This window comes from Hoeflea phototrophica DFL-43 (genome assembly GCF_000154705.2).
Classification (GTDB): domain Bacteria; phylum Pseudomonadota; class Alphaproteobacteria; order Rhizobiales; family Rhizobiaceae; genus Hoeflea; species Hoeflea phototrophica.
In genome coordinates this window covers 2,791,659-2,848,143 of the sequence record NZ_CM002917.1, presented here as the reverse complement: position 1 = coordinate 2,848,143, position 56,485 = coordinate 2,791,659, and the positions used below count along the sequence as shown (strand labels likewise).

54 protein-coding genes (1 of these 54 running past the window's edge) are annotated in these 56,485 nt (G+C 60.3%); 21 read left to right on the top strand and 33 right to left on the bottom strand.

Annotation, left to right across the window (positions count from 1 at the left end; translation table 11 throughout):
* The 4 genes from pcaG to pobA form a co-directional block, all read right to left on the bottom strand.
* Positions 1-422 carry the 5' portion of a protocatechuate 3,4-dioxygenase subunit alpha gene (gene pcaG, locus HPDFL43_RS13510; protein ID WP_007197919.1) on the bottom strand. The gene continues 196 nt to the left of window position 1, outside the view, so only the first 422 of its 618 coding nucleotides appear in the window; the start codon lies at positions 420-422; the stop codon falls past the left edge of the window.
* 1 nt (position 423) lies between these two features.
* Positions 424-1,149 (bottom strand): protocatechuate 3,4-dioxygenase subunit beta, encoded by a 726-nt coding sequence (gene pcaH, locus HPDFL43_RS13505; RefSeq protein WP_007197918.1) that lies wholly within the window; start codon positions 1,147-1,149, stop codon positions 424-426.
* Complete coding sequence (gene pcaC, locus HPDFL43_RS13500) at positions 1,146-1,526, bottom strand: 4-carboxymuconolactone decarboxylase (RefSeq protein WP_007197917.1); 381 nt, start codon at positions 1,524-1,526, stop codon at positions 1,146-1,148. The genes pcaH and pcaC overlap by 4 nt, the downstream gene beginning before the upstream one ends.
* Before the next feature lie 78 nt (positions 1,527-1,604).
* Positions 1,605-2,774, bottom strand: a complete 1,170-nt coding sequence (gene pobA, locus HPDFL43_RS13495) for a 4-hydroxybenzoate 3-monooxygenase (protein ID WP_007197916.1) — start codon at positions 2,772-2,774, stop codon at positions 1,605-1,607.
* A gap of 61 nt (positions 2,775-2,835) precedes the next feature.
* Here pobA and pcaQ point away from each other — a divergent pair, with 61 nt between their 5' ends.
* Positions 2,836-3,768: a pca operon transcription factor PcaQ gene (pcaQ, locus tag HPDFL43_RS13490; protein WP_210165593.1), complete on the top strand. Its 933-nt coding sequence runs from the start codon at positions 2,836-2,838 to the stop codon at positions 3,766-3,768.
* A gap of 23 nt (positions 3,769-3,791) precedes the next feature.
* Here pcaQ and HPDFL43_RS13485 read toward each other — a convergent pair whose 3' ends face one another.
* From HPDFL43_RS13485 to HPDFL43_RS13460, 6 genes are all read right to left on the bottom strand, one after another.
* Positions 3,792-5,003, bottom strand: coding sequence for an alpha-D-ribose 1-methylphosphonate 5-triphosphate diphosphatase (locus tag HPDFL43_RS13485; protein WP_007197914.1), 1,212 nt, complete (start codon positions 5,001-5,003; stop codon positions 3,792-3,794).
* A 2-nt stretch (positions 5,004-5,005) separates the two neighbouring features.
* On the bottom strand, positions 5,006-5,650 hold the full coding sequence (locus HPDFL43_RS13480; RefSeq protein WP_007197913.1) for a class I SAM-dependent methyltransferase: 645 nt from the start codon (positions 5,648-5,650) through the stop codon (positions 5,006-5,008).
* Positions 5,647-6,450 carry a phosphonate ABC transporter, permease protein PhnE gene (gene phnE, locus HPDFL43_RS13475; RefSeq protein WP_007197912.1) on the bottom strand — a complete coding sequence of 268 codons (804 nt, stop codon included), beginning with the start codon at positions 6,448-6,450 and terminating at the stop codon, positions 5,647-5,649. The genes HPDFL43_RS13480 and phnE overlap by 4 nt, the downstream gene beginning before the upstream one ends.
* Positions 6,443-7,201, bottom strand: a complete 759-nt coding sequence (locus HPDFL43_RS13470; protein ID WP_052093312.1) for a phosphonate ABC transporter ATP-binding protein — start codon at positions 7,199-7,201, stop codon at positions 6,443-6,445. The genes phnE and HPDFL43_RS13470 overlap by 8 nt, the downstream gene beginning before the upstream one ends.
* A gap of 70 nt (positions 7,202-7,271) precedes the next feature.
* Entirely contained in the window at positions 7,272-8,141 is an 870-nt protein-coding gene (locus HPDFL43_RS13465) for a PhnD/SsuA/transferrin family substrate-binding protein (RefSeq protein WP_007197910.1), read from the bottom strand.
* Between the two features lie 343 nt (positions 8,142-8,484).
* Positions 8,485-9,249, bottom strand: coding sequence for a class I SAM-dependent methyltransferase (locus HPDFL43_RS13460; protein ID WP_007197909.1), 765 nt, complete (start codon positions 9,247-9,249; stop codon positions 8,485-8,487).
* Between the two features lie 124 nt (positions 9,250-9,373).
* Between HPDFL43_RS13460 and HPDFL43_RS13455 the strand changes: the two genes are divergently transcribed.
* The 10 genes from HPDFL43_RS13455 to HPDFL43_RS13410 all read left to right on the top strand — a co-directional run bounded on the left by HPDFL43_RS13455 (position 9,374) and on the right by HPDFL43_RS13410 (position 20,123).
* Positions 9,374-10,495, top strand: a complete 1,122-nt coding sequence (locus HPDFL43_RS13455) for an ABC transporter substrate-binding protein (RefSeq protein ID WP_007197908.1) — start codon at positions 9,374-9,376, stop codon at positions 10,493-10,495.
* Between the two features lie 47 nt (positions 10,496-10,542).
* Complete coding sequence (locus tag HPDFL43_RS13450) at positions 10,543-11,622, top strand: FecCD family ABC transporter permease (RefSeq protein WP_007197907.1); 1,080 nt, start codon at positions 10,543-10,545, stop codon at positions 11,620-11,622.
* Positions 11,616-12,377 carry an ABC transporter ATP-binding protein gene (locus tag HPDFL43_RS13445; RefSeq protein WP_007197906.1) on the top strand — a complete coding sequence of 254 codons (762 nt, stop codon included), beginning with the start codon at positions 11,616-11,618 and terminating at the stop codon, positions 12,375-12,377. Before HPDFL43_RS13450 ends, HPDFL43_RS13445 begins: the two co-directional genes overlap by 7 nt.
* A gap of 236 nt (positions 12,378-12,613) precedes the next feature.
* Positions 12,614-13,225 (top strand): helix-turn-helix domain-containing protein, encoded by a 612-nt coding sequence (locus HPDFL43_RS13440; protein ID WP_007197905.1) that lies wholly within the window; start codon positions 12,614-12,616, stop codon positions 13,223-13,225.
* A gap of 58 nt (positions 13,226-13,283) precedes the next feature.
* On the top strand, positions 13,284-14,360 hold the full coding sequence (locus tag HPDFL43_RS13435; protein WP_007197904.1) for a M24 family metallopeptidase: 1,077 nt from the start codon (positions 13,284-13,286) through the stop codon (positions 14,358-14,360).
* A 156-nt stretch (positions 14,361-14,516) separates the two neighbouring features.
* Positions 14,517-16,115: an ABC transporter substrate-binding protein gene (locus HPDFL43_RS13430; RefSeq protein ID WP_052093199.1), complete on the top strand. Its 1,599-nt coding sequence runs from the start codon at positions 14,517-14,519 to the stop codon at positions 16,113-16,115.
* 112 nt (positions 16,116-16,227) lie between these two features.
* Positions 16,228-17,211: an ABC transporter permease gene (locus HPDFL43_RS13425; RefSeq protein WP_007197902.1), complete on the top strand. Its 984-nt coding sequence runs from the start codon at positions 16,228-16,230 to the stop codon at positions 17,209-17,211.
* Positions 17,212-17,249: 38 nt separating this feature from the next.
* The gene (locus HPDFL43_RS13420; RefSeq protein WP_007197901.1) at positions 17,250-18,164 is read left to right on the top strand and encodes an ABC transporter permease; all 915 of its coding nucleotides are present in this window, start codon (positions 17,250-17,252) and stop codon (positions 18,162-18,164) included.
* Entirely contained in the window at positions 18,161-19,141 is a 981-nt protein-coding gene (locus HPDFL43_RS13415; RefSeq protein WP_007197900.1) for an ABC transporter ATP-binding protein, read from the top strand. The genes HPDFL43_RS13420 and HPDFL43_RS13415 overlap by 4 nt, the downstream gene beginning before the upstream one ends.
* On the top strand, positions 19,134-20,123 hold the full coding sequence (locus HPDFL43_RS13410; protein WP_007197899.1) for an ABC transporter ATP-binding protein: 990 nt from the start codon (positions 19,134-19,136) through the stop codon (positions 20,121-20,123). Before HPDFL43_RS13415 ends, HPDFL43_RS13410 begins: the two co-directional genes overlap by 8 nt.
* A gap of 17 nt (positions 20,124-20,140) precedes the next feature.
* Here the strand turns inward: HPDFL43_RS13410 and HPDFL43_RS13405 are convergent, their stop codons facing one another.
* The 11 genes from HPDFL43_RS13405 to HPDFL43_RS13355 form a co-directional block, all read right to left on the bottom strand.
* Entirely contained in the window at positions 20,141-21,637 is a 1,497-nt protein-coding gene (locus HPDFL43_RS13405; RefSeq protein ID WP_007197898.1) for a class I adenylate-forming enzyme family protein, read from the bottom strand.
* Entirely contained in the window at positions 21,634-22,047 is a 414-nt protein-coding gene (locus HPDFL43_RS13400; RefSeq protein ID WP_007197897.1) for a PaaI family thioesterase, read from the bottom strand. Before HPDFL43_RS13400 ends, HPDFL43_RS13405 begins: the two co-directional genes overlap by 4 nt.
* Positions 22,044-23,147, bottom strand: a complete 1,104-nt coding sequence (locus tag HPDFL43_RS13395) for an acyl-CoA dehydrogenase family protein (RefSeq protein ID WP_007197896.1) — start codon at positions 23,145-23,147, stop codon at positions 22,044-22,046. The genes HPDFL43_RS13400 and HPDFL43_RS13395 overlap by 4 nt, the downstream gene beginning before the upstream one ends.
* A gap of 1 nt (position 23,148) precedes the next feature.
* Positions 23,149-24,345, bottom strand: coding sequence for an acyl-CoA dehydrogenase family protein (locus HPDFL43_RS13390; protein ID WP_007197895.1), 1,197 nt, complete (start codon positions 24,343-24,345; stop codon positions 23,149-23,151).
* A gap of 13 nt (positions 24,346-24,358) precedes the next feature.
* Entirely contained in the window at positions 24,359-25,534 is a 1,176-nt protein-coding gene (locus tag HPDFL43_RS13385; RefSeq protein ID WP_007197894.1) for an acetyl-CoA C-acyltransferase, read from the bottom strand.
* Positions 25,531-27,615 carry a 3-hydroxyacyl-CoA dehydrogenase NAD-binding domain-containing protein gene (locus tag HPDFL43_RS13380; RefSeq protein ID WP_007197893.1) on the bottom strand — a complete coding sequence of 695 codons (2,085 nt, stop codon included), beginning with the start codon at positions 27,613-27,615 and terminating at the stop codon, positions 25,531-25,533. The genes HPDFL43_RS13385 and HPDFL43_RS13380 overlap by 4 nt, the downstream gene beginning before the upstream one ends.
* A 53-nt stretch (positions 27,616-27,668) precedes the next feature.
* Positions 27,669-28,478, bottom strand: coding sequence for an IclR family transcriptional regulator (locus HPDFL43_RS13375; protein WP_007197892.1), 810 nt, complete (start codon positions 28,476-28,478; stop codon positions 27,669-27,671).
* 8 nt (positions 28,479-28,486) lie between these two features.
* Positions 28,487-29,824, bottom strand: coding sequence for a TRAP transporter large permease (locus HPDFL43_RS13370; protein ID WP_007197891.1), 1,338 nt, complete (start codon positions 29,822-29,824; stop codon positions 28,487-28,489).
* Positions 29,824-30,333, bottom strand: a complete 510-nt coding sequence (locus HPDFL43_RS13365; protein WP_007197890.1) for a TRAP transporter small permease — start codon at positions 30,331-30,333, stop codon at positions 29,824-29,826. The genes HPDFL43_RS13370 and HPDFL43_RS13365 overlap by 1 nt, the downstream gene beginning before the upstream one ends.
* A gap of 75 nt (positions 30,334-30,408) precedes the next feature.
* Positions 30,409-31,455 (bottom strand): C4-dicarboxylate TRAP transporter substrate-binding protein, encoded by a 1,047-nt coding sequence (locus HPDFL43_RS13360; RefSeq protein ID WP_007197889.1) that lies wholly within the window; start codon positions 31,453-31,455, stop codon positions 30,409-30,411.
* 199 nt (positions 31,456-31,654) lie between these two features.
* The gene (locus HPDFL43_RS13355) at positions 31,655-32,560 is read right to left on the bottom strand and encodes a LysR family transcriptional regulator (RefSeq protein WP_007197888.1); all 906 of its coding nucleotides are present in this window, start codon (positions 32,558-32,560) and stop codon (positions 31,655-31,657) included.
* 107 nt (positions 32,561-32,667) lie between these two features.
* Between HPDFL43_RS13355 and HPDFL43_RS13350 the strand changes: the two genes are divergently transcribed.
* The 8 genes from HPDFL43_RS13350 (at position 32,668) to HPDFL43_RS13315 (ending at position 41,630) form a co-directional block, all read left to right on the top strand.
* Positions 32,668-33,867 (top strand): acyl-CoA dehydrogenase, encoded by a 1,200-nt coding sequence (locus HPDFL43_RS13350; RefSeq protein WP_007197887.1) that lies wholly within the window; start codon positions 32,668-32,670, stop codon positions 33,865-33,867.
* Positions 33,868-34,096: 229 nt separating this feature from the next.
* Positions 34,097-35,128 carry a LacI family DNA-binding transcriptional regulator gene (locus HPDFL43_RS13345; RefSeq protein ID WP_007197886.1) on the top strand — a complete coding sequence of 344 codons (1,032 nt, stop codon included), beginning with the start codon at positions 34,097-34,099 and terminating at the stop codon, positions 35,126-35,128.
* An 87-nt stretch (positions 35,129-35,215) separates the two neighbouring features.
* On the top strand, positions 35,216-36,517 hold the full coding sequence (locus HPDFL43_RS13340) for an ABC transporter substrate-binding protein (protein WP_007197885.1): 1,302 nt from the start codon (positions 35,216-35,218) through the stop codon (positions 36,515-36,517).
* Between the two features lie 123 nt (positions 36,518-36,640).
* Positions 36,641-37,510: a carbohydrate ABC transporter permease gene (locus HPDFL43_RS13335; RefSeq protein ID WP_007197884.1), complete on the top strand. Its 870-nt coding sequence runs from the start codon at positions 36,641-36,643 to the stop codon at positions 37,508-37,510.
* Positions 37,511-37,522: 12 nt separating this feature from the next.
* Positions 37,523-38,353: a carbohydrate ABC transporter permease gene (locus HPDFL43_RS13330; protein ID WP_007197883.1), complete on the top strand. Its 831-nt coding sequence runs from the start codon at positions 37,523-37,525 to the stop codon at positions 38,351-38,353.
* Positions 38,354-38,365: 12 nt separating this feature from the next.
* Positions 38,366-39,367, top strand: a complete 1,002-nt coding sequence (locus HPDFL43_RS13325) for an ABC transporter ATP-binding protein (protein WP_007197882.1) — start codon at positions 38,366-38,368, stop codon at positions 39,365-39,367.
* The gene (locus tag HPDFL43_RS13320) at positions 39,364-40,137 is read left to right on the top strand and encodes an L-iditol 2-dehydrogenase (RefSeq protein WP_007197881.1); all 774 of its coding nucleotides are present in this window, start codon (positions 39,364-39,366) and stop codon (positions 40,135-40,137) included. Before HPDFL43_RS13325 ends, HPDFL43_RS13320 begins: the two co-directional genes overlap by 4 nt.
* Positions 40,137-41,630, top strand: coding sequence for a mannitol dehydrogenase family protein (locus HPDFL43_RS13315; protein WP_007197880.1), 1,494 nt, complete (start codon positions 40,137-40,139; stop codon positions 41,628-41,630). Before HPDFL43_RS13320 ends, HPDFL43_RS13315 begins: the two co-directional genes overlap by 1 nt.
* Positions 41,631-41,690: 60 nt before the next feature.
* Here HPDFL43_RS13315 and HPDFL43_RS13310 read toward each other — a convergent pair whose 3' ends face one another.
* The 5 genes from HPDFL43_RS13310 to HPDFL43_RS13290 are packed head-to-tail and all read right to left on the bottom strand — an operon-like array spanning position 41,691 to position 45,773.
* Positions 41,691-42,155, bottom strand: a complete 465-nt coding sequence (locus HPDFL43_RS13310) for a nuclear transport factor 2 family protein (protein WP_007197879.1) — start codon at positions 42,153-42,155, stop codon at positions 41,691-41,693.
* A gap of 37 nt (positions 42,156-42,192) precedes the next feature.
* Positions 42,193-42,633 (bottom strand): cyanase, encoded by a 441-nt coding sequence (cynS, locus tag HPDFL43_RS13305; protein WP_040450194.1) that lies wholly within the window; start codon positions 42,631-42,633, stop codon positions 42,193-42,195.
* Positions 42,634-42,668: 35 nt separating this feature from the next.
* Positions 42,669-43,553 (bottom strand): ABC transporter ATP-binding protein, encoded by an 885-nt coding sequence (locus tag HPDFL43_RS13300; protein ID WP_007197877.1) that lies wholly within the window; start codon positions 43,551-43,553, stop codon positions 42,669-42,671.
* Between the two features lie 9 nt (positions 43,554-43,562).
* Positions 43,563-44,396, bottom strand: a complete 834-nt coding sequence (gene ntrB / locus HPDFL43_RS13295) for a nitrate ABC transporter permease (RefSeq protein ID WP_007197876.1) — start codon at positions 44,394-44,396, stop codon at positions 43,563-43,565.
* Between the two features lie 3 nt (positions 44,397-44,399).
* Complete coding sequence (locus HPDFL43_RS13290) at positions 44,400-45,773, bottom strand: CmpA/NrtA family ABC transporter substrate-binding protein (protein ID WP_210165660.1); 1,374 nt, start codon at positions 45,771-45,773, stop codon at positions 44,400-44,402.
* 206 nt (positions 45,774-45,979) lie between these two features.
* On the opposite strand from HPDFL43_RS13290, the gene HPDFL43_RS13285 reads away from it, so the two are divergent.
* Entirely contained in the window at positions 45,980-47,851 is a 1,872-nt protein-coding gene (locus tag HPDFL43_RS13285) for a sigma 54-interacting transcriptional regulator (RefSeq protein WP_007197874.1), read from the top strand.
* A gap of 40 nt (positions 47,852-47,891) precedes the next feature.
* Here HPDFL43_RS13285 and HPDFL43_RS13280 read toward each other — a convergent pair whose 3' ends face one another.
* The 7 genes from HPDFL43_RS13280 to HPDFL43_RS13250 all read right to left on the bottom strand — a co-directional run bounded on the left by HPDFL43_RS13280 (position 47,892) and on the right by HPDFL43_RS13250 (position 54,798).
* Positions 47,892-49,067: an NAD(P)/FAD-dependent oxidoreductase gene (locus HPDFL43_RS13280; protein ID WP_007197873.1), complete on the bottom strand. Its 1,176-nt coding sequence runs from the start codon at positions 49,065-49,067 to the stop codon at positions 47,892-47,894.
* Positions 49,068-49,132: 65 nt separating this feature from the next.
* A complete protein-coding gene (locus HPDFL43_RS13275; protein WP_007197872.1) occupies positions 49,133-49,984 on the bottom strand; it encodes a sulfurtransferase in 852 nt (283 codons plus the stop codon).
* Positions 49,985-50,046: 62 nt separating this feature from the next.
* The gene (locus HPDFL43_RS13270) at positions 50,047-51,156 is read right to left on the bottom strand and encodes an acyl-CoA dehydrogenase family protein (protein ID WP_007197871.1); all 1,110 of its coding nucleotides are present in this window, start codon (positions 51,154-51,156) and stop codon (positions 50,047-50,049) included.
* A gap of 92 nt (positions 51,157-51,248) precedes the next feature.
* On the bottom strand, positions 51,249-51,785 hold the full coding sequence (locus HPDFL43_RS13265; RefSeq protein ID WP_007197870.1) for an OsmC family protein: 537 nt from the start codon (positions 51,783-51,785) through the stop codon (positions 51,249-51,251).
* Between the two features lie 44 nt (positions 51,786-51,829).
* Positions 51,830-52,666, bottom strand: coding sequence for an ABC transporter permease (locus tag HPDFL43_RS13260; RefSeq protein WP_007197869.1), 837 nt, complete (start codon positions 52,664-52,666; stop codon positions 51,830-51,832).
* Complete coding sequence (locus HPDFL43_RS13255; protein ID WP_052093198.1) at positions 52,663-53,925, bottom strand: ABC transporter substrate-binding protein; 1,263 nt, start codon at positions 53,923-53,925, stop codon at positions 52,663-52,665. Before HPDFL43_RS13255 ends, HPDFL43_RS13260 begins: the two co-directional genes overlap by 4 nt.
* 27 nt (positions 53,926-53,952) lie before the next feature.
* Positions 53,953-54,798: an ABC transporter ATP-binding protein gene (locus HPDFL43_RS13250; protein ID WP_007197867.1), complete on the bottom strand. Its 846-nt coding sequence runs from the start codon at positions 54,796-54,798 to the stop codon at positions 53,953-53,955.
* Positions 54,799-55,056: 258 nt separating this feature from the next.
* On the opposite strand from HPDFL43_RS13250, the gene HPDFL43_RS13245 reads away from it, so the two are divergent.
* Positions 55,057-55,695 carry a TetR/AcrR family transcriptional regulator gene (locus HPDFL43_RS13245; protein ID WP_084594658.1) on the top strand — a complete coding sequence of 213 codons (639 nt, stop codon included), beginning with the start codon at positions 55,057-55,059 and terminating at the stop codon, positions 55,693-55,695.
* The last annotated feature ends 790 nt before the right edge of the window (positions 55,696-56,485 follow it).

The following is a 56,485-nucleotide window of genomic DNA, read 5'->3' as shown; positions in this document are numbered from 1 at the left end:
TTGATGCCGCGTGCGACGATCCAGAGACTGATATGCGGCGCCTGGATCTTGCCGTTCCGGCCCGGGACAGGCCCGGGCTTTATGGTCTCGAAAGCCCATTCGCCGGTGCCGAAATCGGTGATCACACGGCCCCAGCCGCAAAATCCGTCTTCGACCGGGCCGCCGCCTTCCGGATGGGCAAAATTGCCTTCGGAATTGGCCTGCCAGGCCTCCAGCAGCACATCCTTGATCGGGCTGCCGGTGCCATCGATGACCAGTCCTTCAATCCGGATCCGCTCTCCCCTGGCGTTCGGGCCGGCGATGTCCCAGCCCAGTTCGTGGTCGTATATATCGAAGCCTGCAGCGCCCGGGGCCAGGCCGATATGGACATAGGGACCCGCGGTCTGGGACGGTGTTTCCTTGAGGTAATCGAGCTTTTGCATGTCAGTTTCCCTCCAGGCGGTTTTCGAACAGGGTCGAACGCCGTCCGCGCAGCACGATGTCGAACTTGTAGGCGATGCTGTCGAGCGGGATGGTGGCGTTAAGATCAAGCTTGGCAGTCAGTTGATCGACCGCATCGGCGTCGGGAAGCGTCTGGACAATCGGGCAGATCGGGATCAGCGGGTCGCCTTCGAAATAGAGCTGGGTGATCAGCCGCTGACTGAAAGAGTGGCCGAACACGCTGACATGGATGTGGGCGGGCCGCCAATTGTTGACCAGGTTGCGCCAAGGATAGGCGCCCGGTTTGACGGTGCGGAAGAAGTAGTAACCGTTTTCATCTGTCAGAGTGCGTCCGCAGCCGCCGAAATTCGGATCGATCGGCGCGAGATAGGTGTCCTTCTTGTGGCGGTAGCGTCCGCCGGCATTGGCCTGCCAGATCTCCACCAGGGTGTTGGGCACCGGGCGCGCGTTTTCATCAAGCACGCGGCCATGGACAATGATGCGCTCGCCGATCGGATCCCCATCCTTGGCGTAGTTCTTGATCAGATCATGGTCGAGCGGACCCAGATCATTGTGGCCAAAGGCCGGTCCGGTGATCTCGCTTGAGGATTGTTCGAGGCTGATGAGGGCCAGGCGCGGGGAGCGGGCGACAGAGGTCTTGTAGCCCGGCGTGTAAGCCACGGGATGCCGGCTGCGGTCACGCTGATAGTATTCTGCGGGCTTGCTCATGACTTTTGCTCCATCTCGGAATAGGTCTGCTTGGCCAGCTTGATGGCGTGGTTAGCCTTGGGCACGCCAGCATAGACGGCCACATGCATGAAGGCTTGCATGACATCGTCCTTGCTGGCGCCGGTGTTTGCCGTGGCGCGGATATGCATGGGAATCTCCTCGAAATTCCCGATGGCTGCAAGCAGAGCCAGGGTCAGCATGGAGCGGTCGCGGTGGCTGATGGTCTCATCGGACCAGAGTGTGCCCCAGGCGCCTTCGGTGATCATGGTCTGGAACGGCAGATCGAAATCCGTCTTCTGCTGTTCCGCACGGTCGACATGGGCGTCGCCCAAAACCGCGCGGCGGGTGGCCATTCCCTTTTCGAAACGCTCAGACATGGGCAGGTTCCTTTGTATTCGGGGTCGCAGACTGGCGGAGATTGACGGCCTGGGGTTTGGGCATTGGACCAAATGCCATCAATAGGGCAATCCTACATAGTTTTCAGCCATCGCCTTTTGGGCCGCCTTGTTGGAGCGCAAAAATTCTAGCTCCGCGATCTGCATTTTCAGATCGAAAGGCGACTGGTCCGGATAGCGGTGCAGCAGCGAGGAGAACCACCAGGAGAACCGCTCGGCCTTCCAGACGCGGCTGAGCGCCTTTTCGGAATAGCGATCAATGCCGTCGCTCGAGCCGGTTTCGTAGAACTGGCAAAGGCCCTCATAAAGATAGTGAACGTCTGAGGCGGCGGTGTTGAGGCCCTTGGCACCGGTGGGCGGCACGATATGAGCGGCATCACCACACAGGAACAATTTTCCCCAGCGCATCGGCTCTGTCACGAAGGACCGCAATGGCGCGATGCTCTTTTCGATTGAAGGGCCGGTGACAAGCTTTTCTGCCACATTTGCGGGGATGCGGCGATTGAGTTCCTGCCAGAAGGCTTCATCGGTCCAGTCGTTCACGCTGTCCGACAGGGAGCACTGGATGTAGTAGCGGCTCAGCTGCGGATTGCGCATCGAGCATAGTGCAAAACCGCGGCTCGAATTGGCGTAGATCAGCTCCTCGCTGACCGGCGGCGTTTCGCTCAAGATGCCGAGCCAGCCGAAAGGATAGACTTTCTCATACTCGGTGCGGACCGAGAGTGGGATTGCCTGACGGCTGACGCCATGAAAGCCGTCGCAGCCGGCGATGAAATCGCAATCAATCCGGCGTGCCTCTCCGTCGACCGTATAGGTGACATGCGGCGCATCGCCATCGGTTCCGTGGATTTCCACACAGTCGACTTCGAACTCGATGCGGCCACCGGCCGCCTCGCGCGCTTTGTAAAGATCGCGGGTGACCTCGGTCTGGCCATAGACCATGACCGGTGTTCCTGTCAGTTCGGTGAAATCGATGCGGAACATCTCGTCACCGTAGGACACGAGCGTGCCATCATGGGGAATGCCTTCGGCATGGAGCCGATCGGCGCAGCCTGCCTCTTCCATCAGCTTGACGATGCCGCGTTCGAGAACGCCGGCGCGGATGCGGCTGAGAACATAGTCCTTGGTCTTGCGCTCGAGCACGATGCTGTCGATGCCGCGGCTATGAAGCAATTGCGACAGGAGCAGGCCGGACGGCCCACCGCCGATGATGACGATCCGGGTTTTCAATTCACTCTCCCTAACTCAAGCGCAGAGCTTACATATTGGTGATGATAATGATATTGAGTTTTTGAGTGATTTGATTGACATTTCCGGTAAGTATATGGATCGCCGCATCAAGTTCCGACATCTTGACGCCTTCAGCGCCATCGCCCGGGCGCGGAGCCTGAAAATTGCGGCCGAGCAATTGCGGCTGACCCAGCCGGCCATTTCGCGAACGTTGAAGGAGCTCGAAGAGATCGTTGGCGTGACGCTGATGGAACGCAGCCGCTCGGGTGTGAGCCTGACGCCGGAGGGGGAGGTGTTCCTTCAATTTGCGGAACAGAGCACATCGGCGCTTCGCGTCGGGCTCAACAGCGTTCGCGGGATTGGCGGCGCATCGGGACGTCTGAAGGTCGGCGCGCTTCCAAGCGTTGCCTCCGGGCTTCTGCCACGGGCCGTGCTTGAGTTTGCCCGCGCGAGCCGCGACACGCAGCTCGAGATCCACGAAGGGCCCCACTATGATCTGACCTCGCGGCTGCGCAGCGGCGCACTTGATCTTGTGGTCGGCCGGCTGGGCCGGCCAAAGACCATGGATGGCCTGAGTTTCCGTCAGCTCTACACAGAGGAGGTGGTGGTGGTCACGGCTGCCGGCGGGCCGGCGGCGACGGTCCGTTCCTTTGCCGAGCTTGAGAATTTCCAGGTGCTGTATCCGCCGGAGGATTCCGCGATCCGGCCATTGGTGGCGCGGCTGTTGATTTCGCTAGGCGTGCCATTGTTTTCCAACCGGATCGAGTCCGCGTCTTCGGCGTTCGGGCGCGCCGTTACGCTGGCTGATACCCGCACCGTATGGTTCATCAGCCGTGGCGTGGTCGCCGATGATCTGAAGGAAGGGCGGCTGGCCATGCTCGACGTCGACACAAGTGCTACGGTGGGAGCCGTCGGGATCATGAGCCGGTCCGAGGAAATCCCGTCTGCTGCTGCGCGTGCCTTTGCAAGCATTCTGTCGCGCGGCACGGCTTGAAGATGTGGCCCTGTGTTGAGGTTCTATCCCGCAGGTGTTGAGCGGAAGGCGCAGCGTCCATTGACCCATGTGCCGCGAATTGCAGGTGTCTGTGCCTCGGGCCAGTCTACCAGAACAAGGTCGGCCCGCTTTCCGGCGCGGATTTCGCCACGGTCATTCAGACCCATGGCTGTGGCGGCACCGCCGGAAACCAGCGACCAAAGACGGCTGCGATCGGCCCGCTTTTCACGGTCGAGCCGTTCGATTGCCGCCAGCAGCGCCGGATAATAATAATCGGACGCCAGTGCATCGCAGAGCCCGGCCTCGACCATATCGCCCGCGCTCAACGAGCCGATATGGCTGCCGCCCCTTGCTGCGTTCGGCGCGCCGAAAATGATCGTGTCGCCCGCATCGCGTGCTGCCTGCGCGGCTTCGAGAACCATCGGGAATTCCGATGTCAGGGCTCCCAGGTCGCGATACCAGCTCCGGGTTTCAGCTCTTGTGTCGTCATGGCTGAGCATTGGAGCGCCCGCTGCGCGGCCGGCAGCTGCCACGCGCGCGATGGTGGAGCCGACTTGGTCACGCCGCTCCCAGACCTCGCCCAGAAGCTTGATATAATCCTCATCCGCCATGCCCGCGCGGTGCGCTTTCGAAGCCGTCCGCTTTTTCATTCTTTCATCATCGAGCGCTGCGATGGAGAAATCCGGTGACAGTTCGAAGTGCCGATCCTGGATTGCGACATCATAGGCCCGCATGGTCATGGATGTATGATCGTTGAATGCGATTGACGGCAGCAATGGCGCTTTGAGCGCCCAATCGATGAGATCAAGAGCTTCGAAGGCAAAGGTTTCCCAGCGCAGTTGCACGCGGTTTTCCACGAGCAGGCGCGGGGCAAGGTCAATCATTGCCTGCATCAGCTCGCGGGCCCGGTCCACGCTTCTCAGGCCCGGCTCCCAGCTCAAGGTGATTGCGTGGTAGGCGGTTGCTATGCCGTTGGCGGCCAGTTGCCGGTCGGTCTCGAGAACGGCCGGCTCGAGCGGAAAATACACGCCGGTGCGCGGCATCAACTGGCGCTCGAATGCATCGCCATGGACGTCGATGAGTGCTGGCGCCAGGATCAACCCGCGGGCATCGATCGTTTCGCCTTGCGCCGGCCCGCCGATTTCGGCGATCTTGCCATCAGCTATGGTCACGGATGTCTCGGCGATTTCGCCCGGAAGATAGACAGTCGCGCCCTCAAATGTCTGAAGTGTCATGCCTAGAGGCGCTCCATGGTCACATGCCAATGGAACGAGCCCGGGCTTTCATGCTCGCGGTTTTCCAGTTTGAGGACTTCGAAGCCCGAGAAGAGCGCCAGCAGATCGGCTGCGCTGCAAAAATAGTGCGGGTGCATCTTGTCAGTTCCGGGGCTGTCGAAAACCCAGGTGTTGCGGCTGATCTCCCGGCCAGGGGCCTTGGCCAGTTCATGCGGAAGGCGGCGGTCTGAAAGCATCGTTCCGAGAAAGGAGCCCTTCGGCGTCAAAACGCGCCGGATTTCGCCGATGGTGCGCAGCAGGATGTCCTCGTCACCATGATAAATGACATTCCAGCTCAAGACATGATCGAAACTGCCGTCTTCGAAGGGCAGGGCATGCATCCGGCTCTCAATGGTTTTGACGCCGCCCGCATTGTCGATTTCGGCCAGGCCCTCCGGCGCAGCATCCAGGGCTGTGACCTCAAACCCTGCGCGGGCAAGCCAGAGCGCATGCCGGCCCACGCCGGCGCCCAGATCGAGAATCCGGGCACCGGGCGTGAGCGATGCCGCCCATGACTGCACATCGGCTTCCGGGGTGAGCCATTTGCTGCCCGCTTCGATATTGGCCCATTGCTCGTTCCAGTGCTGATCCGCGGTGTCTGTTTTCAACGTTGTTCTCCAATGATTTTGGTGCGGGCCCAGCCGCTGACTTGTTCAATGGCTATGACCACAACCGCGATCATCAGGATCACGGTCATGGCGGTGGGGTAATCGAAGAGATCAAACCCCACCTTGAGTTCGATGCCGATCCCGCCAGCGCCGACGAGTCCGAGAACGCTTGAGGACCTGACCGCTTTTTCCAGCGCATAGAGCGACGTTGAGATAAAGGCCGGCATTGCCGCGGGAATGGTGGCGCAGGCGACGACATCTATCTTGCGGGCACCGGTGGCTGTCAGCGATTCTGCAGGTCCCTTGTCGGTGGCTTCCATGTCGTCGGCGAAGAAGCGCCCACAGAATCCGATCGTATCAACAATGATCGCGCACATGCCTGCAAAGGGGCCGAGGCCGACAGCAACCACGAAGACCAACGCCCAGGCGATGTCAGGGACAGCCCGGATGAAACCCATGAGGGTTCTGATGATCTGATTGACCCACAGGCCGGCGATCAGCCCGCGCGCAGCCAGAAGTGCGATTGGCAGCGACAGGATCACTCCGATCACGGCGCCTGCCACTGCAATCTGAAGCGTCTCAACCATCTTCCAGCCGAGCCTGACGAGCACCGTTGGCTCCAGGTTCGGAGGGAAGGCGCGGTCAATGAAGTCGGCGAAGCGGGGTGGGGCGGTCAGCATCTTGTCCAGCGACAGTCCCGCGCCAGCCAGGCACCAGACGATCAATGCCAGACCGAGCAGGTATCCCAGGAACGCAAAAGCCGAGGGCCGTTCATACCGAGATGGGGCAAGATCAGTCATAGAGCCCACGCAAATCGGCCGCATTGAGCTCAGAGGCTCTGGCATCCAGTTTCAGGCGATGATCAACGAGCCCCAGGATCCGGTCGCCATAGCGCAGCGCATGGTCGATGTGATGCGAGGTGAAGACAACCGTGACGCCGTCCTGCCGCGCGAGATCAAAAAACAGCTTCATAATGTCCTCTCCTGCCGCCGGATCGAGCGAGGCGCAGGGCTCGTCGGCGATCAGGATTTCGGGTTTGCCGACGATTGCGCGGGCGATCGCGACACGTTGCGACTGGCCTCCTGACAGACGGTCTGCACGGCGCAGTGCGAATTCGGCGAGCCCGACCTTGCCGAGCGCTTCCATTGCAGCTTCGCGTGACGCTGCCGGCGCGGACCTGTGGCTCCAATGCCGAATTCCGGGATGCCGCCCCAGAAGCCCCTGGATGACATTGGAAAGAACCGAGAGACGCGGCACCAGATTGTGTTTCTGAGACACCAGACCCATGCGTGCGCGCAAGGCCCGAAGTTCGCGGGAACTCGTGCTCGAGGCATCCTGGCCCAAGACGACCACTTTGCCGGAGGCCGCCGGAATCAGCCCCATCATGCATCTGAGCAGGGTTGACTTGCCGGTGCCATTCGCCCCGACAAGTGCGACGGCTTCGCCACGCAGCAAACGGAAGCTGACATCAGAGAAAATCTCGTTGCTGCCGAAACGCTTGGACAGCTGATGTGCTTCCACATCGATGCAGGGAGGCGCCAAATCGCGCATTGCGGGCGCGGTTTGTGAGTTGTGGAGAGCCGGATGCACCTCAGGTGCATCCGGCTGCTTTAGACCGAGGTCAGTCACCGATGAAGCTGTCAAACTGAGGATAGCCTGCATTGGTGTACATCGAGCGGACATAGTTGTAGGCGCTGTCTTCGATGGCGACGAGATCCATGCCGACATATTTGTCATTCTCTTCATGGGCGGTGATGCCGGCGATGATGGCGCCCTTGTTGTAGAGGATGGCATCGCGTACCGCATTTGCAGTTTCCACGGGCAGGTGGGAACCGACCATGATCATGTCATTGGGAAGGTCGCCGGAGCGGGCAATCATCTTGTAGAAGCCATAGGGGACACCGGTATCCTTGGCGCGGACTCCCATAAAGCTGCCGGCGTTCATGCCGATTGCCGCAACATCGCCGTTCTTGAGGGCTTCGTGGGCAATGTTGCGGGCCGTATGGGTTTTCTTGATGTCGTTGACCGGATCAATTCCATAGTCTGCCAGCAGTTGCATCGGGCAGAGCATGTTGGAGGTGGAGCCGATGTCGCCGAAAGCCACTTTCTTGCCCTTGAGATCGGCAGGCACGTTGATGCCACTGTCGGCGCGCACGATGATTGCGCAGAAATAGTCCGGACGGCCAAGGCCGATCAGCGGGGTTGCTTCTGTGAGCTTGTTGATGACGACATATTCGGCAGGGCCGGAGACGACAAAATCGACCGTCTTGCCGCGAAGCGCCTCTGCGGCAGCCGTGCGGGAATTGACCGGGAAGAATTCGAAAGTATCGCCGGTTGCTGTTTCGAGGGCGTCCTTGAACGGACCCCACTCAAGCTGAAGGCGCTCCATGCCCTCGACGTCGGTGACTGCGAGCTTCCAGTTGTCGGCGGCAGCAGCAATCGTTGATGCTGCGACCAGTCCAAGACCAAAGACGATAGATTTGAAGTCCATGACACTCTCCTTTTGGGTTTCATCCAAATGGCTATGTCGAGGTTGTGTCAGTCAGACTCTATTTGCGTGAATTTTTTGTGACGCCGAGGTGCGTTCACCGCGCATTGCCGGGTATGCTGTTTCAGATTGGCGGCCCGAATGGGTCATCCAAAAGCCAAACCAGGCTTCGATCACCCTTGCTCATGCATGATGGATGTTTGCGGTGCCGTGTCTTGTTTCCAAGGCTTAACCCGCGAGCATGCTGCATCAAAGTGAAGCCGTCCCGGATGCCCGCCGTACTGCCGCGGGAATCTTTGCGCGGATGCCAACAGTCGCCCGTGCCAGGGGCATGTAGCCAGTGAAATTACCCTTTGGTCGCCATGGGTGCCAAGGCGCTGATGGCATAGCGGTGTTCGGATCGGCGAAGCAGTGACTTGCGCCAACCAAACAGGCGGGCCTGGGCCCGGTGAATTTCACCGAGGTGATTCTCGATGCGAAGGCCTTCAAATCCAGCATTCACCAGCAGTTCTGCGACCGCATCGGAGCGGGCGCCCTGGTTGAAATAGACGCGTGCAACAATGTCCTGATGGCGAGAGACCATTCCATGGCTGGTTGAGCCTGAAAACCGCTCGATCATCCTGGTAAGCCAAGTGCGGCTGACAAAATCGCCATCAACGATCAGCAATCGTCCTCCAGGCTTGAGGATGCGCTGCCATTCAGCAAAGGCAGCTTTAGGATCCACCAGCGTCCAGACCAGATGCCGCGTCACCACCACATCGAAGCTTGCATCTGGCAGCATGGTCTGTTCGGCATCGGCTTGGAGGAAGGTTGCGTTTGGGGCTTTCGCGCGTGCCCGTTCGAGCATCGGCTCCGCCCAGTCGAGTCCCGTAACCGAAAAACCGAGTTCCTGGCAGAGCAGTGCTATCTCTCCGGTGCCTGATGCAAGATCGAGAAGCTTGCGTCCGTTGGCTGCGCCCAGATGGCGGCGGAAGAGATTGGCCCATGCGACAAGTTCCGTGCCCTCGGATATTTTGTGACCGGGGTCGTTGTCGAAGGTTGCCGCGCGGTCCGACCAATAATCTCGAATGTCGTCGCGCAGGTCCCTGTTGGAGGGTAAAGCGGTGGTCATGGTGGCGTCTCCTGAGGCTCACAGCAGGAAATGCCAATCCTGAATAAAATAGTCAACTTTAATCTTGACTGTTTTGGTCAAGATTACTAGGCCTTTGTCTCCGAACCAAACAGGATTGAAGACAATGTCATTTCGCACCCTTATCGGCGCCGCTGCGGTGAGCCTACTTGCAATCAACGCGGCATTCGCCGACCCGATCACCATTACCGACATTGCTGGCCGGGAAGTCACCGTGGACGCGCCGGTGGATCGCGCGATTCTTGGTGAAGGCAGGCAGATCTTTTTTGCCGCAGTGCTTGATGGGGACGCACCGTTCGACCGCATCGTCGGCTGGCGTGACGACTTCCGCCAGGCCTCGCCGGAGAGCTATGAGATCTACGCAGAGAAGTTCCCGGAACTGAAAGAAATCCCGACATTCGGCGGCTTCAAGGACGGCACCTTCGACATCGAGCAGGCCGTTTCCCTTGATCCCGGTGTGATGATCATGAACCTTGAGGCCAAGCAGGCCACCGAGGAAGCCGGGTACGAAGAGAAACTGGCCAAGGTCGGTATCCCGATCGTCTATGTCGATTTCCGCGAAAAGCCATTTGAGAACACCTCGAAGTCGATGGAGATCATTGGCAAGCTGTTCGGCAAAGATGAGCGCGCTGCGGAATTCAATGCATTCTACGAGGAGCAACTGGCCCGGGTCACCGACGTCATCGATGCGCAGGAGAACCTTCAGCGTCCGCTGGTGTTCGTCGAACGTGCGGGTGGTTACTCCGAGGATTGCTGCATGTCATTCGGGTCGGGCAATTTTGGCCGCATGGTTGAACTTGCCGGTGGCGAGAACATGGCCAAGCCTTTCATTCCCGGCACATTCGGCACGGTCAATGCCGAGCAGGTGATTGCCTCCAACCCCGACCAGATCGTCGTGACCGGCGGCAATTGGGATGCCTATGTTCCCGGCGGCAAGTGGATTGGCGTGGGCCCCGGTTCTGATGAAGACGTTGCCCGTCAGAAGCTCAAGGTGCTGATGGAGCGCCCGGCTTTCACCGGCGTCAAGGCGGTTGAGGATGGCAAGGTGCATGCGATCTGGCACCAGTTCTACAACAATCCCTACAGCTTCATTGCGGTTCAGCAGCTTGCCAAGTGGCAGCATCCGGAGCTGTTTGCGGACCTGGATCCCGAGCAGACACTGAAGGATCTGCATGAGCGTTTCCTGCCGGTCGATTACCAGCCTGGATATTGGGTCTCGATCAACTGAAACAGCGTGGGGCGGTCTTCGGGCCGCCCTTTCGCCGGAGTGCATTGATGACCGGTCTGATCGCCGATACAGAGACCAATACTCATTCCCGCGTTGCGGGGAAGGCCTATCGCGGGCTGGTTGCCCGGCGGCTTCTGATCCTGGCCATTCTGACCGGACTGCTCATTCTGTCGGTCGCAGTCGACGTATCGCTTGGGCCTGCGCGTTATGCAGTTGGCGATGTGCTCAGTACCTTGTTTTTTCCAGGCTCCGCCGAACTGCAGATGCGGGTGGTCGTCTGGGATATACGTATGCCGATGGCCATGCTGGCCGTCACCGTTGGCGCCAGCCTCTCAATGGCCGGCGCACAGATGCAGACGATCCTTGCCAATCCGCTCGCAAGTCCTTTCACGCTGGGGCTTTCGGCTGCCGCCAGCTTTGGCGCAGCGCTCGCCATGGTGCTTGGCGTGGCGCTGTTTCCCGCCGCGATTTCATTGATGGTTCCGGTCAACGCTTTCGCCATGGCGATGGCGGCATCGCTGCTGATCTTTGGCCTGTCAACCATGCGGGGCGTGACCGTCGAAACCATTGTGCTTTTGGGCATTGCACTTGTGTTCAGCTTCAATGCGGCGCTGGCGCTGCTGCAGTATTTTGCTTCCGAGCAGGCCTTGTCTGCGGTGGTGTTCTGGACCATGGGCAGCCTGACCAAGGCAACCTGGGGCAAGGTCGGCGTGACGGCCCTGATCCTTTTGGTCTGCACGCCGCTGTTCATACGCAGAGCCTGGGCGCTTACAGCGATCCGGCTTGGCGAAAGCCGCGCTGCGGCGATGGGCGTGCCGGTCAAGCGGTTGAGGCTTGAAGCGCTCTTGCTGGTGTCATTGCTTGCCGCAGTTCCGGTGTCATTTGTCGGAACCATAGGATTTATCGGGATTGTCGGGCCGCATGTGGCGCGGCTGCTGCTGGGAGAAGACCAGCGCTTCTTCCTGCCGGGTTCGATGCTCGCGGGTGCGCTTATCCTGTCGGCAACCTCGGTTGTGTCCAAGGCGATCCTGCCGGGCGCCGTTTTGCCAATCGGCATCATCACGGCGCTGGTCGGCGTGCCTTTCTTTGCAGCTCTCATCCTGACCAAGGGGCGCAAGGGATGGTAACGCTCGAACTTGCAGGTATCACTGCGCATTACGGCCGCAACGAAATCCTCACGGATGCAACGACGCCCTCGATCCAGGGCGGGTCTCTGACCGCGCTGGTCGGTCCGAACGCGGCGGGCAAGTCAACATTGTTCCGGCGGATTGCGGGCCAGATGCGCGGCGCCGGCACAGTCCGGCTGACTGGTGCGACGCAGGATGATCTGCGCTACATGCCGCAGGACACTGCAATGACAGCGGCTCTGAGCGTCTATGAGTCCATTATCCTGGCGTTGAAGCAGGGAAATGGCGGTTGGCGGCTGTCCAACAGTGAACTTGCTGCTGTCGATGGGGTTCTCTCCCGGTTCGGGATTGCGTCGCTTGCTGACCGTCAACTTCCGGAGCTTTCCGGAGGACAGCGGCAGGTGGTTTCGATTGCGCAGACGCTTGTGGCACGCCCCAAACTGGTCTTGATGGATGAGCCCACATCGGCGCTCGACCTCTACCGCCAGTATGAGGTGCTCGAAGCGCTGCGCTTATATGCCGAGGAGAACGGCGCGGTGATGGTGCTGGCATTGCATGACCTCAACCAGGTCATGCGGTGCTGCACCACCACCATGGCTTTGTCCCAAGGCCGTATTCTGGCCTGCGGTGCAACGCTGGACGTGCTGCAGCCGGATCTGATCCGCCGCCTCTACGGCATTGACAGCCGTGTTGAGCGGTGTTCGAAAGGCAATCCCATGATGATCGTCGATGGGCCGGCCGCCTCTGCGGCTTAGTAAGAAGCCAGTGGCCAGCCAGTTTGGCGGTTGGCATCGCCGGGTGAATCCCGAATGATGCTTTGGGAAGCTGGTCACTCCGGTTTTCAATCGACATATGGGCGCACTTTGCGGGTCTCACAGGCTGCCGGAGGGACCATCCTTGCATGGGGGAGTGCAATACATCCCGTCGTTTGCGGGAGTTTTTGACTGATCAAAAAATTTTTACTACGGTTAAGTCCGTTGGAGGAAAAATCATGGCCGAACCCTTGCGTCAGCCGCAGCCGTCACGACCGGCCGATCCCGTTTCACCGCCCGCCTTTGGTGAGCGGATCCGTGAGATGCGCCACAAGGCGGGTCTGACGCTTCAGACGCTGGCCGATCAGTCCGGGATCTCTGTCGGGTTTCTTAGCCAGGTGGAGCGCGACAAGGCGACGCCGAGCCTGGGTACTCTGGCAAGTGTTGCTGCGGCCTTGGGGGTGGATGTTGATGTGTTCATCTCGACGCCGAAGCCCGCCGACAGTGTGACCCGCGAGGGTGAGCGTCCAAGCTTCGTGCTGGCGGATTCCTCGCTGCAATATGAGCGGATATCGACCGTTCTGCCGGGCGGGACGCTGTCGTCGCTGATCGTGCACATTCCGGTGGGCTATGCCTCTGAAATCACAGCCCATGTTGGGGAAGAGCTGATCGTCGTGCTCGATGGCACCGTGCGGCAGACGCTGGGTGATGCGGCCTTTGTGCTGCATCCGGGTGACAGTCTCCATTTCATGGGCGATACGCCGCATTCATTCGCCAATGTTGGTGATGTCCCGGCCCGTCTGCTGTGGACAGGAACCTCGCCTCGGCTGATTTCGTCCTGGCCGGCATAGAGCCACATGCCGCTAAGCTGTATGCAGTCTTGTTTTCGAGTGGACCTGAGGCATTGGCATGACCCGTCTTGAACGATTGCGCAGCCGGATGGCGGCCACCAACACCGATCTTGTGGTGCTGGCTCCGGGACCGCATATGCGCTGGCTCCTGGGGTTCGCCCCGTCTCCAGATGAACGCGCCTGTTTTCTGCTCGTCGGTCAGGAGCAGGCGGGGTTTGTGATGCCTGCACTCAATGCATCGGACGCCCGCCAGCACACGGATCTTCCATTCTGGGAATGGCCGGACGATGATGGGCCGGATGCTGCGCTTGATGCTGGATTGCAGACAGTCTGCCGCTCAGTGCGGAGCATTTCAGTGGACGAGAGGATGCGCGCCGACCATGCATTTCTGCTGCTTGATGCGGTTCCGAATTCGGCACGGGGCTTTGCATCTGAAACGGTCGGCGCGCTGCGGATGATCAAGGAACCGGGCGAACTTGCCGCATTGCGTGAGAACGCCCTGATTGCTGACCTGTCGCAAAGCGCCTTGCGCAGTGCAATCCGCGACGGCGTCACCGAGCGTGAATTGGCCAATGTGGCCAAGGCGGTTTTCGAGGCCGAGGGCGCGCATATGGGGTTCGGGGTTGTGGGCGCGGGCGCTCACTCCTCCTATCCGCATCATCATACTGGCGACATGCCGGTCAGGCCCGGTGATGTCATCGTGGTCGATATTGGCGGCACAAAACAGGGCTATTATTCCGACATCACCCGCATGGCTTGCCTTGGCACGCCGCCGGAGGACTACGCGGAAGTGCATGTAGTGGTCGAGGGCGCGGTGCAGATGGCGCTTCAGGCAATTCGCCCCGGTGTTGAGGCGAACGCCATCGATGCGGCTGCCCGCGATGTGATCCGCGCTGCGGGTTTTGGAGAGTTCTTCACTCACCGGACAGGTCACGGGCTTGGTTGCGAAATTCACGAGCCGCCATATGTCACCGCTTCAAGCGAAACGATTCTCGAAGAGGGCATGGTGTTCACGGTGGAGCCGGGCATCTACCTGCCGGGCCGTTTCGGAATTCGTCTGGAGGAGGTGGCTGTGGTAACCTCGAACGGGTGCGACATTCTCTCCGGGCTGCCACGTAGCCTGTATGTGGCCTGATTGAATGCCGGCTTTGTTGGAGGTGCTCGGGTTTTGCAGGGTTTCTCCGCAAAGTGCCTATTGGCAATTTTGACCATGGTAAAATCATTTTACCTATGCTTTTCTGGACGTGCTGAGAAACCGGGGATCCAACCCCGTCCAACCGGAGGACGAACAATGACAAGACCAATCACACGCTCACCGCTGCGCCGTTTGGCAGCAGGCCTTATGATTTCGGCTGCCGTAATGAGCGCCGGACTGACTGCCGCCAATGCAGAAACCATTCGCTGGGCGCGGGTCGGCGATGCGCTGACTCTCGATCCGCATTCGGCCAATGAAGGCCCCACCTCGACATTGCTGCACCACATCTATGAAACACTGGTGCGCCGCGATCTCGACGGCTCGCTCAAGCCACGGCTGGCAACGGAATGGTTTATCCATCCCGATGACCCGACTGTCTGGGTGTTCAAGCTGCGCGAAGGCGTTAAATTCCACGACGGCTCTGATTTCACCGCCGAAGATGTGGTTGCTTCGGTCACCCGCGTGACTGCAGAAACGTCGGACTTCAAGGGCCTGCACACCGCTGTTGCCGGCGCCGAGGCCGTGGATGACTACACCGTCCATATCAAGATGAGTGGGCCGAGCCCGCTCTACGTCCAGAACCTGACCAACTTCTTCATCGTCGACAAGGGCTGGGTCGAGGCTAATGGGGTCGAGTTGCCGCAGGACTTCAAGGCCGGTGAAGAGAAGTACACCGTGCGCAACACCAACGGCACCGGGCCTTATGTCCTTGAGTCCCGCGATCCGGAAGTGCGCACAGTGCTGACCACCAATCCTGATCATTGGGATGAAGCACCGCAGGTGACCGAAATCATCTACACGCCGATCAAGGAGGCCGCGACACGCGTCGCCGCATTGCTGTCGGGTGAAGTCGATTTTGTGCAGGACGTGCCGGTGCAGGACATTGAGCGTCTGTCGAACACGCCTGGTGTGGCAGTGACGGCCGGTGCCGAGAACCGCACCATCTTCTTCGCCTATGATGTCACTTCTGACAGCCTGATTTCGCTGCCGGGTGACAATCCGTTCAAGAAGCCCGAAGTTCGTGAAGCCATGGCGCTTGCGCTTGATCGCGACGCGATCCGCCAGGTGGTGATGCGTGGCCAATCGGTGCCAGGCGGGCAGAACGTGCCGCCATTCGTCAACGGCCATGACGAGGCGCTGGATGCCTACACGGCTCCTGACTATGACAAGGCCATGGAACTGATGACGGCTGCGGGTTACCCCGACGGCTTCGCAATCGACATGCACTGCCCCAACGACCGCTACATCAATGATGAAGCGATCTGCCAGGCCTATGTCGGCATGCTCGGCCGGATCGGCATCAAGGCCAACCTCGTCAGCCAGTCGCGCACGATTCATTTCCCGGCAATTCAGAACCGTCAGGTGGATTTCTACCTGCTCGGCTGGGGCGTCCCGACCTTCGATTCGCAGTATGTCTTCGACTTCCTGGTGCACAGCCCGGAAGAAGGCCGCGGTGGCTGGAACGGTTCGCGTTACAACAACGCTGAAGTCGATGCTATGATCAAGTCGCTCGCCACAGAGACCGATCTGGTCAAGCGTGATGCAACGATTGCTGAAATCTGGAAGACGATCCAGGAAGACCGTGTCTTCCTCATGGTCCACAACCAGCTTCTGGCCTACGCTGCCAAGGACAACATCAATGTGGCCGTTCACCCGGAAAACCAGCCGAGCATGACAGACGTCACGTTCAAGTAATCCAACCGCACAAAGGGCGGGGCCGCTGCATCCTTTTGCGGCGGCCCCGTGCCATTGGTGATCTGCGGCGGGACCGGCTATTGTCGGGTTTCGTTACGCAGAGGGGGCGCAAATGCTAGCCTATATCCTCAGACGGATTGTGCAGTCTGTGCTTGTCATGCTGGTCGTGGCGCTGGTCTCGTTTTCGCTGTTCCGCTTTGTGGGCGACCCTGTCGCCACCATGATGGGGCAGGAGGCGAGCCAGGCCGACCGCGAGGCCCTGCGCGACCGGCTCGGGCTCAATGAGCCGGTCATTGTTCAGTTTGGCAGCTATATCGCCCGCGCGTCCACCGGCGATTTCGGCATTTCCTACCGGTTGCAGCAGCCGGTGATGGAACTGATCCTGTCGCGTTTGCCCGCGACGCTCGAGTTGGCGCTGGTTTCAGGACTGCTGGCCTTTACCTTGGGTGTCGGGTTTGGCGTCTACACGGCGCTCAACCGGAAAGGCTGGCTTTCGGGAACGATCATGACTGTGTCGCTGATCGGTGTGTCGCTGCCTACCTTCCTGATCGGTGTGCTTCTGATCTGGGTTTTTGCCGTCGAGCTGCAATGGTTGCCGAGTTTCGGCCGTGGCGATACGGTTGATATCGGTCCATGGCGAACGGGTTTTCTGACGGAATCCGGCCGGGCCTCGATCGTGCTTCCGGCCATCACGCTTGGCCTCTACCAAATGACGCTGATCATGCGGCTGGTGCGGGCCGAAATGCTTGAGGTGTTGCGCTCTGACTATATCAAGTTTGCGCGCGCCCGCGGCCTGTCGGACCGGGCTGTCTATTTCGGTCATGCGCTGAAGAACACGCTGGTGCCGGTGATCACCATCACCGGTCTGCAGCTGGGCAGCATCATTGCCTTTGCGATCATCACCGAGACCGTGTTCCAATGGCCTGGCGTCGGTGCGCTGTTCATCAACTCGGTGCAGTTCGTCGATATTCCGGTGATGGCGGCCTATCTGATGCTGATCGCGCTGATCTTCGTGGTGATCAACCTGATTGTTGATCTGCTCTACTATGTTGTCGATCCGCGCCTTCGCGTCGACCGCGCAGCGGCGAGGCACTGATCGATGGGCACGTTTTCTGACATAACCGGAGGCCGACCATGAACCGCTTCGCCCGTGCATGGGACAGCGATGTTGTCTGGAGTTTCCGGCATTCGCCGGTGGCGATCGTGGCTGCCTTCGTCGCTTTGACAATTATCCTGGCGGCTGCACTCGCGCCCTGGATTGCGCCGCATGATCCTTTCAATCCCGCAAGTCTCAACCTGATGGATGGTTTTACACCGCCCATGGAACCCAATGCCTTTACCGGCAGCGTCTACTGGCTTGGCACTGACAATCAGGGCCGTGATATCTTCTCGGCCATTCTCTATGGCGCGCGGATTTCGCTGTTTGTCGGCTTTGCTGCGGTGTTGTTCGCCATGGTTCTGGGCATCACGGTGGGGCTTCTGGCGGCCTGGCGCGGCGGCTGGGTGGACAGCCTGTTGATGCGCATTGCCGATGTTCAGCTCTCCTTTCCCTCGATCCTGATTGCGCTCTTGATCTTTGGTGTGGCGCGCGGCGTGATCCCGCCCACCCATCGCGAGGCAATGGCGATCTGGGTACTGATCGTGGCCATCGGCCTGTCCGACTGGGTTCAGTTTGCCCGCGTGGTACGTGGTGCTGCGATGGTGGAGAAGGCGCGAGAATATGTGCAGGCGGCGCGGGTGATCGGCGTGCATCCGGTGCGCATCGTGCTTACTCACATTCTTCCCAACGTGATGGGGCCGGTGCTGGTGATTGCCACGATCGGCCTTGCGCTGGCCATCATCGCCGAAGCCACGCTGTCGTTCCTGGGTGTCGGTGTGCCCCCCACCCAGCCGAGCCTGGGAACCCTGATCCGGATCGGGCAGGGGTTCTTGTTCTCAGGCGAGTGGTGGATCATCCTGTTCCCTTCCATTGCGCTGCTGGCGCTGGCGCTGTCGGTCAACCTGCTGGGTGACTGGCTGCGCGATGCTTTGAATCCGAGGCTGAAATGACCGCGCCGCTGCTTTCCGTACGCGACCTCAAGGTCGAGTTTCCGACCCGGCGCGGCACGCTGACCGCGCTTGACGGGATTTCCTTTGACATTGCTCCGGGTGAGGTGCTCGGCATGGTTGGCGAGAGTGGGGCTGGCAAGTCCCTTACAGGGGCTGCGATCATCGGGCTGCTGGAGCCGCCGGGCCGGATTGCCGGCGGCGAGATCAGCCTGCGCGGCGAACGCATCGAGGGGCTTGCGCCCGAGGCGATGCGGCGGATCCGGGGCAAGCGGATCGGCATGGTGTTTCAGGATCCGCTGACCAGCCTCAATCCGCTCTACACCGTTGCGCAGCAATTGATCGAGACGATCCGGACCCATATGGATCTGAGCGAGGCGGAGGCACGCAAACGTGCAGTTGCTCTGCTTGACCGGGTTGGGATTCCCGCTGCCGCGCGGCGCATTGATGATTACCCGCACCATTTCTCCGGTGGCATGCGCCAACGCGTGGTGATTGCACTGGCACTTTGCGCAGAGCCCGAACTGGTGATCGCCGACGAGCCCACGACTGCGCTCGATGTGTCGGTGCAGGCGCAGATCATTGATCTGATCAAGGAGATCTGTGCCGAGCGTGGGGCGGCGGTGATGCTGATTACCCATGATATGGGTGTGATTGCGGAAACTGCCGACCGGGTCGCGGTGCTCTATGCCGGGCGGCTGGCAGAAATTGGCCCGGTTCGCGATGTGATCCTGAAAGCCGAACACCCCTACACCAAGGGGCTCATGGGATCGATCCCGACGCTGACGCAGGAAAGCGAGCGGCTGGTTCAGATCCCCGGTTCGATGCCGCGGCTGTCGGCAATTCCGCAGGGCTGTGCTTTCAATCCACGTTGCCCGCAGGTTTTCGACCGCTGTCGTGTGGAACGGCCAGTGCCGATCGACCGTCCGGGCAACCGCCAGGTCGCCTGCTGGCTTGCCAAGGAGACCGCCCATGGCTGACCCGCTGATCCGCATCGAACATCTCTGGCGGCATTTCGACGTCTCGAAGCCCTGGCTCAACCGGGTGATCGAGCGTGAAGAGATGCAGTTTCTGACCGCCGTGGCCGATGTCTCCTTCGAGATCGGCAAGGGGGAAACCTTCGCGCTGGTGGGCGAGTCCGGTTCGGGCAAATCGACCATCGCGCGGATGATCGTCGGGCTGCTCGAAGCGTCTGAAGGGCATATTTTCTTCGATGATCAGGATGTTGCCGCGATGGCGCCCGGTGCGCTGAGATCGCTCAGACGGCGGTTCCAGATGATTTTCCAGGACCCGTTCGCCAGCCTCAATCCGCGCTGGCGGGTTGGCGACATCATCGCCGAACCTATGCGTACATTTGATCTCGCCTCGGGGGCTGACGCGGCCAAGGAGGTTGGCCGGCTTCTCGATATTGTCGGCCTGTCGGCAAAGGATGCCGAGAAGTTTCCGCATGAATTTTCGGGAGGGCAGCGCCAGCGTATCGCCATTGCGAGGGCACTGTCATCGCGGCCGGAATTCATCGTCTGCGACGAACCGACCTCGGCACTCGATGTCTCGGTGCAGGCCCAGATCCTCAATCTCATGCGTGATCTGCAGGATGAATTCGGGCTCACCTACCTGTTTATCTCGCACGATCTTTCGGTCGTGCGGCACATGGCGACGCGCATCGGTGTGCTCTATCTGGGCCGCCTGGTTGAGGTTGCCGAGGCCAAGACGCTGTTCCGTTCGCCCCAGCATCCCTATACGCGGATGCTGCTGGATGCGGTGCCGGATCTGGCGCTGTCCGGGCGGCGCCGGACGCCGGTGACCGGGGAAATTCCGAACCCGATCTCGCCGCCCGCAGGCTGTGCGTTTCACCCGCGCTGTCCGCTCATGCGGGACGAGTGCAAGCTGGCAGTGCCGGAGCCACGGCCCACGGCTGCAGGCATGGCTGCGTGTATCGGGGTCGAGCCTGTTCCGGCCTGATCCTCTCCAGCGGCAGGTTAATCCAGCAGGTCCGCAAAATGCTTGAGCAGATGGTGCTTGAGGATCTTGCCGGTGGCTGCCGCCGGTAGGGCATCGACCAGCAGGATGTGCGACGGCCGCTTGTAGCCGGCCAGACGATCGCTCACAAACGCACGCAAGTCTTCTTCGCTCACCGCGCCGGGCGCGTGGGCCTGGACAAAGGCCAGCACCTGCTCGTCGCCATCGATGGTCCGCCCGATCACTGCGGACTGGACCACCTCGGGGTGATCGTTCAGCGCGGCCTCGACTTCGGGCGGGTAGACGTTGAAGCCCGAGCGGATGATCAGTTCCTTGGCGCGGCCGACGATGTGCAGCCGGCCGTCAGGATCGATCCGGCCGAGGTCACCGGTTCGCAACCAGCCGTCCGGGGTAATGGCTGCGGCCGTGGCTTCCGGGCTGCGGAAATAGCCTTTCATCACATGCGGGCCGCGGGTGAGGACCTCACCCACATCAGGGTCTTCGCCCAATGACAGATCAAGCGAGATTTCGATGCCCGGCAGAGGTGGGCCGGCGCTGGTGTCCGGATCCCCGATGGCGTTGCGGGTGCCGCTGATCCCGGCGGTGCTTTCGGTCATGCCATAGCCGTTTTGCAGCGGCAGGCCATAAAAAGCTTCGGCATTGCGTTTCCAAGCGGGATCAAGCGGGGCAGCGCCGGAGGAGACATAACGAAGTGTGTCGGAGCCGAGAAGCGCCTGGCCCTCGGCCTTGGCCTGAGCCATGAGCAGCGCATGCATCTGCGGCACCGCAGGCATCACGGTGGTGCCGTTGCTGAGCGCCAGCAGCAGCTGCTTTGGATCAAACCGGGTGGAGAGCTCGACCATTGCGCCCGCATGGGCTGATGCCATCAGCATCGAGGCAACGCCGAAGACGTGGGTCAGCGGCAGGGCGCCATAGACATGGTCCCGAGGCGACAGATCGCGAAGTTCGGCGGAGGCCCGGGCGGCAAAGATCAGGTTTGAATGTGTCAACATCACACCCTTTGGGTCGCCGGTCGTGCCGGTGGTGTAAAGCAGGATCGCGGTGGCATCCTTACCCTCATCAACGGGTTCGGCATCCGGTGTCCCGGGGGCGATCTGAAGCGCGCCGAAACCGGTCGTGCGAAAGGCGGCTGCACCGGCATGGGCGGCGGCTTCTTTCGAGATATGTGAGGTGTAGAGCGTCACCACCGGCCTGGCATGGTTGGAGATGCGCGCAATTTCAGCTGCCGACATGCGCGCATTGACCGGGACGCACCAGGCGCCGATGCGTGACGCCGCCATCATCAGGACCGGAAGGGCAAGGCAGTTCTCCGCAACCACCAGCACCCGTTCGCCGGATGCGGCACCATGCTTGCGCAACAGGGCCTCTGCTTCATCGATCAAGACGGAATAGCCCGCCCACGAATAGACCTGCCCGTCACAATCCTTGATCGCGGGCTCATCGGGGCGGATCTCGAGATGTTGGGCCACAAGCTGATGGATGCGGGTGATGCTCATTGTGTCTGCTCCGTCCGCGCGCGCTTGAAAACGCCTGTCGCGCTTGCGATCAGACGGCCATCCTCATCGTGCAGCTCGGCCGCCAGGAACAGCAGTGACCGCCCGCCGCCGGTCACACGGGCAACAGCCGTGACCCGTTTGCCCAGAAAGGCAGGTGCGAGGAACTGCGTCGTCAAGGAGATCGTCTGAAACGGCGTGCGTCCCGTGTCATCGACCGTCAGCGATGATGTGGCGCCCATGGCGTTGTCGAGCACGGTTGTCGCGATCCCGCCATGCAGCACGCCATGCCGGTTTGTGTGGGCTTCCGTCACGTCGAGATGGCAGCGCGCGCCGCCATCGTCATGACCGATCTCCAACAGATAGCCAAGGGTGGTCTGGGTCCCGGTTTCCCCAACGATGGTCTCGATCATGCGACAGCGAGCCGGATGAAGCGTTCGAGATGGAAATCGGTGTCTCCGAAACGGTGATCAACCATGGTCAGCCGTTTGGCGAAGTGCCCCAATGCGTATTCCTGCGTCATGCCGATGCCACCGTGCATCTGGATCGATTCCTCAACCACCAGTCTTGCGACGCGGCCGATCAGGTTCTTGGCCGCCGAGACATGCAGATCGCGTCCGGGGCCATCGAGATTGCCGCACAAATTGATGACAGCACTGCGGGCCTGCTCGATTTCGATCACCACATCGGCCATGCGGTGCTGCAGAGCCTGAAACTTGCCGATCGGCTGGCCGAACTGGCGGCGCTGGCGCAGATAATCGATGGTCAGTGTCTTGATGGTTTCCATCATCCCGAGGGCTTCGGCGCACTGGGCGGCACAAGCACGCGCATCAGCGGTTTCGATCATGCTCAGGGCCTGACCTGCTTCGCCAATCTTGGCGGTCTCGGGGAGAATGCAGTCGAAACTCACTTCGGCGGCCCGGCCTCCGCCATTGAGCGGATAATCACGCAGCCTGACCTGATCCACCGGCACCAGGAACAGGGAGATTCCGGCCCGGTCCGTCATGCCGCCACCGGTACGGGCACTGACGACCAGCGCATCGGCAGCGGACGCATGGTGCACCACGGCCTTGGCTCCGCTCAGATGCCAACCCTCGGCGGTCTTTTCGGCTCTGGTCTGCACATGGGAGAGATCATAACGGCTCGTCGGTTCGCCATGGGCAAAGGCGAAGACGCGTCCGCCGATGATCTCGTCAATCAGTTTCTGATGCGGGGTGCCGAAAACACTTCCGGCCAGGAGGCTGGTTTCGATCAGCGGGGTAGGGGCACCGGCCCGGCCCAGCTCCTCGAACACGACCATGATGTCGAAGCCCGCACCGCCGAATCCGCCCTGGTCTTCGCTGAACATGGCGCCCGGAAGGCCCATTTCGACCAGCCCGTCCCAAAGGGTCGTGTCGAATCCGGCCGGGCTTTCGGTGGCAGCAATGATGCTCTCATGTGTGACGCTGCCGGCCAGGAAGCGGCGCAGGCCGTCCTGAAGCATCTGGCGTTCTTCGGTCAGTTGGAAATTCACGTCAAAGCTCCAGAATGGTCTTGGAAATGATCTGCCGCTGCACCTCGTTCGAGCCGCCATAAATCGACAGTTTCCGGTTGTTGAAGTAGGTCTGCGTCACCGGCATTGCGTAGGCCGGGCCGGCGTGCTCGACATTGGAGCCTTCATCCAGCGCTTCTGAAACGAATGGCGCCGCATAGGGGCCCACGGCCTGGCGCGCGAGTGCATTGATCTGCTGGCGGATCACCGTGCCCTTGACCTTGAGCATCGAGCTTTCGGCCCCTGGTGCCTGGCCGGCAGCTGCAGCCGCGATGGTGCGCAGATTGGTGGTGTCCATGGCCATCAGATCGATTTCCACCTGCGCCACCTTTGCGGCGAAATAGGGGTTCTCGATCAATGGCCGGCCATTGTGGGCCTGCTCGCCGGCGATCCGCTTGAGCGATGCCAGTCCCGCACGGGCAAAGCCAACACCGGCAATGTTGGTGCGCTCATGGGTCAGCAGATATTTGGCGTAGGTCCAGCCCTTGTTTTCCTCGCCGACGAGATTTTCGACCGGCACCCAGACATCGGTAAACCAGACCTCGTTGACCTCCGGCTCACCGTCGATCAGCACGATTGGGCGGACTTCGATCCCCGGGGTGTTCATGTCGATCAGCAGAAACGAGATGCCTTGCTGCGGCTTGCTCTCCTTGGAGGTGCGGACAAGACAGAAAATCTTGTCGGCGTATTGGCCAAGGGTGGTCCAGGTCTTCTGGCCATTGACGACATAGTGATCGCCATTGCGCACCGCGCTTGTCTGGACATTGGCCAGATCGGATCCGGCGCCGGGCTCGGAATAGCCCTGGCACCACCAATCCTCTCCGCTGAGGATGCGTGGCAGGTAATGGGCCTTCTGTGCTTCGGAGCCGAAGGCCATCAGCACCGGGCCAAGCATATTGAGGCCAAAGGGGATGATACGCGGCGCATTTGCGGCGGTGATCTCTTCCTCGAAGATGTTGCGGCTCACCGCATCCCATCCGGTGCCGCCATATTTCTCGGGCCAGGTCACGCCGAGCCAGCCGCGGGCATTGAGGATGGCATGCCACTCCTCGTAATCGGCCTTGGTCAGGCGTTTGCCGGCCGCAACCTTCGCAGAGAGGCGTGCAGGCAGCTTTTCCTTGAGAAAGGCGCGGATCTCGTCGCGAAAGGCGCGTTGATCGTCGGTGTAGTTCAGGTCCATTTCGGGCCCTCCATCAGAAAATTTCAAACAGGCCTGCTGCGCCCTGACCGCCGCCCACGCACATGGTCACGACGCCGAGCTTGGCACCGCGCCTCTTGCCTTCAAGCAGGAGGTGGCCGGTCATGCGAGCGCCGGTCATGCCGAACGGATGCCCGATCGAGATCGAACCGCCATTGACGTTGAGTTTGGTGTCGTCAATGCCCAGGCGGTCGCGGCAATAGATCACCTGGCTGGCGAAGGCCTCGTTGAGCTCCCAGAGGTCGATATCATCCACCTTCAATCCATGACGTTCGAGCAGGCGCGGCACGGCAAAGACCGGGCCGATGCCCATTTCGTCAGGCTCGCATCCGGCCACGGCAAAGCCCAGATAGCGGCCGAGAGGGGACAGTCCAGCCTTGCCGGCTTCGTCTTCGTCCATCATCACGAGTGCTGCCGCGCCGTCTGACAATTGCGAGGCGTTGCCGGCGGTGACGAATTTGTCCCCGCCCATCACCGGGGTCAGTCCGGCCAGGCCTTCAATCGCGGTGGAGGGGCGGTTGCATTCATCGGCGGAAATGGTGGTCTCGACCTGGGAAACCGCGCCGGTCTCCTTGTCTTTGACCGCCTTGGTGACCGTCATTGAAACGATTTCATCGCTGAACAGGCCCGCGGCTTGTGCCGCTGCCGTGCGCTGTTGTGATTGCAGCGCAAGTTCATCCTGAGCCTGGCGCGATATGCCGTAGCGTGCGGCGACGATGTCAGCCGTGTCGATCATCGTCATATAGAGATCGGGCTTGTGTTCCTCGATCCAGGTGTCGCGAGAGTGGCGCGGGGTTGGCTGATTGAGCGAGATGCTTTCGACACCGCCCACCAGCACCGCGCGGGCGCCTTCTCCGGCAATCATCTGGCCGCCCATGGCGATGGCCTGAAGACCGGATGCGCAAAAGCGGTTGACCGTGGTGCCTGCAACGGTGACCGGGAGCTCTGCGCGAATGACCGCCTGGCGGCCGAGATTTCCGCCGGTGACATTTTCCGGGTAGCCGGTGCCCCAGATCGAATCCTCGATCAGAGACGGGTCAATCCCGGCGCGTTCGATGGCATGGCGGGTGGCAAATCCCGCCATCGTGACGCCATGGGTCTGGTTGAAAGCGCCGCGTGCGGCCTTTCCGATGGCGGTGCGGGCGGTTGAGACGATGACGGCGCGGGTCATTGTGCGGCTTCCTTGTTGAGATCTGCAAAACAGCGGCCCTCAGTCACCAATTGTTCAAGAAGTGGTGCGGGCTGCCAGAAATAGGGGTCTGCTTTCGACCATTCATTGATGTCTGTCAGCAGGGCGGGCAGGCCAACTGTGTCGGCCCATTGCATCGGACCACCGCGCCAGCGCGGGAAGCCGTAGCCATAGAGAAGCGTCACATCCACATCGAGTGGACGTCGGGCGATTTCCTCGCCAAGGACCTTCGCCGCCTCATTGACCATAGCCGCCATATAGACGCGCTGGATCTCTTCGGGTGTGAAGGTTCGTTGCGGTCGGTCGCCGCGGGCGGCCTCGATCAGCGGCTTGACCGCCTCGTTCGGCGTGGCCTTGCGGCCTTCATGGACGTAGTAGCCTTGCCCGGTCTTCTGTCCCAGCCAGCCTTCATGATACATCGCATCCGCCCATGTCGGCACGACGTCGCGCGGGTCTCGTGTCGCAGCCTTGCGCTTGCGGGTCATGAAGCCGATGTCGAGGCCAGCCAGATCGCTCATTTCGAACGGTCCCATCGGCAGGCCAAACGCCTTGATCGCAGCGTCGATCTCCCAGGGCGATGCGCCATCGAGGATCATCCGGTCGGCCGCGCCCCGATAGGTGGCGAGCATGCGGTTGCCGATAAAGCCGTCGCAGACGCCTGCGCGAACGGCGATCTTGCCAAGCCGCTTCGCCAGCGCAAAGGCGGTCGCGGTTACATCCGCTGCGGTGGCGTCGGCGACGACGACCTCAAGCAGCTTCATCACATGGGCGGGCGAGAAGAAGTGCAGGCCGATCACGTCACTAGGCCGCCTCGTTGCTGCGGCGATTTCGTTGACATCGAGATAGGAGGTGTTGGTCGCCAGGATCGCACCCGGTTTCATAACGGCGTCCAGGCGGGCGAAGACCTCGTGCTTGACCGCCATGTCTTCGAACACGGCCTCGATGGCCAGATCACAGTCCGACAGCTCGGCATAATCGGTGACAGTGCTTAGCTGCGACAGGGTGGCGTCGCGGCGATCAGCGGGCAGCTTGCCGCGCTTGACCGCCGCATCGAGGTTTGCAGTAATTGTGCCGCGCGCCTTGTCTGCGGCCGCCGCATCGCGTTCGATCAGGGTTACGGACAGTCCGGACAGTAGACAGGCGGTGGCGATGCCCGCGCCCATGGTTCCGCCGCCGATGACGCCGACATGTGCCATGTTGCGCGGTGCGATGCCTTCGATCTCCGGCAGTTTTGCGACCTTGCGGTCATTGAAGAACGCATGGATCAGACCGGCGCGCTGCGGCGTCTCCATCAGTTCCAGGAAGATCCGGCGTTCTTCACGCACACCTTCATCGAGATCCATTTTGGTGGCTGCCTCGATGGCGTCAATGGCGCGCAAGGGGGCAACCTCGCCGCGGGATTTTTTCTGCCAGAGCGCGCGCGCGGCGTCGAAGGCAGCGGCATCATCGGCAGGGCGGGGCAGGGTGCCCACCGCGCGCACCGGCGCTCCGCTCTCCAGAAGCTCGCGGGCATAGGCGAGGCCCGCCTCGCGCGCATCACCTTCAGCTACGCGATCAACCAGACCGATCTCAAGTGCCTCATCGGCCGTCACCGATCCGCCGGCTGGCATCATTTCGAGAGCCGGGCCTACGCCTGTCAGGCGCGGCATCCGCTGGCTGCCGCCAGCGCCCGGGATGAGGCCGAGCTTGACCTCGGGAAAGCCGAACTGCGCGCCCTTGATGGCCAGACGATAGTGGGCGCCCAATGCAACTTCGCAGCCGCCGCCCAGTGCCGGGCCATGCACCGCGGCGACCACCGGTTTGGTGCTCCGTTCGATATGGGTGCAGACGTCGGGCAGATAGGGTTCAACCGGCGGCTTGCCGAATTCCGAGATATCGGCGCCGCCGATGAAGAGGCGGCCTTCGCCGACAATCAGGGCGATCTCTGCGTCATCCTCTGCAAAGCGGTCGATGGCCTGCCACAAGCCCTGCCGCACGGCCAGTCCCAGTGCGTTGACCGGCGGATTTGCCACCGTAATCACTGCCACAGAACCTTCGCGTTCGTACCGAACTGCCTCTGTCATCTGTTTTCCTTGCTAATGTGATTGAATTTCATGTCTTACTGGGCGTTTTGTGGTCATTCCCGAACGCTCATCGAGGGCGGTTGCCCCATGATCCGCTCAAGCTCCTTGACCGCATCATTGAGCTTTGGCCCGACCTCGTTTTCCATGCGTTCGACAGTGAGGTCCTGAGGCATTGCTCCGCAAGTGAAAACCACCGGCTCGGCCAGATCGCGTGACTGGAACGGTTTGGATACGGCATGGATGTTGCCGGAAAAATACTGCTCTGGCGGGGTGATGCTGAAACCACGGGTGATCAGCTGTGAATAAGCGTCGCTGCGGGCCTGCGTTGCCCGCTCTTCCGTCAAGCCGCGATCGCCTGCCGCGTTGGCAACGGTGGTTTCGAACAGGTCCTTTGGCATTGCGGCCAGGAGGGTGTGGCCGGAGGAGGTTCCGTTGAGCGGCAGCCGGTGCCCTGCCTCCAGCCAGAGCGAGGGCACATCGCGCGGGCGCCAGGTTTTGACGATGAGCAGGCGCGTGTCGTCACGCACCAGAAGCAGCGACAGAGTGCCAGTTTCATCGGCCAGCCGCTGCATGATCGGGCCGGATAGATCCACAAAGGAAATCGAGGCCTGCGCTACATTGCCAAGCGCTAGCAGCGCCGGACCTGGGCGGTAGCGATCGTGCCGCCGCGCGTGGCTGAGGTAACCCAGGCTTTGCAACGTGAAGGTCAGCCGCGACACGGTGCTTTTCGGGATGCCCGTGCGTTCGGATATCTCGGCATTGCCGAGCCCGTCATCTGAGGCGCGAAACGCCCTGAGCACCGACAGGCCCCTGGCTAGTGTGCTGGCAAAGCGTCGGTCGCGGCTGTCATGCATTTCGCTCATCAATGGCCTCACATCGAATTCGGGATCAGCAAGGACAATATCGGGAACGCCATGATAAGCGCCAGCACGATTACATCGACGGTGAGGAAACGCATGATGCCTGAGAATATCCGGTCGATCGGCACTTCGCGGCCCACGACCGATGCGATCACGAACACATTGAGGCCGACGGGTGGCGTGATCAACCCGATCTCCAGAAGCTTGATCACGACGACGCCGAACCAGATCAGGTCGAGCCCGTAGCCCTCTACCAGCGGCACAAGCAGGGGCAGGGTCAGCACCATGATCCCGATCGGATCGAGGAACATGCCGAGCAGCAGATAGATTGCTGCGATTGCCAGCATCAGCACCACCACATTGAGGTCGGCGGCCTGTACTGCGCCCACGATCTCGCCAGCGACGCCGGTCAGGGCAATGAACGCCACGAAGATCTTGGCGCCTGCGGCGATGATGAAGATCGAGGTGGTCTGAATAACCGTTTCGCGCAGCGCTTCGATGACGGATTTGACCGTCAGGCGGCGCTGGGCGAAACCGATCAGCAATGCGGCGCTGACGCAGACGGCTGCGGCTTCCGTGGCGGTGAAGATGCCGCCATAGATTCCGCCAACGATGATGACGAACAGAAGCATGGCCGGCCAGGCGTCGATTGCGGCGTGAAGCCGCTCCTTGGCCGACGTGACGCCGTCTTCCACGGGCGCTGCGGACGGATCGCGCAACACCCAGACCCAGATCACCAGCAGAAAGCCGAGCAGCGAAATCAGGCCGGGAATGATGCCTGCGAGGAACAGCGACGATATCGAGGTTTCGGTGAAGATGCCGTAGATGATGAACAGGACCGAAGGGGGGATCAGGCTGCCCAGTGTGCCGCCTGCCGCAACCGATGCGGTTGCCAGACGCTTGTCATAGCCCATGCGCAGCATTTCCGGTGCACAGATCCTGCCCATGGTCGAGGCGCAGGCAATTGAAGAACCGGTGATGGCGGAAAATCCGCCACAGCCGACAACGCTGGCCATCGCCACGCCGCCAGGGATCGCCGCCAGCCAGACCCTGGCCGCGCGGTAGATCCGGGTGGTGATTTCGGCCCGGTAGGCGATATGACCAAGCGCCACGAACAACGGGATCATCGACAGATCATAGCTGTGGATCAAATCGAAGCTGTTGGAAAAGACCAGGCTGGACGTGGGGCGGAAGGCCCGGTCCGGGGAAAATGTCCCGGTGCGGAAGGCGAAGATCACGAATGTGCCGATGGTCGCCACGCCTGCCAGTGCAAAGGCGATCGGGACGCGCAGTCCCAGCAGCAGGATCAGGAAAGCAAAGGCAGTGAGGCCAACCAGCGTGCCGTCCATTATGCGGCCTCCTCTGGGTGGTTTCCGGAGAGGTTGCCTCCGGCTCGCATGGTGCGAATGTCGGTGATGACCATGATTGCCAGACGCAGCCAGCAGAAGCTGATCCCGACCAGAAAGATCACGCGGCCCGGCCATTTGGGCAGGTGCAGTTCACCGAAAAAGAAGGAGCCTGCCTCAAACGCGTGGACGGCTTCACGCCATCCGGCCCAAATCAACGGCGCCAAGGCGAGCAATCCGAAAATGGAACCGAAGACAATCAGCCCGTCGTGAATGCGCACCGGCAGCTGATTGGCAATCAACTCCACCGCGATATGAGCGCGGGCAGCCGTGGTGGCGGCCATGGGCAGGATCACGGCTGCGACCATGAGTTCAGCCACAATGAATGTGGTATCCGGTACGCCGGAGTTGAACAGCGTCCTGATCAGCACATTGGCTGTGATCATCACACCCAGGCCGATGACGGCTAATATCGAAAGATCAACGAGCAGACGCTCGATCCGGCGCAGCATGGCGACACCTATGGAAATTAACTTGCCAGAAAAAGATATGCCGGCCCCTTTTCAAAAGAGGCCGGCAAGTCATGCTCAGCGTGTCCAGGGATAGCCTTTTTCATCGCGTTCGGCGGTGTATTGGGCGATCAATGCGCGGTACTCGTCGAGAATTGCCGCCCCGTCGAGGCCGGATCCATTGGCGCGCTCCATCCAGGCATCGACATATTTCGCGCCGGTTTCGACCAGTTTTTCACGATCGGCTTCCGGCAGTTCGATGACTTCAACACCGGCTGCCTTCATGGTTTCGATGGCCTTTTCGTTGTCGGCAGTGATCAGGCGGCCCAGTTCATCGGCCATGCCTTCGCCGGCGGTCAGCAGTGCCTGCTGGTTTTCCGGTGAGAGACTGTCGAATGCGTCCTTGTTCATCAAGACTCCCAGTCCGCCGACCTGACCCCAGTTGAGCAGCGTGTAGCTGTTGATCACTTCCTGCTGTTTGAGTGCGGCAGTGGCATAGCTGTAGCCCTGCGAGCAATCCAGCAGTCCCGAATCGAGGCCCTGGTAGGCGTCATAGATCGACATCGGGACCATGTTCGCGCCCAAATCCTTGAACGTGTCGCCATAAGCGCCCACACCGCGGACCTTCAGGCCCTCGATGTCTTCGACGGATCGGATCGCCGTGCCCTTGCAGCCGATATGGACCGCCGAGGTGGTGAAGGTGCCGATATAGACCAGGTTCTTGTCAGCCAGGTTCTGCCGGATCTGGGCGTTGTTGCGCATAAGCGCATCGGTCGCGCGCATGCCGACCCATGCGTCATCGTTCTTCAGCGGCAGATCGGCAACGCCATAGGCAACCATTTCCTGCGGAAAGTAGACGCTGATCACGGTGCCCATATCAGCGACGCCATCGGCAACGCCGTTGAGTGCGGCGCCCGCCTTGAACAGCGCACCACCCCACTGGATGTCGAATTTCAGATCTCCGCCTGAGAGTTCGGTCGCTTTCTCAGCGAACCAGTTCGTTGATGCTGCGCGCGCGCCGCGGTTCGGGCCGGCCTCTCCGAAAATCAGTGTTGTTTCAGCCTGCGCAACGCCGGCAGTTCCAATCATGGCGCTCACAAGCGCAGCTTTGGTCCAGAATTTCATGGTTTCTCCTCCTCTAATTCTACTATGCGGAATAGTATTCTGCATATCAAACGCGACTCTGGATCGGAACGCAAGCCCACTGATTGCAAAATCAGATTTCCCACTGAAAACGGGTGCCGGGACATGAACGCCGGGCGGCGGATATCGCTGTCAGCCTCATCACTGCTGAGCCGGTGAGGGCGCTGTGCCGGACTTGGTCTCAGGCGATGTCTGGATTGGCGGAGACAGTTTGCTCGGCGAGCCATGAGCGGAAGGCTGCAAGCGGTGCGCTGGTGTTTTTGTCTTCGGGCCAGACCAGCCAGTAAGCGCCACGGATCGGCACGGCTGGTTTGAGAACCGGCTCCAGCCGCCCCGCATCGATTTCGATTCGGGCCAGGTAATCGGGCAGCAGTGCCACCCCGAGGCCGGAGATCGCCGCCTGGATCATCATCGAGAATTGATCCATGAGCATGCCGCCGGCCCCCGATGGTGTGCCGCCTTGCCCGGCAAACCAGTCCGCCCAGGCGGTGGGTCTTGATTCCAGATGCAGAAGCGGCAGCCCCGCCAGATTCTCGATTGATGTCAGATTGTGGGTCTTTATGAAGGCCCTGGACGCGCATGCCGTGACGCGTTCATCGAAAAGCTTGATATGCTCACCGCCGCGCCAGTCCGACTGGCCAAAATAGATTGCCGCATCGAAGGTCTCACCTGAAAAGTCGAACCAGCCGATCCGGGTTGAAAGGTTGACGGCGATGCCTGGATGCAGGCCCATGAAGCCGCCCAGCCGTGGCCCAAGCCAGCGCGTGGCGAAGGTCGGGAGCACCGCCAGTGACAGAGTGCCGCCTTCGGGATTGGCCACCAGCGACATGCTGGCACGCTGCACGATGTCGAGCGCGCGGGCGATGTCCTTGTGGTAATTCTGTGCCGTGGCATTGGGGACAAGACGCCGTCGCACCCGCGAGAACAGCTCTTTTCCCAATTGTTCCTCCAAGGTGAGGATCAAGCGGCTGACCGCGCTTTGCGTCAGGCTGAGTTCACTGGCGGCTGCCGTCACTGTTCCGTGACGCATCACCGCGTCAAAGGCGAGCAGCAGCCGGGTCGAGGGAATGAAACGTCTTTGGCGCATTTATATTCCATCTTGGAATGATCTTATGCGGTAATATAGCTATATTGACGCCAATGGCACTGGTATCTCCTCAAAATATGCATGAAGCCTGAGGAAGGTCTGCCGCTATGTCATCATCAAATCACAAGGGTATCCCATTTAACTGGTCTGATCCGTTCCTGATTGATGATCAGCTCAGCGATGAAGAACGCATGATCCGTGAGAGTGCGGCTGCCTTTGCCGCTGACCGGTTGCTGCCAAGGGTCGAGAGCGCCTATCTGAACGAAGACACCGATCCGGAGATTTTTCGGGAGATGGGGCAGAATGGTCTGCTTGGTATCACCTTACCGGAAGAGTATGGCTGTGCCGGAGCCTCTTATGTCTCCTACGGATTGGTCGCGCGAGAGATTGAGCGGGTGGACAGCGGTTATCGCTCGATGATGTCGGTGCAGTCCTCGCTGGTGATGTTTCCGATCTATGCCTATGGCTCTGAAGAACAGCGGCGGAAATATCTGCCCAAACTGGCGAGCGGCGAATTTATCGGATGTTTCGGTCTGACTGAACCCGATGCCGGATCAGACCCTGCGGGGATGAAGACCCGGGCCATCAAGACCGATGGCGGCTATGTGCTGCGCGGTTCCAAGATGTGGATTTCCAACAGCCCGATCGCCGATGTCTTTGTCGTTTGGGCGAAGTCCGAGGCCCATGGCGACAAGGTTCGCGGCTTCATCCTGGAGAAGGGGATGAAGGGGCTTTCGGCACCCAAGATCGGCGGCAAGCTGAGTTTGCGGGCCTCGATCACAGGTGAGATCGTCATGGATGATGTTGAGGTCGGTGAAGATGCGATCCTGCCCAACATCCAGGGCATGGGCGGTCCCTTTGGCTGTCTCAACCGGGCGCGCTATGGCATTTCCTGGGGTGTGATGGGCGCCGCCGAGGATTGTATGCACCGGGCGCGCCAATACGGGCTTGACCGCCACCAGTTCAACCGGCCGCTGGCCGCAACCCAGCTTTTCCAGAAGAAGCTCGCCGACATGCAGACCGAAATCGCCATGGGGCTTCAGTCCAGCCTGCGGGTGGGGCGCCTGTTCGACGAGGGGCGGTTCGCGCCCGAAATGATCTCTGTGGTCAAGCGCAACAATTGCGGCAAGGCGCTCGACATCGCCCGGATGGCCCGGGACATGCATGGCGGAAACGGCATTCAGATCGAGTACCATGTCATGCGGCATGCCCAGAATTTGGAAACGGTGAACACCTATGAAGGCACCCATGATGTGCATGCGCTGATTCTCGGCCGGGCGATCACCGGGCTGCAAGCCTTCGGGTAAGCGTCCGACTCACCGGCAAGGCCATAGTTGCTGATGCTTCCCAAGCCGGTGTGAGGCCGAATGCCGCTCGTGGTTGGCATTCAAACTGCTCAATTGGGGTGTTTGTGGCGCTTAACCGTTCTTTGCGCGCGGCAATTCTTGTAAAGCATTGCGAAACTCGTCTAACGTCTGGCGCAACCTACAGCGCCGCGATTCCAATTTGGTGCGGCCTGCATCAGGAGGGTTTGTGATGAGTGACGCAAAAATTCGCAATATGGAAGAGTTTGCCGCCTTGAGCGGGATCTCGCGTCCGACCGTCTCCAAATACTTCAATGACCCCGACAGTGTGCGGCCGACCACGAGAGCGCGCATCGAGGAGGCATTGGCGCGCTATGATTACCGGCCGAACATCTTTGCGATGAACCAGAACCGCAAGCTGACCAAGAATGTCGGCATCGTGGTTCCCTACCTCGCCGATCCGTTCTTTGCAGAGATGGCACGCCGTCTCGAGCAACGCTGCATTGCTGCGGGATACCGGCCAACGCTCTACAGCGCACACGGGCAGAAGGAGTTGGAAATCGACATTCTCGACAGCCTGCGCTCGCTCAAGCCGGCGGGTGTGCTGCTCGCGCCGCTTGGCCGGGCGTCCGATCATTTGGAGGTCGAGAAATTCTGCCGGGACGTGCCTACGGTGCTGTTTGACAGCAACATCGAAGGCATGGGCGCGGCCTTTGTCGGGTCGGACAATTTCAGCTTCGTGTCGCAGACGGTGGAGTATCTCACGCGCACCGGTGCCCCGCCTGCCTTCTTCGAAATGGCGACCCCGGCCAACCCTAACGCCAACAAGCGGCGGATCGCCTATGTCGAGATAATGGACAAGCTCGGCTACGAGCCCAATGTCGTCAGCATTGAGGGGCAGGGCTGGGCGTTCGAGGAGATCGGCCGCAACGGCGCGCTTGAGGTTCTGACCTCCGGCCGGATGAATTCGAACTCTGTCCTGTGCAGCAATGACCGGCTTGCGATCGGTTTTCTATCCGCCTGTTACGAGATGGGAATGCGTGTCGGAAGGGGGGAGGATTGTGCCTTGCGTGTCGCCTCCAATGACGACCATCCCTTCTCGCGGTTTACCTGTCCATCGCTGACAACGGCCGCTCATGACTATGACAACGTTACCAGCCGAACCGTCGAAACACTGGTTCAGCTCGTTGAAAGCGGAGGGCGCTTGCCCAACCGGACCGAGACGCTGTTTCCCGCCCGGCTTATTCTGAGAAGTTCAGCTTAAAAATTTACGCGCGAAAAATTTATATTGACCGCGCGATAATTTTGCGGTTACCGTTGCCTCCTAACATCCAGTTTAGGGAGGATTAGGATGTCTTTGAGGAACGCACTTTTTGCGGCGTCGGCGCTCGCGCTTGTTTCAACCGCAGCCCAGGCCGAAACCATCACCATCGCAACAGTGAACAACGGCGATATGATCCGCATGCAGGGTCTGACCGACGATTTCACCACCAAGACCGGCCACACCGTCGAGTGGGTCACGCTTGAGGAAAACGTTCTTCGCCAGCGTGTCACAACCGACATCACCACCAAGGGCGGCCAGTTCGATATTCTGACAATTGGCATGTACGAGACCCCGATCTGGGGTGCCAATGGCTGGCTCATTCCGCTTGATGATCTTTCCGAGGATTACGACGTCGACGATATCCTGCCGGCAATGGCAGGTGGCCTGAGCCACGACGGCACGCTTTATGCCGCGCCGTTCTACGGCGAAAGCTCGATGATCATGTACCGCACCGACCTGATGGAAAAGGCCGGCATGGAAATGCCGGAAGCGCCAACCTGGCAGTTCATCCGCGAGGCTGCGGCGGCGATGACTGATCGCGACAACGACATCAACGGCATCTGCCTTCGCGGCAAGGCCGGTTGGGGTGAGGGCGGCGCCTTCATCACAGCGATGTCGAATTCCTTCGGCGCGCGCTGGTTCGACATGGACTGGAATGCACAGTTTGACACCAAGCCCTGGGCCGACACGCTCAACTTCTACGTCGGCATGATGAATGAGTCGGGCCCGGCCGGTTACGCAACGAACGGGTTCAACGAAAACCTGTCGCTGTTCCAGCAGGGCAAATGCGGGATGTGGATTGATGCCACCGTTGCCGCCTCCTTCGTCACCAACCCTGATGATTCCACCGTTGCTGACAGCGTAGGCTTCGCACTTGCGCCGGACACTGGCCTTGGCAAGCGTTCCAACTGGCTCTGGGCCTGGGCTCTTGCGATCCCTGCCGGCACTGCCAAGGAAGCTGCTGCCAAACAGTTCATCGAATGGGCAACCTCGAAGGATTACATTGAGCTTGTTGCCGAAAAGGAAGGCTGGGCCAACGTCCCTCCTGGTGCACGGACCTCACTTTACGAGAACCCGAACTATCAGGCGGTTCCATTTGCAAAGATGACGCTCGAGTCCATTCTGTCGGCGGACCCCAACAACTCCACCGTTGAACCGAGCCCCTATGTCGGGATCCAGTTCGCGGCCATCCCGGAGTTTGCGGGTATCGCGACCGAAGTCAGTCAAGAGTTCTCGGCAGTCTATGCAGGTCAGCAGACTGTCGAGGAGGCGCTTGAAAAGGCGCAGGCGATCACCAACGACGCCATGGAGGCCGCGGGTTACCGCTAGGCCTTCCTCCCGGGACCGGAAGGCGACGCAGTGCGCCGCCTTCCGGCTCGCTTACTGTCTGTAAGGTTCCCGTAAAGCCGGCGACAAACGGGCCAGTGTGCCCGGCCACAGAGGATTTGCGTCATGGCGACCCAACATTCCAGATCTGCAGCCCGGTTCATGATGGCGCCGGCAGTCATTCTGCTTCTTGGCTGGATGCTTGTGCCGCTGGTGATGACCCTGTGGTTTTCCTTCCGCCGTTTTTTGCCGAACCGTCCTGATATCGTGCCTGGCTGGGTTGGCTTCGACAATTATGTCCGGTTCGTCACCTCGAGCGCTTTCTGGCCAAGTGTTCAGACCACGCTGATTATCGTCGGCGGCGCGCTGCTGATCACCATCGTTCTTGGTGTGCTCTTGGCGATGCTTCTCGATCAGCCGATGTGGGGGCAGGGCGTTGTGCGAATTCTGGTGATCGCACCGTTTTTCGTCATGCCCACCGTGTCCGCGCTGGTCTGGAAGAACATCTTCATGGATCCGGTCAACGGGTTGTTTTCCCATCTCTGGCGCGCTTTCGGCGCAGAACCTGTCGTCTGGCTCAGCGACGCGCCCCTTTTCTCCATCATCCTGATCGTATCCTGGCAATGGCTGCCCTTTGCCACGCTGATCCTGCTCACGGCGATCCAGTCGCTCGACAGCGAGCAGTTGGAAGCTTCGGAGATGGACGGTGCGCCGCCGCTGTCGCGTTTCTTCTACATCATTCTGCCGCATCTGAGCCGTGCCATCACGATCGTCATTCTGATCCAGACCATCTTCCTGCTGTCGATTTTCGCCGAGATCTTCGTGACCACCGGGGGCGCATTCGGCACCCGGACACTGACCTATCTGATTTTCCAGCGGGTGCTGGAAAGCCAGAATGTCGGGCTCGGCAGTGCGGGCGGTGTCTACGCAATCATTCTCGCCAACATCATTGCCATCTTCCTGATGCGCATTGTCGGCAAGAATCTGGACGCGTGAGGAGATAGACCCATGTCCCGTGCCGTCACCACACGCCGCAAGACGATCAACACGGTGCTTGCCTGGAGCATTGGTATCCTGATCTTCTTCCCGATCCTCTGGACCATCCTGACCAGCTTCAAGACCGAGGCGCAGGCGATCAATGATCCGCCGCTGTTCCTGTTCTTTGACTGGACGCTTGAGAATTATTCCGTGGTTCAGGAACGCTCGGACTACATGCGCTTTTTGTGGAACTCGGTCATCATCGCAGGCGGCTCAACGCTGATCGGTGTGATGATCGCCATTCCGGCTGCATGGTCGATGGCCTTCGTGCCTTCCAGGCGCACCAAGGATATCCTGCTCTGGATGCTCTCGACCAAAATGCTTCCAGCGGTCGGTGTGCTCTATCCGATCTACCTGATCTTCATCGAACTCGGACTGCTCGACACCCGCATCGGGCTGGTGGTGGTGATCATGCTGATCAACCTGCCGATCATCGTCTGGATGCTCTACACCTACTTCAAGGAAATCCCTGGCGAAATCCTTGAAGCAGCCCGGATGGACGGCGCGTCGCTGCGCGAGGAAATCATCTACGTGCTCACACCGATGGCGGTGCCGGGCATCGCCTCCACCATGCTTCTGAACTTCATTCTGGCCTGGAACGAGGCGTTCTGGACACTCAACCTGACCGCCGCGCAAGCCGCTCCGCTGACCGCGTTCATTGCCAGCTACTCGAGCCCGGAAGGCCTGTTCTACGCCAAGCTCAGCGCGGCCTCGACGATGGCCATTGCACCGATCCTGATACTGGGCTGGTTCAGCCAGAAGCAACTCGTCCGGGGCCTGACCTTCGGCGCCGTGAAATAGGGGACCAACTCCATGGGACGCATTGTACTCGACAAGGTGACCAAGCGCTTCGGCTCGGTCGAGGTGATACCGCCGCTGGATCTGACCATCGAAGACGGCGAGTTCACTGTGTTCGTCGGCCCGTCGGGCTGCGGAAAATCAACCCTATTGCGGCTGATTGCCGGGTTGGAGGACCTCAGCTCCGGCAAGATCGAAATCGACGGTTCCGATGTCTCGCAGGTTCCACCGGCCAAGCGGGGACTGGCGATGGTGTTCCAGTCCTATGCGCTCTACCCGCATATGTCGGTGCGCAAGAACATCGCCTTTCCGCTGCGCATGGCCAAGCTTGACCAGGCCGAGATCGACCGCCGGGTGTCGAACGCGGCGCAGGTTCTCAATCTCACCGACTATCTGGACCGGCGGCCTGGTCAGTTGTCGGGCGGTCAGCGCCAGCGCGTCGCCATTGGCCGCGCCATCGTGCGCGAACCCTCGGCCTTCCTTTTCGATGAGCCCCTCTCCAACCTGGATGCGGCGCTGCGCGTGGGTATGCGGCTCGAGATTTCCGAACTGCACAAGCGGCTCGAGACGACGATGATCTATGTGACCCATGACCAGGTCGAGGCGATGACGATGGCTGACAAGATTGTTGTGCTGCGCGCCGGCAACATTGAGCAAGTCGGTTCGCCGCTGGACCTCTACCGCAATCCGCGCAATACGTTCGTCGCCGGTTTCATCGGCTCGCCCCGGATGAATTTCATTGAAGGCAGCGAGGCCGCTAAATACGACGCCCATACGATCGGTGTCCGGCCAGAGCATATCTCGGTGTCCGACAGCGGCGGCACCTGGAGCGGGCGTGTCGGAGTATCGGAACATCTCGGGTCAGATACGTTTTTCCATATCCACGACACCGGCCTTGCCAACACCATCACGGTTCGCGCCGATGGCGAGGTCGGGTTCCGGCATGGTGACACGGTCCATCTGACACCGCGCGACGATGTGATCCACCGGTTCGACAGTGCAGGCCTGCGCCTATGAAACGTCTTGAGGGCAAATCGGCGCTCATTACCGGGGCAGCGCGCGGGATCGGTCTTGCCTTTGCGCGCCGCTATGTGGCCGAAGGCGCCTGCGTGGCGATAGGCGATATCGATCTTGCCCGTGCGCGTGCGGCTGCAGCCGAACTCGGAGACGAAGCCATTGCCGTCGAGATGGATGTGACACGGCAGGAGAGCATCGACAGCGCGGTAGCACAAAGCGTGGCCGCTTTCAGACAGATCGACATCCTGGTCAACAATGCCGCCATCTTTACTGCCGCACCGATTGTCGAAATCGACCGCAACGACTACGCCACAACCTTCGATATCAACGTTGGCGGAACGCTGTTCACCTTGCAGGCGGTGGCGCGCCATATGATTGAAAAGGGCATTCCGGGGCGGATCATCAACATGGCCTCTCAGGCGGGGCGCCGCGGCGAGGCGCTGGTTGGCGTCTACTGTGCCACCAAGGCCGCTGTCATCAGCCTGACCCAGTCGGCCGGGCTCGATCTGATCAAGCACGGCATCAATGTCAACGCAATAGCGCCGGGTGTGGTGGATGGCGAGCACTGGGATGGCGTTGATGCATTCTTTGCGAGATACGAAGGCAAGGCCCCGGGGCAGAAGAAGAAGGAAGTGGGCGAGGCCGTGCCCTATGGCCGTATGGGAACCGCGGCAGACCTTGAAGGGATGGCAGTGTTTCTCGCTTCAGAAGAGGCCGGCTACATCGTCGCCCAGACCTACAATGTGGACGGCGGAAACTGGATGAGCTGATGAGTACCCCCGTCCACGGCAAAGATGCGATCAGGCTTTGCAACAAGACAGTTTCCGATCTCGCCAACGATATTGCACGCCCCGGCTATGACCGTGCCCGGCTCAAGCCGGGTATTGTCCATGTCGGGCTTGGCAATTTCCACCGGGCTCATCAGGCCTGGTACCTGCACCGGCTGATGCAGACAGGTGCAGCGCTGGATTGGGCGATAGTCGGCGCCGGTGTGCGCGCCACCGACGCGGTGATGCGTGAGAAACTGCTGGCGCAGGATTGCCTGACAACGCTGATCGAACTCGACCCCGACGGCATCTCGGTGGAGATCACCGGTGCGATGATTGATTTCCTGCCGGTCGAGGAGGGCAATGCAGCCCTGATCCGCTGTATCGCCGATCCAGCCATCCGCATCGTCTCACTGACCGTCACCGAGGGCGGGTATTTCGTGTCTGCTCAAAGCGGCGGCCTCGATCTGGCGCATCCCGACATCCGGCATGATATCGCCAATCCCGATGCACCGCGTACCGTCTTTGGCGCAATCGTCGCCGGTCTTCGTGTGAGGTGGACATCCGGCGAGGGCCCATTCACGGTGCAGAGCTGTGACAATCTCAAGGGCAATGGCGACATTACCCGAACCGCGGTCGTCACACTTGCGCGGCAAACGGATCCGGATCTGGCAGACTGGATCGACGCCAAGGGTGCCTTTCCCAACTCGATGGTCGATTGCATCGTGCCCGCGACCGGTCCGGCGGAAATTGCGCTTGCACGAAAGTTCGGCATCGACGATGCGGCGCCCGTTACACATGAGAATTTCCGGCAGTGGATCATCGAGGATGATTTTTGCGCCGGACGGCCCGATTGGGACTGCGTCGGCGCGACCTTCACCCCTGAGGTTCACACCTATGAAGCGATGAAGATCCGCATCCTCAATGCAGGCCATCAGGTGCTTGCCAATGCAGGTGAATTGCTTTCGGTTGAAACGATTGCCGGCTGCATGGCGGACCGCGACATTGCTGCGCTCTTTGCCAAGGTCCAAAACACCGAGATCGCGCCGCTGGTCGGGGGCACGCCCGAAATGACCTCGCTCGAGTATGTGGCGTTGATCACCTCGCGTTTTTCAAACCCGGAAATTCATGACACCACCCGACGTGTTGCCTTTGACGGGCTGTCGCGGCACCGGGGCTTTGTGGTGCCGATCATCCGGGATGCGCTTGCAGATGGCCGCCCTGTAGACGGGCTGGCGCTTGTTGAGGCGCTGTGGGCGCGCATGTGCGCCGGCGTGCGCGAGAATGGCAGCGCGATCGAAGCCAACGATCCCGAATGGCCCGCTTTGGCGGCCGCGGCAGAAATTGCGCGAGAGAAGCCTGACACATGGCTTGCGCAAAGCCATATCTATGGCGACCTCGCTCGGGATGAGCGCTTTTCGCAAGCCTTCGTTCGTGCGCTCGATATGATCTGGAGCGAGGGGGCGCGCGCTGCGATCCGAGGCTATACGGGCTAGATCACCAGGTCTGTCGGGAGCCAATCGCGCGGCACAAATTCCTGCGACGGCATCGCAGGTCTAGAATCCCAGATCGGACAATTCGGGATGGTCATCCGGGCGTCGGCCCTGAGGCCAGAGGAATTTGCGTTCGCTCTCGTCGATCGGAAGATCATTGATGCTGGCGTGGCGGGCTGACATGTAGCCGCCCTCATCGAACTCCCAGTTCTCGTTGCCGTAGGAGCGGAACCAGTTGCCCTCGTGATCATGCCACTCATAGGCAAAACGCACGGCAATACGGTTGCCCGTGAAGGCCCAAAGCTCCTTGATCAGACGGTACTCGCGCTCCTTCTCCCACTTGCGTGTAAGGAAGGCTTCGATTTCGGCCCGGCCCTTGAGGAATTCCGAGCGGTTACGCCAGACGCTGTCCGGCGTGTATGCCTGTGCAACCGTTGCAGGATTGCGGCCGTTCCAGCCATCTTCTGCGGCCCGGACTTTCTGCCGGGCCGTCTCTTCGGTAAAGGGCGGGATGGGTGGCCGTGTCATGAACCTGTCCAATTATCCGGAATGGCCGTGCCCGACATCACCAGGAGTTATAGCCCAGATACTTGCCCGACATTTCGATTTTGACGCGGTCGCCTTTGGGGTTCTCGACGCGGGTGATCTGCATGTCGAAATCGATGGCCGACATGATGCCGTCGCCGAACTTCTCATGAATGAGCGCCTTGATGGTCGGGCCATATACGCCGACGATCTCGTAGAGGCGGTAAATGCAGGGGTCTGTTGGAACTGACTGCTCCCAGATCTTGGTTGGGGATTCCTGCAGGACCAGCGAGGCTTCCTGCGGCAGGCCCATTGCGGATGCCAGCGCATCGGCCTTGTCCTTGGGCATTGCGTTCATGCCCATGGCGGCGGAATGGGTCCAGACCGGCGACATTCCGATCTGTTCGGCAATGCCTTCCCAGGTGAGACCTGCGGTGCGCTTTGCCGACAGGATCATTTCGGTCACATCTTCTTTTGTCATCATTTTGGTCATGGGAATGCCTCCTGTTGGTTTGGTCAAACGGCGATCTTGGCAGTCTTTGTCTTGCCCGCCTTGGTGAGGTCGATACGCACGGTTTCGGGTCTGTTGTCTTCCGAGCCGGTGGTTCCGGCCAGTTCCTTAGAGCGGACGCCGAGGAACTGAACCAGATGATTGCGGATCGCATAGTAGTTCGGATGCTCAACGATCTCGGTTCGGTTGCGCGGACGCGGGATCGTGATCTCGACCGATTCAGCCACGCGGGCAAAAGGCCCGTTTGTCATCAGCAGGATGCGGTCAGCGAGCAGGATCGCCTCGTCGATGTCATGGGTGATCATGAACACGGTCTGTTCGGTTCCCGCCCATACCTTGAGCAACTCATCCTGAATGGTGCCGCGTGTGAGCGCGTCGAGCGCGCCGAAGGGTTCATCCAGCAGAAGCAGCTTGGGGCTGATCGAAAAGGCGCGGGCGATGGAGACGCGCTGGCGCATGCCACCCGACAACTGGCTGGGCTTGCGATGAAACACGCTTTCATTGAGGCCAACCATTTCCAGATGTTTCTTGGAATGGGCCAGGACCTGTTCACGCGACCAGTCGGGATGGCGGGCGGCGACTGCGAAGGTGACGTTCTTGATCGTCGAAAGCCATGGCAGCAGCGAGTAGTTCTGAAACACCACGCCGCGATCAAGACTCGGCCCGGAAACTTCCTTGCCATCCATGATCACAACACCTTCGGTGGCCTGCGCGAGCCCGGCCAGAATGTTCATGATGGTGGACTTGCCACAGCCGGAATGACCCAGAATGACGACGAACTCGCCCTTTTCGACAGTGAAATTGGCGCCTTCGAACACGGTCATCTCGCCGCCGCTTCCATCGGCGTAACGCTGGGTGAGGCCTTCGACACTGAGATAGCTTTTGCTCACTTGCTGCTCCTATTCACTGTAGGCGACGAGGCGCTGCAGAATGCCAAACATTGCGTCGAGGGCCATGCCGACGACCCCGATCATGAGGATCGAGAAGATCACCGAGGTGAGGTCGAGATTGTTCCATTCGTTCCAAACGTAGTAGCCAATGCCGGTGCCGCCCACGAGCATCTCGGCGGCGACGATCACCAGCCAGGCAATCCCGATGGAAATCCGCATGCCGGTCACGATGGTTGGGGCTGCGGCCGGCAGGATCACCATGAAAGCTGTCCGCAATGCGCCCAGTTCATGGGTCTTTGCAACATTGACCCAGTCCTTCCTGACACCTGCGACACCAAAGGCTGTGTTGATCAGCATCGGCCAGATCGAACAGATGAAGATCACGAAGATCGCACTGCGTTCGCTGTCCTGGATGATGAACAGCGCCAGTGGCATCCAGGCCAGCGGCGAGATCGGCCGTAGCACCTGGATGAAGGGATTGAGCGCCTTGTAGGCCACCGTCGACATGCCGATGAGGAAGCCGAGCGGAATGGCAACAAGGGCTGCCAGGGCGTAGCCACTCAAGACCCGGTAGATCGAATATCCGATCTGGATACCGATCCCCTTGTCGTTGGGGCCGGCATCGTAGAACGGGTTGCTCAGCTCGTTCCATGCCTTCTGGAACACCTGGCTGGGCGGCGGCACGCCGGCTTTTGGCGCGCCGCCGCCTGTCAGGCGCTCATACTCCGTCAACTCACCCGCCGCCTTCTGGGCCGGAATCGCTGCCTCCCAGACCAGCAATCCCGCAAAAAGCAGAACAAGCGAGAGGATGGCCGCGCGCTGATTGAGCGAGAGAGTTGCCATTGATCAGCCCTTGCCGATAGCGAAGCTGGAGACGTAGTCCTCAGGGGTCTCCGGATCGAAGGTCTTGCCCATGATGACATGGCTCTTGTAGGTCTCGGTGGGCGCGTCGTACCCGAGATCGGTCATGATCTTGCGCGCATCGGCAGCAAGGTAGACCTGCTCGGCCACGGCCTTGTAGTCGATGTCGCCCTCGATATAGCCCCAGCGCTTCATCTGGGTGAGGATCCAGACGCCCATCGAATGCCAGGGGAACGGATCGAAGTCGATCCGGTCGGGAACCTGCTTCACTTCGCCAAGTCCGTCGGCATAGGTGCCCGTGAGGACCTGCTCGATCACCGGAACCGGCTGGTTGAGATAGTTGGTCGGCGCGATGGCTTCCGAAATCTCTTTCCGGTTGTCCGGATTGGAGGCGTACTGGGTCGCATCGATGATCGACTTCAACAGCGCCCCGTAGGTGTTGGGAAGTTGTTCGGCGAAGGAGAGGGGAGCCGCAAAGGCGCAGCACGGATGGCCTTCCCAGATTTCCTTGGTGAGGATGTGGATGAAGCCAATGCCTTCCCAGACCGCACGCTGGTTGAACGGGTCGGGCGAGAGGTAGCCATCGAGGTTGCCTGCGCGAAGGTTGGCGACCATTTCCGGGGGCGGAACGACGCGGATCTGGATGTCGACGTCGGGATCCAGGCCGAATTCGGCCACATAGTAACGCAGCAGGAAGTTGTGCATCGAATATTCGAACGGCACGCCGAAGGTGAAGCCCTTCCACTGCTTGGGATCGCGCTTGTCCTTGTGCTCGTTGGACAAGACGATGGCCTGGCCGTTGATGTTTTCCACGGCGGGCATGATGTAGGGGGTCGCTGTCGATCCGGCGCCGAGCGTCATGGCCAGCGGCATCGGGGTCAGCATGTGGCTGGCGTCATACTCGCCGGCGAGCGACTTGTCGCGGGCAACGGCCCAGCCGGCGGTCTTGATCACCTGGGCGTTGAGGCCATACCGCTCATAAAAGCCCAATGGCTGAGCCATGATGATTGGTGTGGCGCAGGTGATCGGAACGAAGCCTATGTTGAGGTCGGTCTTCTCCGGTGTCCCCAGATTGTCGAGGATGGCTGCTTTCGCCTTGTCCATCGGGAACACTGAAGCAAGAGCCGCGGCAGCGGTTGCTCCGCCAACCATGCCCATGAATGAGCGGCGACCAATGTCGGAGTGTCCGAAGACCGAGCGAACGATTGCGCTTTCAACAGCGCGCTCGAGCATTGCTTCTGATGATTGCGGGGAAGCGTCATCCGCACGAAATTCGCCCGACGCGCATGATTTGCAGCCGCAATCCGCACCATGGCGCAGATCGGTCTTCGACGAAAAAGGGTTGCCCAGGCTTTTCATGGTCATCTTGATCTCCTGACGTGTTCGATGACCAAAGGTTAATTTGGTCCGCAGGAGTTTTCCCGAAAAAATCGGAAACTCCGAGATTCGGTAAAATATTGAAAAAATGAAGAAAAAAACGAATTAGGAAAGTCAAATATTTATGAAATATCGTAAATTACGAAATTTCGTTGATGATAGTGGAAAGCTGTTGCATTCTTTGCGGCATGGATCTGTCACTCGAAGCCCTGTCCAAAACCATAGAACTGACGGCACTGCCGACCTTGCTCGTCGACACCGACAGCGGGGTCATCGATGCCGCAAACGGGCATGCATCGCGGCTTCTGGAAGAGGATGATTTGCCCGGCAGCGCCTTCGCCGATGTGCTGGGCAGCGAGCTTGCCAAATTGATCGTTTTTACCGAAGCGGTGGATCATTACGGAGAAAGCTGGACCCGCGACATCACGCTGACTGCGAGATCGGGGACGGCGATCCAGGCGGAGCTGCACAGCAAGCTGATCCGCAGCCGCAACCGGCGCCATCTGCTCATCCAGATCATCGACCTGGCTGGCTTCCACGCCCGCACCCAACAGGTCACGACAACGGATTTGCACAACAAGGGCCTGATGGAATGGAACCGCGCGCGGGATTTCTTTCGCGAGATGGAAAGCGAGAACCAACTCATTCTGGACGCTGCGGGTGAGGGGATCTACGGCATCAATCTCGAAGGCAAGACCACCTTCGTCAACCGAGCGGCGCAGAGCATTCTCGGGTGGACGGCAGAGGACCTGCTTGGCCAGGACATCCATGCGATGATACACCATCACCATCCCGATGGCACGGTCTATCCTTCACGGGAGTGTCCGATCTATCACAGCTTTCGCAACGAGAAGGTTGCCAGGATCGAGGACGAAGTCTTCTGGCACAAGGATGGGCGCCCGATCGAAGTCGAATACACATCGACGCCGATTTACGACCAGCAGGTTCTGGCCGGTGCGGTGGTGGTGTTTCGCGATGTCACCGACCGGCGCGAAAATGAACGCAAGCTGCATCAGGCGATGGAGCAGATCGAAGCGTTGCGGGAACGGCTTGAGCAGGAAAACGAATATCTGCAGGAAGAGATCCAGCAGGTGCGTTCGCATTATGATCTGGTTGGCGGTTCACCGGCGATCCAGCGTACGCTGGCACAGATCAATCTTGTGGCGGCAACCGAGAGCAATGTGCTGATCACCGGGGAAGGTGGCACCGGCAAGGCTCTGGTCGCCTCTGCCACCCACAAGGCAAGCTCGCGGGCCAAACGTCCGATCATCCGGGTCAATTGTGCGGGGATTTCGCCTGCCAGTTTTGAAAGCGAGCTGTTCGGGCATGTGCGTGGCGCGTTTGCCGGCGCGCTTCATGACAGGACCGGCAAGATCGAGATTGCCAATGGCGGGACGCTGTTTCTCGACGAAGTCTCTGAAATTCCGCTCGATCTGCAGGGCACGATCCTGAAGGTGCTGCGCGACAAGACCTTCGAGCGTCTGGGAGAATCACGGACAAACAAGATCAATGTGCGGGTGATTGCCGCCTCGACCAAGGATCTCGAGCTCTGCGTCAAGCAGGGCAGTTTCCGCGAGGATCTGTACTTCTTCCTCAATGTGTTTCCGATTGAATGCCGCCCCTTGCGCGAGCGGGTCGCGGACATTCCGGAACTGACGCAGTATTTTCTCAAGCTCGCCTGCGAACGCCTCAACTTGCCCAAGCCGACGGTGACGAAGGCCAATATCCGTGAGTTGCAGGCCTATCACTGGCCCGGCAATGTCAGGGAGCTGCAAAATGTCATTGAACGGGGTGCGATCCTCTCACGCGGCGACAAGCTGGTGCTTGAATTCCACAAGCTTGGCCGCAAGCGCCTCTCGGAGCTGGACACAGAGGTGATGACCGAGGAGCAGATGCGCGACCTGCAGATCAAGAACATCATCGCCTGCCTCAAGATGACCAATGGAAAGGTCTCGGGCGATGATGGTGCTGCCAACCTGCTGGGCATCAGGCCAACCACGCTCTATTCGAGGATCAAGAAATTCGGCATTGCCGATGAGCAGATCGAAGGCAATTCGTAAGCGTCTGTATGGGGGTCTCAACCGCGAGGGCGGAGATGGCTCAGGCGGCAAGCGCCGGAGGCTGGGCGGCAATCTCGCGCCGCGCCATCATGTGGGCGCGCGGATCGTTGATGGAATCGACGGCCAGCAGAGTTCCGCCCGCATAGTATCGGATCGAGAAGCGGCCTTCCGGGATGGAGCCGACGGTTTCGATCCGGTCATAGCCCGCGGAAAGTCCGGCAATTTGCAGCTTGGTGTCGTATTGGTCAGACCAGAACCACGGAACCGGATCATAGGCCACAGGCTCGCCGAGCATGGAGGCTGCTGCGGCTTTTGCCTGGTCACAGGCGTTCTGCACGCTTTCGAGCCCGATCAGGCGGCCGTAGCGTGCGGAGTGAAACACGGTGCAGTCACCCGCCGCATAAATATGGGGCACGCTGGTTCTGCAGGCATTATCGACAATGATGCCACGGGCCAGATCGAGACCTGCATGGAAGGCGAGGTCGATCGTAGGTTCGGCTCCGGCGGCGATGAGGACGATATCGGCATCTACCGCGCTGCCGTCGCTCAATTCGACTGACTGCACATGGCCGTTGCCGACAATTGCGTCCACGCCCACGGCGGTTCTCAGGTTTACGCCGTGCTCTGAATGCAAGGTTTCGAGATAGGCCGACACCTCCGGGGCGACGACCCGGGCTAGAATGCGCTCCTGCGCCTCGACAACGCTGACCGTCTTGCCCATGGTACGCACGGCGGACGCTACCTCCATGCCGATGAAACCGCCGCCGATGATCGCGACATTGTGCGCTTGTTTGAGCCGGGCGCCGATGCGCCTTGTGTCATCGATCCCGCGCAGTGTCTCAACGCCTGGCAAGTCTGCGCTGTCCAGATGCAGCCAGCGTGCGTGAGTGCCTGTTGCAATGAGAACCTTGTCATAGGGAACTTCGGTGCCATCATCGAGAGTGATGGTGCGGGTGGCGGGATCAAGACGGGTCGCACGCTTTCCCAGATGGGTGTCGATGCCCGCGCCCTTGATCCAGTCGGGCGCCTTGAGCAGCAGCCGGTCCTCACTCATTTCACCCTTCAGATAGGCTTTTGACAGCGGCGGGCGTTGGTAGGGATGCCAATGTTCGGCGCCGATCAGGGTAATGGTGCCATCAAAGCCCTTGGCGCGCAGCGTCTCGGCAGCCTTGATGCCTGCCTGGCCCGCACCGATGATGACAAATGAAGAAGGCATGAGTGTCCGTTATCCTGTCTGGCGCGGGGGCTGTCGTCCCCCGCGCGTGGCTTGGTTGATTCTGGTTAGTACGGCAGGCCTTCCTCGATTGGCAAGGAGGGATCGCGGGACCATTCGTTCCAGGACCCGAAATAGATCGCGACATCCTTGATGCCGGCCTCCTTGAGGGCGAGGAAGGTGTTGGAAGCCCGCGCGCCCTTGAAGCAATAAAGCTTCACCGGTGTCTCCGCGGTGATGCCCACGGTGGCGCATTCGGCCAGCACTTCGGCTTTCGACTTCATCATCGGCCCTTCGGCGGTGGGTTTCATCATGCGGTACCATTCGATCCAGACCGCGCCCGGTATCCGTCCCTTGCGCGGACAAAAATCCTTGCCATAGGGAGATGAGGATTCCGCGATCCATTCGTCGATGTCACGCACGTCGAGGATGACGGCTTTCTCATCGGCCATTGCCGCTTTCATATCCTCCGCATCCATCATGATGGATGCGGCCGCGGGATCGATTTCGAAGCCACCAGGCTGAGGTGCGCTTGTGTCGGTGGTAACAGGCATTCCGGCCGCAAGCCATGCGGCAAAGCCGCCATGCATGACCTTCACATTCGGGTAGCCCAGGAAGGACAGGAGAAAATAGCCGCGGCAGGACTGGCCAAACCCGCTGGCCATCGAGGCTTCGTAAATGACGGCGGTCTTGGCGCCATCAAGGCCTGCGGCGGCAAATTCGGCTGCGAATTTCTCTTTCAGTTCCCCCATTCCGTTGGCATCGGAGGTGGCGAGGTAGGTGAAGATGTCATGCATGTTGACCGCTCCGGCGATGTGGCCGGCGGCGAAGCTTTCTGGGTCACGAGTGTCGATGATCACTGCCTGCTTTGCATCAATCATCATCTGGAGTTCAGCTGGTGTCACAAGAGCAGAATTCATGGCAAGACCTCTCTGGGGTTGGTTGGTGTTGAGGCTTTCCGGATCGTTGCCGGGAAGCCGGTTTACTCCTCCAATTCTGAAATCAGTTTGCGCAGATGCTTGGTGGCCGGCGTGACGATGGCGACGAAATAGGCTTCGCGCAGCCGCCGCTGCGCCGCGCCGGTGGAGACATAGCCGCGCGCGCCGCAATGAAGTTGCGCGAAATGAGCGGCTTCGACCGCCAGTTCACCGCCTTTCAATCGCGCTTCAAGCACCCGCTTGAAGTAGGCGTTGGACGTGTCGTAGGGCGTTTTGGCCAAGTTCATGATGTCCGCCAACAAGGCGTCATAGTCGGCGCGAATGTCCTCGGGCTGCTTTTCCAGGAAGCAGTTGACGTGGCCCAGGGGGCCTCGGACCTGCTCCATCAGTTCGATGCAGTTCTTGATGATGCCTGCGGCCATGCCGCATTGCATGAGCACGAAGCCCGGGCGCATCTTCTTCACAAACGCGTCGGCTGGATCGGCGAGGACGAACTCATCGGGCACAAACACATCGCGCATCTGGACATTGCAGGTGGCGGTTCCGCCCATGGCGACGAAGTCGTGGTCGAGCCTTAGCTTCACGCCCTCCCATGCCGCATGAATGATGGTCATGACGCGCTTGGGTTTGTCCTCGCCGTCGACGTCGACATGAAACATGGTGCCGAAATAGCCGTCTTCGAGAAGATTGGAGACCCAGGGCAGGATCCCCTTGACCTTGTAGCCGCCATCCACGCGGACGCCCTTGAGTTTCATCGGTTCGATGTCGCCGATGGCTTTCATCGGGTTGGACATGCCGGTGCCGCCGAGCGACGAGCCCTTGGCCACCTTGGGAAGCACGTGGGTCTTGAGATAGTCATTGTCGGATGAGGCGATGTACCAGCCGAGCGTATCCTGACACCAAACACAAAACGCCGTCGACATGCACTCCTCTGCAGCCCGCGCCATCGACAGGATCGCCTGGCTCAGATCGACGCTTGATGCAGGGCCGCTCAGATGGCTGGTGTAAGCGCCTGCCTCGCCATAGGCGCGCATGACCTCCTCGGGGTAGATCCGCTCCTCGTCGATCTTGCGGACAAGGCCGGCAAGCGTGGAGCCGGAGATCCGCTCGATCTCTTCGAAATTTACCGCAGTCATGGGTGGCGCAATGTTCATCTGCACTCTCCTTTGGCTTGGTATGTTTGGGCCGGTGGCTTGGCATTGAAGCGGGGCCGCGCCGCCAGGATCAGCGGCGCAGCCCCTGCTCATCACATCGTTTCTGCAACCATGTTGACGGGGCGCGAGAAGGTGTTGAACACGGGCGACCACTGGATGACATGCTGGACCAGCGCGTCGATCTCTTCCTTTGGGCAATCGCCTTCCATATCCACCTTGATGCGCACATCGGTGAAGCCGACGGGCTTTTCCGAGGTGTCGCCGGTGCCCCAGACAGCGGTGATGTTCAAATCACCTTCAAGCTCCACTTCCAGCTTGAAGACCTGGATGCCGCGTGCGACTGCATTGGCATGCAGGCCGACAGCGACACAGGAGCCAAGGGCTGCGAGCGAGGCTTCCGACGGATTGGGAGCGGTGTCGTCACCGAGCAGGCCAGGCGGTTCATCGACGATGTAGGGCTCGAGATTGCGAATGTAGTTGGCGTGGCGAAAGCGCCCTTCGGCCACGGTCTTGCACTTGAGTGTCTTGACGGCCTTTGGATCGGCCTTGCCCTTCGCAATCAGGTCATCGAGACCATCCTTTGAGATGGGTGCAAGGCAGCCGGTCAGTGCGGTTGCAGGTTGAGACATGGTTTTTTACTCCTCTGTGTGTTTGAACACGGTTGGTGGCCCGCCTAATCGTTGCGGTGCCAACTGAGTTTCGAGATCACCTGCTGACAGATGAAATCGAGTGTGAATCCGATGACCCCGATGATGACCACAGTGGCTGCCAGCCGGTCATATTCGAGCGTGTCGCGGGCGTCGTTGATGGCGTAGCCGAGGCCCGAAGTGATGCCGAGATATTCAGCCGGAACCAGCACGATCCAGGCCACTCCGAGCGCCAGGCGGATCCCTGTCAGGATGTCCTGAGAGATCGCCGGCAGGATGATGGTGAACAGCATGTGCCAGGGCCGCGCCCCCAGATTTCGGGCGACCTTGAACCAGTCCGGCTCCACCCGCCGCAACCCCGCCGCGGTGGAAAACAGGATCGGCCAGACCGCCGCAACCGCAATCAGGAAGACGATGGCGCCGTCCCAGGTGGCAAAAGCCATGACGGCAATCGGCATCCAGGAAAGCGGCGAGATCATCCTGAGGAACTGGAACGGAATGTTGGTGATCTCACGTAAGAAACCGAAGCGGCCGATCAGGATGCCGACAGGAACGCCAAGCGCGATGGCGATCAGCATCCCGTGCATGATCCTCTCCAGGCTTGGCAGCGTCATCGCCCAGGCTTCACCCGAGGCGACCATTTCGGCAAGCCGCGTCAGGGCCGGTCCTGGTGCGAAGTCGGCAAAGGCCGACATTGCCGGATTGTTGCGGATCATGTACCCGCCAACCCACCAGCAGGCGAGCAGAAGGCTCATCCCCAGAAGGGCATAACCAAGGCTGCGAGCAGCCTTGATTTGAGCCGACCGGTCAGTCTGACCGGCCTGCTCCAGCTCTATCGGCACCATGGTCGCGTCGACGCTCACAGAGACAGCACCTCGTCACGGTTGAACGGATCGCCGGCATTGACCGAAGGGTCGTTCATCCATTCCGGGTACTTTTCCAGTGCCCTGCGGACATAGTCATAATTGACCAGATCATCGGCGACGAATTGCGGGTCGAGATCCTTGAGGAAGGTGGTGTCGCCGCCCACAAGGGTGTTGTTCATCTGCTCGACAATCAGTTTGGTTGCCGACGGGTAGGGCCAGGGCTGGAAGTCGATGCGCCCGTTGCCCCATTCCGCGGCATGCTTGATTGCACCGCTTTCGATGTAGTCCGGGTCCTGTTCGTAGTCGGTCATGGCCCGTTCGACGATGGCTGCGGGCATCGGCAGGTAGCCTTCGCCATCCTTGGACATCATGCGGGCGACTTCGGCCTTGTTTTGCGATGCGTAAATCTGCGCCTTGACCACGGCGTTCATCACCTTTTGCGTCCACTCCTGTTTTTCGGTGGTTGCCTGTTCGTGCATGCAGATCACGCAGCAGGGATGGTTCTTCCAGATGTCGCCGGTGAAGCGCAGCATCCGTGCCCCCGCCTTGATTTCACCCATGGCGTTGAAGGGCTCGGCGACGATGTAGGCGTCGATCTTGCGGCTGGCGAGCGCGGCCGGCATTTCCGGCGGCGGCAGGATCTGCAGATTGCATTCGTCAGCAGCAATCGGCTCGCCCTGGCTCTTGATGACGGCTTTGACACCGGACTGGCGCAGCGCATATTGCAGCACGATGTTGTGCATCGAGTACCAGAACGGGACTGCCACCTGTTTGCCGCCGAGCTGGCTGAAATCGGTGATGTCCGTGTGGCCGCCGACAACCAGGCCGGAGCCGTTGGTGTGCGCCCAGGCCATCAGTTTGACCGGGATGTTGTTGTTGTAGCGCATCCAGACCGGGATCGGCTTGAGGAAGTGGACGAGGTTGAACTTGCCTGCCACGAAGCCTTCAACCAGCGGCGACCAGCCACGGATCAGTGTCGGGCGCTCGGCCTTGAGGCCTTCCTCCTCGAAGTAGCCCATGCCGTGGGCAACAAGCAGGGCGGTGGCGTCGGTGATCGGTAGATAGCCAATGCGCACGACCTCATCGTCGGTTGATGCGAAGGCGGGCGAACTCATGGCGCCGATCAGGGGGCCAAGGGCTGCCATGAGGCCGCCGGCGGCAAACATGTCGAGCGTCTGGCGACGGGTGAAATCAGTGGAAAAGTACTCGTCGTCCCAATCCTGAGACCCGGATTTTGCTGGCACATTGTCGGTCATTGTTCTGGCCTTCCCTGTTGGCATTGATCAGAGGACAGCCGCGCGGTCCGCGGCAGCCGGTTTCATGTTTTTGTCGGCATGTGATGAGGGCATTGAAGCGTTGACGTGCCTGGCTTCGAAATCGAGGCCAGCGGCTTTCTCATAGGCTTTGGTCAGCCTGGTGCGTGCCGCCACATATTCCGGCGTGCGCAGATCGTCGCGATTGTCCAGGTCGATCTCGATGATGTCACTGATCTGGCCCGGGTTGGCGCTCAGCACGACAGCGCGTTCGGCCATGATGATGGCCTCGGAGAGGTCGTGCGTGACCAGGACAAGCGTGATGTCCAGCTCCTTGGCGATGCGGCGGACGTCGCGCTGAAGGTTGTTGCGGGTGAAGGCATCGAGGGCCGAGAAGGGTTCGTCGAGAAACAGCACTTCCGGCTTCGGCGCGAGTGAGCGGGCGAGGGCTACCCGCTGCTGCTGGCCGCCTGAGAGATCCTGAACATTACGGTCGGCATAATCGGCCAGCTCCACCAGTTCGAGCATTTCGGGAACGCGCTTTGCAATCTCCGCGGTCCGTCCGGTGAATTTGAGGCCAAGCGCAACATTCTGCGCGACCGTCATCCAGGGATAAAGCGACGGCTTCTGAAACATCATCACCCAGTTGGGAGAGGGGCCCGAGACCGTGCGGCCATCGATCAGGGTCTTGCCCGACGTCGGTGTCATCAGGCCGGCCATGATGTGCAACAGGGTGGATTTGCCGCAACCGGATCTGCCGACCAGCGCCAGCGCCTCGCCGGGCTCCACCTGGAAATTCAGATTGTCCAAAGCCCGCACCTGTCCCCGCTTGTAGGTGTGGGAAATGCCGTCGACAGAAAGATGTGCAGCGGGCATGTACGGCTCCAGGGTTCAAACAAACTGTTCTGTACACCCCTATGCATCTACCGTGCCAAACTGAATCTATGGCATTATTGGTTATAAATTACATATGCTTAGAGCTTCTACCGCCGATTCATCGAGTTGCCGGCTACCTGTGTGCGCTGCGGAAATAACAGGCCTGTCGGGATGTTCCCGCCAAAAAAATGGACGGGTGTACACGGGGTTCACCTAGGAAAATGTGGAGCGGCGTTGATCCCGTGGAGCGTACTGGGTATGAAAAAACCTAACGGTCTGTATGATTGGTCTATTGTGAACAAGGTGGTTGATATCGTGAACCAGGCAATCCGAAACATTCCAAGCCATCCGGGGTCGGCGCGCGAACGGCTGCTGCTTGCGGCGTGTGATCTGTTCTGTCGGCACGGGATCAACGCGACCGGTGTGGACAGCATTGTGGAGGCAGCAGGCACCGCCAAAACGACGCTCTACAAGGCTTATGGTTCAAAGGAAGGGCTGATCGAGGCGGTGCTTGAGCGCGAAGGCAGCACCTGGCGGCAATGGTTTTCCGACGAGATAGACGCCTTTGACGGTCCGTCGGAGAAAAAGGTGCTGCATGTCTTCAATGTCTTGAAGTCCTGGTTCCGCGAAGAAAACTTCTATGGCTGTCCGTTCATCAACGCTGTGGGCGAGCATGACAAGGAAGACGACAAGATCCGTCTGATCACGATGAAGCACAAGAAAATCGTGCTCGACAAGATCGGCGAACTGGCCAGGGACGTCCGCCCGGACGATCCCGAGGGACTGACCCATGAGTTGGCGCTGTTGATCGACGGAGCCATCGTCGCTGCCCTCATCACCAAGGATCCCGGTGTTGCCGACCATGCCCGGCATGCGGCGGCCAGGCTGGTCAACTGAAATCAAGGACCGGTTGGCAAAGCCCGCTTCGTGAGATTTTCACGGAATTGAAGGCGGCGGCATCCAGCCGTCGCCGGGGGTGGTTCTCGGGGTTGCCCGGGAGATAATGGATCTGCGGCAGATCGTGCCGATGGGCGGGGAGCGATACCGTATGGGACCGGAATGTATCTGCAATCGCACGAACGCAAGGGTGAGGTCGCATGTGCCAGCCAGAGAGACTGGCGTCGGCTGAGTCCATGCACGCGCCCGGGACGGCGCAGTGGGGGGACAGCAGGCGCATCCCGGTGTTCGGACTCCCCGAGGCCGGCCGGTCGCAGATACGTTGCCTGCGCATTGCTGCATGTGCCAATAAACCATATAGGTCTGGCGTCTACGTAACTACTCCGGAATGCCCGGCACAATTACACGCCCCCTCCCCTTTGAGGTAACGATGAATCAGGGTGATGGGGGGATGCCAACTACCCTCCCCAATTCCCCCGTTGTCGGGGCTACGGACAGGGGTCTTTCACGCCGAGGCCGACTTTGCGCCGCTGGGCGTTAAGGCACGAGTAAGGCAAACCGTTGGCTCGGGGCCCGGCGGGAGTTGCTCGAATCATGAACCAACCCGTAGATTTACCCCCCCGCCCCGGCGAAAGGTTGAACCCTTGGGCCACCGCCCTCACCGGTCGTAACCCCTTGTTCCGGGCCTTGCCACGGGCAAAGGCACACCGGGCCGGGGGGCGCAGCCCGGTAAAACAAGGGATGGGGATGGCAGGGGCTTTACGCCGCACGGGGGCCGGCGCCATTTCTC

Excerpts from the sequence above, each read along its gene's own strand:
- pcaH (WP_007197918.1), bottom strand. The coding sequence starts at position 1,149 with ATGAGCAAGCCCGCAGAATACTATCAGCGTGACCGCAGCCGGCATCCC.
- pcaC (WP_007197917.1), bottom strand. The coding sequence starts at position 1,526 with ATGTCTGAGCGTTTCGAAAAGGGAATGGCCACCCGCCGCGCGGTTTTG.
- HPDFL43_RS13485 (WP_007197914.1), bottom strand. The coding sequence starts at position 5,003 with ATGACACTTCAGACATTTGAGGGCGCGACTGTCTATCTTCCGGGCGAA.
- phnE (WP_007197912.1), bottom strand. The coding sequence starts at position 6,450 with ATGACTGATCTTGCCCCATCTCGGTATGAACGGCCCTCGGCTTTTGCG.
- HPDFL43_RS13470 (WP_052093312.1), bottom strand. The coding sequence starts at position 7,201 with ATGCGCGATTTGGCGCCTCCCTGCATCGATGTGGAAGCACATCAGCTG.
- HPDFL43_RS13465 (WP_007197910.1), bottom strand. The coding sequence starts at position 8,141 with ATGGACTTCAAATCTATCGTCTTTGGTCTTGGACTGGTCGCAGCATCA.
- HPDFL43_RS13460 (WP_007197909.1), bottom strand. The coding sequence starts at position 9,249 with ATGACCACCGCTTTACCCTCCAACAGGGACCTGCGCGACGACATTCGA.
- HPDFL43_RS13455 (WP_007197908.1), top strand. The coding sequence starts at position 9,374 with ATGTCATTTCGCACCCTTATCGGCGCCGCTGCGGTGAGCCTACTTGCA.
- HPDFL43_RS13450 (WP_007197907.1), top strand. The coding sequence starts at position 10,543 with ATGACCGGTCTGATCGCCGATACAGAGACCAATACTCATTCCCGCGTT.
- HPDFL43_RS13445 (WP_007197906.1), top strand. The coding sequence starts at position 11,616 with ATGGTAACGCTCGAACTTGCAGGTATCACTGCGCATTACGGCCGCAAC.
- HPDFL43_RS13440 (WP_007197905.1), top strand. The coding sequence starts at position 12,614 with ATGGCCGAACCCTTGCGTCAGCCGCAGCCGTCACGACCGGCCGATCCC.
- HPDFL43_RS13435 (WP_007197904.1), top strand. The coding sequence starts at position 13,284 with ATGACCCGTCTTGAACGATTGCGCAGCCGGATGGCGGCCACCAACACC.
- HPDFL43_RS13430 (WP_052093199.1), top strand. The coding sequence starts at position 14,517 with ATGACAAGACCAATCACACGCTCACCGCTGCGCCGTTTGGCAGCAGGC.
- HPDFL43_RS13425 (WP_007197902.1), top strand. The coding sequence starts at position 16,228 with ATGCTAGCCTATATCCTCAGACGGATTGTGCAGTCTGTGCTTGTCATG.
- HPDFL43_RS13420 (WP_007197901.1), top strand. The coding sequence starts at position 17,250 with ATGAACCGCTTCGCCCGTGCATGGGACAGCGATGTTGTCTGGAGTTTC.
- HPDFL43_RS13415 (WP_007197900.1), top strand. The coding sequence starts at position 18,161 with ATGACCGCGCCGCTGCTTTCCGTACGCGACCTCAAGGTCGAGTTTCCG.
- HPDFL43_RS13410 (WP_007197899.1), top strand. The coding sequence starts at position 19,134 with ATGGCTGACCCGCTGATCCGCATCGAACATCTCTGGCGGCATTTCGAC.
- HPDFL43_RS13405 (WP_007197898.1), bottom strand. The coding sequence starts at position 21,637 with ATGAGCATCACCCGCATCCATCAGCTTGTGGCCCAACATCTCGAGATC.
- HPDFL43_RS13400 (WP_007197897.1), bottom strand. The coding sequence starts at position 22,047 with ATGATCGAGACCATCGTTGGGGAAACCGGGACCCAGACCACCCTTGGC.
- HPDFL43_RS13390 (WP_007197895.1), bottom strand. The coding sequence starts at position 24,345 with ATGGACCTGAACTACACCGACGATCAACGCGCCTTTCGCGACGAGATC.
- HPDFL43_RS13385 (WP_007197894.1), bottom strand. The coding sequence starts at position 25,534 with ATGACCCGCGCCGTCATCGTCTCAACCGCCCGCACCGCCATCGGAAAG.
- HPDFL43_RS13380 (WP_007197893.1), bottom strand. The coding sequence starts at position 27,615 with ATGACAGAGGCAGTTCGGTACGAACGCGAAGGTTCTGTGGCAGTGATT.
- HPDFL43_RS13375 (WP_007197892.1), bottom strand. The coding sequence starts at position 28,478 with ATGAGCGAAATGCATGACAGCCGCGACCGACGCTTTGCCAGCACACTA.
- HPDFL43_RS13370 (WP_007197891.1), bottom strand. The coding sequence starts at position 29,824 with ATGGACGGCACGCTGGTTGGCCTCACTGCCTTTGCTTTCCTGATCCTG.
- HPDFL43_RS13365 (WP_007197890.1), bottom strand. The coding sequence starts at position 30,333 with ATGCTGCGCCGGATCGAGCGTCTGCTCGTTGATCTTTCGATATTAGCC.
- HPDFL43_RS13360 (WP_007197889.1), bottom strand. The coding sequence starts at position 31,455 with ATGAAATTCTGGACCAAAGCTGCGCTTGTGAGCGCCATGATTGGAACT.
- HPDFL43_RS13355 (WP_007197888.1), bottom strand. The coding sequence starts at position 32,560 with ATGCGCCAAAGACGTTTCATTCCCTCGACCCGGCTGCTGCTCGCCTTT.
- HPDFL43_RS13350 (WP_007197887.1), top strand. The coding sequence starts at position 32,668 with ATGTCATCATCAAATCACAAGGGTATCCCATTTAACTGGTCTGATCCG.
- HPDFL43_RS13345 (WP_007197886.1), top strand. The coding sequence starts at position 34,097 with ATGAGTGACGCAAAAATTCGCAATATGGAAGAGTTTGCCGCCTTGAGC.
- HPDFL43_RS13340 (WP_007197885.1), top strand. The coding sequence starts at position 35,216 with ATGTCTTTGAGGAACGCACTTTTTGCGGCGTCGGCGCTCGCGCTTGTT.
- HPDFL43_RS13335 (WP_007197884.1), top strand. The coding sequence starts at position 36,641 with ATGGCGACCCAACATTCCAGATCTGCAGCCCGGTTCATGATGGCGCCG.
- HPDFL43_RS13330 (WP_007197883.1), top strand. The coding sequence starts at position 37,523 with ATGTCCCGTGCCGTCACCACACGCCGCAAGACGATCAACACGGTGCTT.
- HPDFL43_RS13325 (WP_007197882.1), top strand. The coding sequence starts at position 38,366 with ATGGGACGCATTGTACTCGACAAGGTGACCAAGCGCTTCGGCTCGGTC.
- HPDFL43_RS13320 (WP_007197881.1), top strand. The coding sequence starts at position 39,364 with ATGAAACGTCTTGAGGGCAAATCGGCGCTCATTACCGGGGCAGCGCGC.
- HPDFL43_RS13315 (WP_007197880.1), top strand. The coding sequence starts at position 40,137 with ATGAGTACCCCCGTCCACGGCAAAGATGCGATCAGGCTTTGCAACAAG.
- HPDFL43_RS13310 (WP_007197879.1), bottom strand. The coding sequence starts at position 42,155 with ATGACACGGCCACCCATCCCGCCCTTTACCGAAGAGACGGCCCGGCAG.
- cynS (WP_040450194.1), bottom strand. The coding sequence starts at position 42,633 with ATGACAAAAGAAGATGTGACCGAAATGATCCTGTCGGCAAAGCGCACC.
- ntrB (WP_007197876.1), bottom strand. The coding sequence starts at position 44,396 with ATGGCAACTCTCTCGCTCAATCAGCGCGCGGCCATCCTCTCGCTTGTT.
- HPDFL43_RS13290 (WP_210165660.1), bottom strand. The coding sequence starts at position 45,773 with ATGAAAAGCCTGGGCAACCCTTTTTCGTCGAAGACCGATCTGCGCCAT.
- HPDFL43_RS13285 (WP_007197874.1), top strand. The coding sequence starts at position 45,980 with ATGGATCTGTCACTCGAAGCCCTGTCCAAAACCATAGAACTGACGGCA.
- HPDFL43_RS13280 (WP_007197873.1), bottom strand. The coding sequence starts at position 49,067 with ATGCCTTCTTCATTTGTCATCATCGGTGCGGGCCAGGCAGGCATCAAG.
- HPDFL43_RS13275 (WP_007197872.1), bottom strand. The coding sequence starts at position 49,984 with ATGAATTCTGCTCTTGTGACACCAGCTGAACTCCAGATGATGATTGAT.
- HPDFL43_RS13270 (WP_007197871.1), bottom strand. The coding sequence starts at position 51,156 with ATGAACATTGCGCCACCCATGACTGCGGTAAATTTCGAAGAGATCGAG.
- HPDFL43_RS13265 (WP_007197870.1), bottom strand. The coding sequence starts at position 51,785 with ATGTCTCAACCTGCAACCGCACTGACCGGCTGCCTTGCACCCATCTCA.
- HPDFL43_RS13255 (WP_052093198.1), bottom strand. The coding sequence starts at position 53,925 with ATGACCGACAATGTGCCAGCAAAATCCGGGTCTCAGGATTGGGACGAC.
- HPDFL43_RS13250 (WP_007197867.1), bottom strand. The coding sequence starts at position 54,798 with ATGCCCGCTGCACATCTTTCTGTCGACGGCATTTCCCACACCTACAAG.
- HPDFL43_RS13245 (WP_084594658.1), top strand. The coding sequence starts at position 55,057 with ATGAAAAAACCTAACGGTCTGTATGATTGGTCTATTGTGAACAAGGTG.